41 protein-coding genes are annotated in these 50550 nt (G+C 37.0%); 3 read left to right on the forward strand and 38 right to left on the reverse strand.

The annotated features are described in order from the left end of the window. The first annotated feature begins 297 nt into the window (after positions 1 to 297). Together AC1RJ8_RS24790 and AC1RJ8_RS24795 are read left to right on the forward strand one after the other, a co-directional pair. The gene (locus tag AC1RJ8_RS24790; protein ID WP_492956117.1) at positions 298 to 900 is read left to right on the forward strand and encodes a ComF family protein; all 603 of its coding nucleotides are present in this window, start codon (positions 298 to 300) and stop codon (positions 898 to 900) included. Positions 901 to 957: 57 nt separating this feature from the next. Then, positions 958 to 2331: a beta-helix domain-containing protein gene (locus AC1RJ8_RS24795; RefSeq protein ID WP_492956118.1), complete on the forward strand. Its 1374-nt coding sequence runs from the start codon at positions 958 to 960 to the stop codon at positions 2329 to 2331. Between the two features lie 404 nt (positions 2332 to 2735). Here AC1RJ8_RS24795 and glmS read toward each other — a convergent pair whose 3' ends face one another. The 3 genes from glmS to AC1RJ8_RS24810 all read right to left on the reverse strand — a co-directional run bounded on the left by glmS (position 2736) and on the right by AC1RJ8_RS24810 (position 6799). Continuing rightward, on the reverse strand, positions 2736 to 4574 hold the full coding sequence (gene glmS, locus AC1RJ8_RS24800) for a glutamine--fructose-6-phosphate transaminase (isomerizing) (RefSeq protein ID WP_492956119.1): 1839 nt from the start codon (positions 4572 to 4574) through the stop codon (positions 2736 to 2738). A 147-nt stretch (positions 4575 to 4721) separates the two neighbouring features. Beyond that, positions 4722 to 5993, reverse strand: coding sequence for a serine hydroxymethyltransferase (gene glyA / locus AC1RJ8_RS24805; protein WP_492956153.1), 1272 nt, complete (start codon positions 5991 to 5993; stop codon positions 4722 to 4724). Between the two features lie 62 nt (positions 5994 to 6055). Continuing rightward, positions 6056 to 6799, reverse strand: coding sequence for a segregation and condensation protein A (locus AC1RJ8_RS24810; protein ID WP_184470619.1), 744 nt, complete (start codon positions 6797 to 6799; stop codon positions 6056 to 6058). A gap of 201 nt (positions 6800 to 7000) precedes the next feature. Here AC1RJ8_RS24810 and dxs point away from each other — a divergent pair, with 201 nt between their 5' ends. Continuing rightward, entirely contained in the window at positions 7001 to 8929 is a 1929-nt protein-coding gene (gene dxs / locus AC1RJ8_RS24815) for a 1-deoxy-D-xylulose-5-phosphate synthase (protein WP_492956120.1), read from the forward strand. 147 nt (positions 8930 to 9076) lie between these two features. Here the strand turns inward: dxs and AC1RJ8_RS24820 are convergent, their stop codons facing one another. The 35 genes from AC1RJ8_RS24820 to AC1RJ8_RS24990 all read right to left on the reverse strand — a co-directional run bounded on the left by AC1RJ8_RS24820 (position 9077) and on the right by AC1RJ8_RS24990 (position 50011). After that, complete coding sequence (locus AC1RJ8_RS24820) at positions 9077 to 10672, reverse strand: gliding motility protein RemB (RefSeq protein WP_492956121.1); 1596 nt, start codon at positions 10670 to 10672, stop codon at positions 9077 to 9079. Between the two features lie 109 nt (positions 10673 to 10781). Next, positions 10782 to 12173, reverse strand: coding sequence for an undecaprenyl-phosphate glucose phosphotransferase (locus AC1RJ8_RS24825; protein ID WP_493008065.1), 1392 nt, complete (start codon positions 12171 to 12173; stop codon positions 10782 to 10784). Between the two features lie 268 nt (positions 12174 to 12441). Beyond that, on the reverse strand, positions 12442 to 13545 hold the full coding sequence (locus AC1RJ8_RS24830) for a mannose-1-phosphate guanylyltransferase (RefSeq protein ID WP_492956123.1): 1104 nt from the start codon (positions 13543 to 13545) through the stop codon (positions 12442 to 12444). Next, complete coding sequence (locus AC1RJ8_RS24835) at positions 13535 to 14644, reverse strand: DUF1972 domain-containing protein (protein ID WP_492956124.1); 1110 nt, start codon at positions 14642 to 14644, stop codon at positions 13535 to 13537. Before AC1RJ8_RS24835 ends, AC1RJ8_RS24830 begins: the two co-directional genes overlap by 11 nt. A gap of 23 nt (positions 14645 to 14667) precedes the next feature. Then, positions 14668 to 15627, reverse strand: a complete 960-nt coding sequence (locus AC1RJ8_RS24840) for a GDP-mannose 4,6-dehydratase (protein ID WP_492956125.1) — start codon at positions 15625 to 15627, stop codon at positions 14668 to 14670. A gap of 70 nt (positions 15628 to 15697) precedes the next feature. Then, on the reverse strand, positions 15698 to 16801 hold the full coding sequence (locus AC1RJ8_RS24845; RefSeq protein WP_492956126.1) for a glycosyltransferase family 4 protein: 1104 nt from the start codon (positions 16799 to 16801) through the stop codon (positions 15698 to 15700). A gap of 31 nt (positions 16802 to 16832) precedes the next feature. Further along, complete coding sequence (locus AC1RJ8_RS24850) at positions 16833 to 17747, reverse strand: glycosyltransferase family 2 protein (protein WP_492956127.1); 915 nt, start codon at positions 17745 to 17747, stop codon at positions 16833 to 16835. Between the two features lie 11 nt (positions 17748 to 17758). Then, a complete protein-coding gene (locus tag AC1RJ8_RS24855) occupies positions 17759 to 18628 on the reverse strand; it encodes an O-antigen ligase family protein (protein ID WP_492956128.1) in 870 nt (289 codons plus the stop codon). A 508-nt stretch (positions 18629 to 19136) separates the two neighbouring features. After that, entirely contained in the window at positions 19137 to 20384 is a 1248-nt protein-coding gene (locus tag AC1RJ8_RS24860; RefSeq protein ID WP_492956129.1) for a glycosyltransferase family 4 protein, read from the reverse strand. A gap of 14 nt (positions 20385 to 20398) precedes the next feature. After that, positions 20399 to 21004 carry an acyltransferase gene (locus tag AC1RJ8_RS24865; RefSeq protein ID WP_492956130.1) on the reverse strand — a complete coding sequence of 202 codons (606 nt, stop codon included), beginning with the start codon at positions 21002 to 21004 and terminating at the stop codon, positions 20399 to 20401. 24 nt (positions 21005 to 21028) lie between these two features. Beyond that, the gene (locus AC1RJ8_RS24870) at positions 21029 to 22060 is read right to left on the reverse strand and encodes a glycosyltransferase (protein ID WP_492956131.1); all 1032 of its coding nucleotides are present in this window, start codon (positions 22058 to 22060) and stop codon (positions 21029 to 21031) included. A gap of 6 nt (positions 22061 to 22066) precedes the next feature. After that, a complete protein-coding gene (locus tag AC1RJ8_RS24875) occupies positions 22067 to 23185 on the reverse strand; it encodes a glycosyltransferase (protein WP_492956132.1) in 1119 nt (372 codons plus the stop codon). Continuing rightward, the gene (locus AC1RJ8_RS24880) at positions 23182 to 24612 is read right to left on the reverse strand and encodes a flippase (protein ID WP_492956133.1); all 1431 of its coding nucleotides are present in this window, start codon (positions 24610 to 24612) and stop codon (positions 23182 to 23184) included. Before AC1RJ8_RS24880 ends, AC1RJ8_RS24875 begins: the two co-directional genes overlap by 4 nt. 149 nt (positions 24613 to 24761) lie before the next feature. Beyond that, the gene (locus AC1RJ8_RS24885; RefSeq protein ID WP_492956134.1) at positions 24762 to 26003 is read right to left on the reverse strand and encodes a protoporphyrinogen/coproporphyrinogen oxidase; all 1242 of its coding nucleotides are present in this window, start codon (positions 26001 to 26003) and stop codon (positions 24762 to 24764) included. After that, positions 26000 to 26947: a GDP-L-fucose synthase family protein gene (locus tag AC1RJ8_RS24890; protein ID WP_492956135.1), complete on the reverse strand. Its 948-nt coding sequence runs from the start codon at positions 26945 to 26947 to the stop codon at positions 26000 to 26002. The genes AC1RJ8_RS24885 and AC1RJ8_RS24890 overlap by 4 nt, the downstream gene beginning before the upstream one ends. Next, entirely contained in the window at positions 26948 to 28075 is a 1128-nt protein-coding gene (gene gmd, locus AC1RJ8_RS24895; protein WP_492956136.1) for a GDP-mannose 4,6-dehydratase, read from the reverse strand. It abuts the gene before it with no gap. 11 nt (positions 28076 to 28086) lie between these two features. Next, positions 28087 to 30447: a GumC family protein gene (locus tag AC1RJ8_RS24900; protein ID WP_493008066.1), complete on the reverse strand. Its 2361-nt coding sequence runs from the start codon at positions 30445 to 30447 to the stop codon at positions 28087 to 28089. A gap of 13 nt (positions 30448 to 30460) precedes the next feature. Then, complete coding sequence (locus AC1RJ8_RS24905) at positions 30461 to 31267, reverse strand: polysaccharide biosynthesis/export family protein (protein WP_492956138.1); 807 nt, start codon at positions 31265 to 31267, stop codon at positions 30461 to 30463. A 150-nt stretch (positions 31268 to 31417) separates the two neighbouring features. Then, positions 31418 to 32158: a tyrosine-protein phosphatase gene (locus AC1RJ8_RS24910; protein WP_492956139.1), complete on the reverse strand. Its 741-nt coding sequence runs from the start codon at positions 32156 to 32158 to the stop codon at positions 31418 to 31420. A gap of 373 nt (positions 32159 to 32531) precedes the next feature. Next, a complete protein-coding gene (locus tag AC1RJ8_RS24915) occupies positions 32532 to 32702 on the reverse strand; it encodes a GDP-mannose 4,6-dehydratase (RefSeq protein ID WP_492956154.1) in 171 nt (56 codons plus the stop codon). 1339 nt (positions 32703 to 34041) lie between these two features. After that, the gene (locus AC1RJ8_RS24920; RefSeq protein ID WP_492956140.1) at positions 34042 to 35319 is read right to left on the reverse strand and encodes a nucleotide sugar dehydrogenase; all 1278 of its coding nucleotides are present in this window, start codon (positions 35317 to 35319) and stop codon (positions 34042 to 34044) included. Positions 35320 to 35671: 352 nt separating this feature from the next. Continuing rightward, positions 35672 to 36532, reverse strand: coding sequence for a glucose-1-phosphate thymidylyltransferase RfbA (gene rfbA, locus AC1RJ8_RS24925; protein WP_492956141.1), 861 nt, complete (start codon positions 36530 to 36532; stop codon positions 35672 to 35674). Positions 36533 to 36603: 71 nt separating this feature from the next. Further along, a complete protein-coding gene (rfbD, locus tag AC1RJ8_RS24930; RefSeq protein ID WP_492956142.1) occupies positions 36604 to 37464 on the reverse strand; it encodes a dTDP-4-dehydrorhamnose reductase in 861 nt (286 codons plus the stop codon). After that, complete coding sequence (gene rfbC, locus AC1RJ8_RS24935; protein WP_492956143.1) at positions 37461 to 38009, reverse strand: dTDP-4-dehydrorhamnose 3,5-epimerase; 549 nt, start codon at positions 38007 to 38009, stop codon at positions 37461 to 37463. The genes rfbD and rfbC overlap by 4 nt, the downstream gene beginning before the upstream one ends. Beyond that, entirely contained in the window at positions 38009 to 39061 is a 1053-nt protein-coding gene (rfbB, locus tag AC1RJ8_RS24940) for a dTDP-glucose 4,6-dehydratase (protein WP_492956144.1), read from the reverse strand. Before rfbB ends, rfbC begins: the two co-directional genes overlap by 1 nt. A gap of 242 nt (positions 39062 to 39303) precedes the next feature. Beyond that, positions 39304 to 39867, reverse strand: coding sequence for a DUF3109 family protein (locus AC1RJ8_RS24945; protein WP_492956155.1), 564 nt, complete (start codon positions 39865 to 39867; stop codon positions 39304 to 39306). A gap of 2 nt (positions 39868 to 39869) precedes the next feature. Beyond that, complete coding sequence (locus AC1RJ8_RS24950; protein WP_492956145.1) at positions 39870 to 40643, reverse strand: DUF3108 domain-containing protein; 774 nt, start codon at positions 40641 to 40643, stop codon at positions 39870 to 39872. 98 nt (positions 40644 to 40741) lie between these two features. Further along, positions 40742 to 41257, reverse strand: a complete 516-nt coding sequence (locus tag AC1RJ8_RS24955; protein WP_029278574.1) for a DUF2480 family protein — start codon at positions 41255 to 41257, stop codon at positions 40742 to 40744. 65 nt (positions 41258 to 41322) lie between these two features. Then, positions 41323 to 43407, reverse strand: a complete 2085-nt coding sequence (locus AC1RJ8_RS24960) for a peptidylprolyl isomerase (RefSeq protein ID WP_492963927.1) — start codon at positions 43405 to 43407, stop codon at positions 41323 to 41325. Between the two features lie 220 nt (positions 43408 to 43627). After that, positions 43628 to 44200: a hypothetical protein gene (locus tag AC1RJ8_RS24965; RefSeq protein ID WP_492956147.1), complete on the reverse strand. Its 573-nt coding sequence runs from the start codon at positions 44198 to 44200 to the stop codon at positions 43628 to 43630. Then, entirely contained in the window at positions 44200 to 45513 is a 1314-nt protein-coding gene (gene bamG, locus AC1RJ8_RS24970; RefSeq protein ID WP_492956148.1) for a BamG family beta-barrel-assembly machinery protein, read from the reverse strand. Before bamG ends, AC1RJ8_RS24965 begins: the two co-directional genes overlap by 1 nt. Beyond that, positions 45494 to 46228 (reverse strand): type III pantothenate kinase, encoded by a 735-nt coding sequence (locus tag AC1RJ8_RS24975; RefSeq protein ID WP_492956149.1) that lies wholly within the window; start codon positions 46226 to 46228, stop codon positions 45494 to 45496. The genes bamG and AC1RJ8_RS24975 overlap by 20 nt, the downstream gene beginning before the upstream one ends. 154 nt (positions 46229 to 46382) lie before the next feature. Beyond that, positions 46383 to 47363 (reverse strand): DUF6427 family protein, encoded by a 981-nt coding sequence (locus AC1RJ8_RS24980; protein ID WP_492956150.1) that lies wholly within the window; start codon positions 47361 to 47363, stop codon positions 46383 to 46385. A 783-nt stretch (positions 47364 to 48146) separates the two neighbouring features. After that, positions 48147 to 49136, reverse strand: a complete 990-nt coding sequence (locus AC1RJ8_RS24985; protein WP_492956151.1) for a glycosyltransferase family protein — start codon at positions 49134 to 49136, stop codon at positions 48147 to 48149. A gap of 20 nt (positions 49137 to 49156) precedes the next feature. Beyond that, the gene (locus AC1RJ8_RS24990; protein WP_492956152.1) at positions 49157 to 50011 is read right to left on the reverse strand and encodes a UDP-2,3-diacylglucosamine diphosphatase; all 855 of its coding nucleotides are present in this window, start codon (positions 50009 to 50011) and stop codon (positions 49157 to 49159) included. Positions 50012 to 50550: the final 539 nt, after the last annotated feature.

Below are 50550 nucleotides of genomic sequence, written 5' to 3' on the forward strand. Positions count from 1 at the left end.
TTGAAATGAATCCCGATGTAAAGTCGGGAGAAATGAAAAGCGGGAACCAGCTTAGATAGTAGCACCAAAACTGCTTTTCACAAAAAAATAAGACATATACAGTGTAGGAATAACCTGTGCGGCCTGAATAGACTCCCGAAGTTTTCCAACGCTATGGCTATTGAGACTTCGGAAATCAAAAATATTTTATAAATTAGTTAGATGCTTCTCGTTAAACAATGGACTTCTGACTTATTTGGACTGCTATTCCCAAATTTATGCAATGCGTGTGGTAATTCTTTGTTTCGCCACGAACAGTTGATTTGTTTAAAATGCTTACATGACCTTCCTTTTACAGACTACCATGAATATGCAGACAATAGGGTTGCCAAGCAATTATGGGGCCGCTTACCACTTAATGCTGCAATGGCCATGTTGTATTTTAGAAAAGGAGCGAAGGTTCAAAACTTAATCCACAACTTAAAATATAACGGCAGAACCGATGTTGGGGTGCTATTGGGCAATATGCTGGGAGAGCGGTTAAAAACCGGAATTCTTTACCAAGATATCAATATGGTTATCCCAGTTCCTTTGCATCGTAAAAAATATAAAGTTAGAGGTTATAACCAAAGTAGCTTTATTGCAGAAGGAATTGCAGCACAGATGGGAATCGATGTTAGCGAAGACCACCTCATCCGGACAACTTCAACGGAGAGCCAAACTAAAAAAAGCAGATATAACCGTTATGAAAATATGAAAGATGTTTTTCAGGTAAATTCTGCTGAAGATATAATCGGCAAACATATTTTACTGGTTGATGATGTAATTACTACTGGTGCAACACTTGAAGCATGCGCCAATACACTCTTAGCTATTGGGGCGGCAAAAGTGAGCATTGCGGCTCTCGCCTTTGCGGAATAAAGATTATATAGCTTAAGCGCTATTGTAAGTAGCCAAACATTTTTCTAAGTTTGACTTATGCGTTTAAATGTTGGTTTGGTGCTTTTAATTTTATTCTTTGGTTCAGCTTGCAGGAAGGGGGAGCGTATAACCACAGATCCGAATGCTAAACTAAACATCTCTAATAAAGAAGTATTATTTGATACCATTTTTACATCAGTAGGATCAACTACCAAAAGAATAAAACTCGTTAACTGGAACAATGATGCAGTTAAAGTTTCCGAAATCAGGTTATCAGGTGGCAATACTTCGGCTTTTAGCATTAACATTAACGGGGAGCAAACGCAGCACAAAAATAATCTCATTATAAACGGCCGGGATTCTATAAACCTTTTTGTCAAAGTTTCGATCAACCCAAATTCAGCTAACCTGCCCTTTCTGGTTCAAGATTCTATCATATTAAATACAAATGGGAATAAACAGGTGATACAGCTTTTAGCTTATGGGCAGAATGCTGTATTTGTTAACGAACCGACAATTAACGCCAATACCACCTGGACAAAAGCATTACCCTACATTATTAACGGATCGTTAACCGTTAAGAGCGGAAGCTCACTAACCATCCAACCTGGAACTAAAATTTATTTCCATAAGGATGCCAATTTAAATATAGAGGGAAACCTAATGGTTAATGGCAGCCTTACCGAACCTGTACTATTTTGTAGCGACAGGCTGGAAAAAATATATAGCGATGAGCCTGGGCAATGGAAAGGGATTTTCTTAAAAAGAACCGGATATGGACTGATTAAAAATGCGATCATCAAAAATGCGTCAGTTGGCATTACCTCCGATTCTTTGTCTGTTAACAACAGTCCCAAATTAATTTTAAGCAATAGCATTATTAAAAATATGCAGGTGGCGGCTTATATTGGCTACCACTCAGAACTGCTTGCATTTAATAATGTGATGTATAACTGCGGGAATTACTTAATATATGCGGTAGGGGGAGGAAATTACAACTTAAAACAGAATACTTTTGCTGCTTATAATTCAAATTTCCCACGTAAAACTGCCTCTCTCAGTTTTTCAGATTATTTATCGGCGAATGTTTATAACAAACTTCAGGTAGATTTAACCAATAATATCATATGGGGGAGTTTAACGAATGAACTGGATATCCAAAAGAAAACATCTGCAATAGTGCAATTCAATTTATGGAGCAATTTAATCCGATCTACCAACAGCGCTTACAGCAACAATGGCAATATTTTAAATACCAACCCTCTTTTCATTAATGAAGATTTAGAAGATTTTCGGGTATCTCCCGGTAGCATTGCCAGAAAAAAGGGCGCTGACTTAAGTACTGATCCTTATTTCTTTAATTACCTTAATCAGGATGCGAAAGGAAATTCAAGAATTTATCCCTCAACCTTAGGCAGTTACGAGAAATAATTTATTTTTTTTATTTTCTCAAAACAAAACGGCGATAATTTCCGTTTATATATTCGAGAGCGTTAATTTAGATGGTAAGGGTCGATATTTCTTCTAAAGAATATCGGCCCTTTACTTTTCACCAAGATTTTAAGATTGCCACTCAATTTTTAGGCTATTTTTTAACTATCGCTTCAATCTCCAACAAGATTTATTTCTTTAGAATTTAGCATTGGTGCCTATGGCAGCCTTCATCCCCGCTTTTCCTCCTGCTGTTTTAATTTATCGATATCAAAAATACATGGATCAAAACGGCACCCGTTCAATCGGGCTTAGTTAACAAAGCCTGCATTTAAATACGCCTATAACCAAAAAAGCAGCTACAAATTAATGCAGCTGCTCTATCTATTTGTTTTGTTGTTAAGTTATTCGACGGTTACCGATTTAGCCAGGTTTCTAGGCTGATCTACATTGCAACCACGCATCACTGCAATATGATACGATAGTAACTGAAGCGGAATAGTTGCTATAAGTGGTAAAAAGGCTTCATTGGCATCAGGAATTTCGATACAGTAATCGGCCATTTTCTTCACCTCAGTGTCGCCCTGGGTTACAATCGCAATCACTTTACCTTTTCTTGCTTTTACTTCCTGTATATTGCTGATCACTTTTTCGTATGATGAATTCTGCGTAGCAATAAAAACCACCGGCATTTCTTCATCAATTAAAGCGATCGGCCCATGCTTCATTTCTGCTGCAGGATAACCCTCGGCATGGATATAAGAAATTTCCTTAAGTTTTAAGGCACCCTCTAAGGCCACAGGGAAACCACTACCTCTCCCCAAGAACAAACAGTTGGTAGAATCTTTGATCTTTTCTGCAACTTCTTTGATCAGCTCGTTCGATTCTAAAGCAACCTGAATTTTTTCAGGGATATGATCCAGTTCGGTTAAAAGCTCAATTAATTTTGAAGTGGTAATGGTTCCTTTTTGCTGCGCCATATAAAAGGCCATCAGGGTTAAAACCGTTACCTGAGCAGTAAATGCTTTTGTTGAGGCTACGCCAATTTCTGGACCCGCATGGGTGTAAACACCGGCATGGGTTAAACGTGGGATGGAAGCACCCGCAACGTTACAGATTCCAAAAATAGTTGCCCCGCGTTCTTTAGCCATCTCGATGGCCGCCATGGTATCGGCAGTTTCGCCGGATTGTGAAATGGCAATTACGACATCTTTTTCAGTGATAATTGGATTTCTATACCTGAATTCTGAAGCATACTCCACTTCAACAGGAATACGGGCATATTCTTCAATCAGGTATTCGCCAACCAAACCTGCATGCCACGATGTTCCGCAAGCCACAATAATGATCCGGTCTATATTTTTTAATTTCTCTGCAAATTCTTTGATCCCGCCAAGCTGAACTTTTCCTTCTTCAGGATAAATCCGTCCACGCATACAATCTTTAATTGAACGTGGCTGCTCATAAATTTCTTTAAGCATAAAGTGATCAAAGCCACCCTTCTCCAGCATCTCAAGTTTTAGCTGTAACTCTTGAATTAAGGGGGTTTGCACTACGTTATCCAATTGTTTAACTAAAAGGTCATTTTTGGTAATCAGTGCAATTTCGCCGTCCTTTAGATAAATTACGGTTTTAGTATACTCAATAATTGGAGTAGCATCAGAAGCAATAAAATATTCTCCTGCTCCAACACCGATTACCATCGGACTTCCTTTCCTCGCAGCAATTAAACGATCAGGGTGTTCTTTATCCATAATCACGATGGCGTAGGCACCGTTCACTTCCTGCAAAGCCAAACGAACTGCTTCTAAAAGATCAATATTTTCAATTTCCTGGATTTCTTCAATCAGGTGGATTAATACCTCTGTATCGGTATCGCTTTTAAACTCGTGCCCACGGCTGGTCAATTCTTCCTTTAAGGTAGCGTAGTTTTCGATAATTCCATTATGGATAATAGACAGCTTACCACCATTTGATGTGTGTGGATGAGAGTTTCGATCGGAAGGCACACCATGCGTTGCCCATCGCGTATGTCCCATACCAATTGTACCAGACTTATCTTTGTCTGCCGCATATTCTTCTAAAACAGCTACTTTCCCGGCCTTTTTATAAATATGCTGACCACTATCGTTCATCAGTGCAATACCAGCACTATCATAACCCCGGTATTCTAATCTTTTAAGACCTTTCAATACAATCGGCCAGGCTTCTCTGTAGCCAATATAGCCTACTATTCCACACATAAGTTACATCATTTTATTGGTCAAATATATAAAACAAACGTTTGTTTTGCATCATTAAGGCGAAAAACTTGCTTCACAAAAAAAAGCAGTTACAAATTAATGTAACTGCTTGTGTTATTGCCACTCTAGCCGAGTGAGTGTATAATCTTATTTATATAGTGGGAAAGCGCTTACCAACTTAATCACCTCGGCTTTTACACTATTTAGGTTAGCTTCATCTTCCGGATTGGTTAAAACCTGATCGATTAAATCTACAATCTTCTCCATTTCTGTCTCTTTTAAACCACGTGTAGTGATTGCAGCTGTACCTACACGAATACCTGAAGTTACAAATGGCGATTTATCATCGAAAGGAACCATGTTTTTGTTCACTGTAATTTCTGCTTTCTCCAAAGCATTTTCAGCTACTTTACCAGTAATATTTTTATTTCGAAGATCGATCAGCATCAAGTGGTTATCTGTACCACCAGAAATAATGCCATATCCTTTAGCTACAAATGCTTTGGCCATTGCCTGTGCGTTAGCCGCAACTTGTTTAATGTATGTTCCGTATTCCTCGCTTAAAGCTTCGCCAAAAGCAATTGCTTTAGCTGCAATAATATGTTCTAACGGACCACCTTGTGTACCAGGGAAAACGGCCATATCAAGCAGGTTACTCATTAAACGGATTTCGCCTTTAGGTGTTTTTAATCCCCATGGATTTTCGAAATCCTGTCCCATCATAATCATACCCCCACGCGGACCACGTAAAGTTTTGTGGGTTGTAGTGGTTACAATATGGCAATGTGGAAGTGGGTTGGCCAACAATCCTTTTGCAATTAAACCTGCAGGGTGAGAAATATCGGCTAAAACCAAAGCACCTATTTTATCAGCTACCGCACGGATAAAAGCGTAATCCCACTCGCGGGAATATGCAGATGCACCGCAGATAATTAATTTAGGTTTTTCGACTAAAGCAACTTCTTCTAATTTTTTATAGTCGATAAGTCCGGTTTCTTTTTCAACCCCATAAAATAAAGGCTGGTATAGTTTACCAGAAAAGTTAACAGGCGAGCCATGTGTTAAGTGACCTCCATGAGAAAGATCAAATCCTAATATTTTATCACCTGGCTGCAAAACGGCTAGCATTACTGCTGCGTTAGCTTGTGCGCCAGAGTGCGGCTGAACGTTTACCCATGCTGCACCGAACAACTCTTTTGCCCTATCGATAGCAATTTGCTCTACTACATCCACTACCTGGCAACCGCCATAATAACGTTTGCCCGGTAAGCCTTCAGCATATTTATTGGTTAGTACCGATCCGGCAGCTTCCATCACTTGCTTGCTTACAAAGTTTTCTGATGCAATAAGCTCTAAACCATGCTCTTGGCGGTTTAACTCCTTATCAATAAGTTCAAAAATTTGGTTGTCGCGTGTCATCATTATATGAGGTTTGTATTTTTTTTGCAAAAGTAAGAAATTCAAATTTAATTTAGGCCGTATTAGGATAATGCTTTCACATTAAAGTTGTTAAAGCCGCTCCCTATGGTTATCTCTACGATTTGTTGCTGCAACATTTCTAAAATAGCCAGGAAATTATAAACGAAATGCACTTTATTCTCTGAATTTTTAAGCACTAAAGCAAAATCGATCTGTTTATTGATATCGAGCAGATTCGCAATAAAGTGTTTTTGCTGCTCGATAGTGTAAGGATACTGTACCACAGTGTGTTTAACCTCTTCGCTGCGCAGCTCATATTTCTGCATCGTTCGGTGGTAAACGGTTAAAAGTTTATAGAGATCCAATGATAAAAGTTCATCCTGGTGACTGGAAGATGCAGCGGCCAGGGTTAAATCATATGCGATATTACCCCGTTGATCTTGTTTAAACCGTTCCTCTTCCAAAACTTTCATTTCTTCTGCGGCAGATTTAAACTGTTTGTAGGCGATAAGCCTTGCAATCAGGTCTTGCTCTGAGTTAATTTCATTTCCGGCTTCATCAACCTCAATCCTAGGCAAAAGCATTTTAGATTTAATGCGCATCAAGGTTGCCGCCACTAAAATAAATTCGCTGGCCACCTCTACATTTAAAGCAAGGAGCTGATGGATATAGGCCAAAAAGTCGTTGGTGATTTTAGCAATCTCCACATCCTGGATATTAAGTTCATCCCGCTCTATAAAGAACAGCAACAAATCGAAGGGGCCTTCGAATACCGGAAGTTTTATTTCAAAATTCTCTGCCTGCATGTGAGAGACAAACATAATGAAAATTTTTAGGTCCTTACAGCCTAACCCTAATTCAAACCGCCATATGGCAATCCCCCAAACACTCAGCGCTAAACCCTCAACGCCAACCGCTTAACGCTCAATAATAAACCACTATTTTTCTCTTCTATATTAAAACAAATTTGCCTTACTTTGTATCTTGTTTTTTACCATAAAATTCGAATGCAAGTAAAAGCTGGCCCCCTATTATCTAAAATCAACTATCCCGCTGATTTAAAGCAATATAGCGAATCTGACTTAGAACAAATAAGCCAGGAATTACGACAGTATATCATTGATGTTGTTAGTGTTAACGGTGGCCATTTTGGCGCCAGTTTAGGTGTTGTTGAATTAACAGTAGCCTTACACTATGCATTAAACACCCCTTACGACAAATTGGTTTGGGATGTAGGCCATCAGGCATACGGACATAAAATATTGACCGGCCGTAGGGATTTATTCCATACCAACCGTGTATACGGTGGCATTAGCGGTTTCCCGAAAATTTCGGAAAGTGAGTATGATACCTTTGGTGTAGGCCATTCTTCTACTTCCATTTCAGCCGCTTTAGGTATGGCGGTGGCTTCGCAATTAAAAGGCGAAACAGACAGGCAGCATGTGGCCGTTATCGGCGATGGCGCCATGACAGCTGGTTTAGCTTTTGAAGGATTAAACCATGCAGGGATCGAAAATAGTAATGTGCTGGTGATCCTGAACGATAACTGCATGTCTATCGATCCGAATGTAGGTGCGCTTAAGGAATATTTAACGAGCATCACCATTTCAAAATCGTACAACCGTTTCCGTGATGATATTTCTCATGTACTCACAGGGCTTTCTAAGTTAGGCCCTAACGCACATAAGTATGTTAAGAAAATAGAGAAAAGCATCAAAGGTACTTTACTAAAACAAAGTAATTTATTCGAAGCCTTAAACTTTAGGTATTTCGGTCCTGTTGACGGGCACGACGTAAAACGTTTAGCGCAGACCATAAAAGATTTATCTGCTATTCCTGGCCCTAAGCTTTTACACTGTATTACTGTAAAAGGAAAAGGTTTTGCGCTGGCAGAAAAAGATCAGACCAAGTGGCATGCACCAGGTCTTTTCGATAAAATTACCGGCGAAATCAAAAAAAGTATTCCAGATAAGCCACAACCACCAAAATACCAGGATGTTTTCGGACATACCATGGTAGAGCTGGCTGAAGCGAATGATAAAATTGTAGGTATTACACCTGCTATGCCATCAGGATCATCGTTAAATATTATGATGAAAGCGATGCCAAAACGTGCATTCGATGTGGGTATCGCAGAACAACATGCCGTAACTTTCTCGGCTGGTTTAGCGGCACAAGGATTAGTTCCCTTCTGTAACATCTATTCGAGCTTTATGCAAAGAGCCTACGATCAAGTGATCCATGATGTTGCCATTCAAAAATTGAACGTCGTATTTTGTTTGGATAGGGCAGGCTTAGCAGGTGCTGATGGTGCAACACACCATGGGGCATATGATATTGCCTATATGCGCTGTATTCCGAACTTAATCATTTCTTCTCCGATGAACGAAGAAGAATTGCGAAACCTGATGTTTACCGCTCAACAAGAAAATATGGGCCCATTTGTAATCCGTTACCCACGTGGTAATGGTGTTATGCCCGATTGGAAACGACCGTTCAAAGCATTAGAAATTGGCAAAGGACGTAAAATATGCGATGGCGAAGATGTAGCCTTATTAACCATTGGCCACGTAGGTAACTTTGCCGTTGAAGCACGTGCTGAACTGAACAGCGATGGTTTTTATCCGGCACACTACGATTTACGTTTTGTGAAGCCATTGGATGAGCAGCTACTACATGAAGTATTTGCTAAATATAAACATGTAATCACCGTAGAAGATGGCTCTTTACCTGGTGGAGTGGGTTCGGCAGTATTGGAGTTTGTGGCCGATCATGGTTATAGCGCAAATGTAATCCGTTTAGGTATTCCAGATCAGTTTATCGAACATGGCGAACAGGCCGAACTTTGGGCCGAATGTGGTTATGATAAAAACGCAATTGTAGCGGCAGTAAGAAAAGTTGCCATCAAAAGGACAACCGATAGTATGGCAGGGTAGAAGCCCCATTATATTTTGTCATTCTGAGCGCAGCGAAGAATCTCAATAATAAAGAAAGATCCTTCCTATCGTCAGGATGACATGTAAATTAACAAAAGAGCCTCAGTTATCTTATTAACTGAGGCTCTTTTTATATCATGTAGTTTATTAAAAATCAGAATATAAATTCCTGAACGAACTCCGTAAACCGAAGGTAATCAATCCGGTAGTATTTTTACCTAAATTGTTACTTTCTCTCCTAACTACACCACCTAGTTCTAAGCGTAGGTTATATTTTGGGTTAACCACATAAGCAACTTTTCCTTCAGCATAAAAAAGATCGGTACGGATACCTTGTGTAGTATAATTCCCTGTAGTTTGTACCGCATCAGTATAAGGCTCGAAAATATTCTTACCATAGTTCTGTCCAGCGACATCAAGGCCATACTTAGCATACATCAGTTCACCACTAAAATCAAAGCGTTTATAAGAATAGTTTAACAAACCGACAAGCTCTCTAAAGTTAGCACCAAAAGGATGTGCTAGCGGCTCATTATAATTGGCGTAATTGCCAATACGGGTTCTTGAAGAAAATGTATAGGGTTTAGCTGTATTGTATTCCAATAAATAGTTTAACCCTTCTATATTAAATACATCTGCCCCTCTCAATCCTAACTGCCAACCATATTTATTTCTGGAACTGCCTGAGCTGGAGAAGAAATTTTTAGCCTCAAACTCATCTAATGAAAACTGGCCGTAAGCTACCAATTCTTTTGCAAATTCATATTTTGTGGTAAATCCTAATAATGCATTATCCGGAGAACCGCTCGAGGCTTCTATAGGTCGTAAAAAGATGATGGGATTAGCATAGCCCCAATCAAATCCTCTTCTATTCCCAGCATCATCAGTCTGTGCCCAAATAATAGAGTCGAAAAATCCAATTGATAATTTATTGTTAACGTTCCAATCGAGGTAATGAAAAATTCCTCCTTTTTTACGGTTACCAGCATCGTAAGATAGTTTGGTGGCACCTAAATCCTGCATAGATGTCCACATGACCATGTACTGTACATTACCCAAATTTCCTGTCAATTTCAAAAAGGGAGTTGGAGATGAAAAGTCAGATAACAATAAAGAACGATAGCCATCACCAATAAAAGTTTTATCATAACCTGCAGTAATATTCAAATATTTTATGGGTGTATAAGACACTGTTGCGGTCACATACGACCAATCTTTGGTTAATTTACCAAAGCTCCTATCGTAAGATTGGCCTGGCACAACTTTAGTCTGGTTTACATAATTATCATAATAAGCTGCAAAACGCCCCTGATTCTCAAATCCGCTGGTGTAGAAAGAAAATTTCTTTCCTATTGTACCACCAACCTGGTAACCACGGGTATTCAAATAGGTAGTTTTTTTACCTGAGGCATCACGACCGATCTGAAAGTCAGGCAAAAAATCGGCATATACAGTATAATCTTCCCTTTGAATATCCAATAAATGTTCCTGGAATAATTTTCTCGATACCCACGATTTTCTGGTTGAGTCTGCTCCGATACTTAGTAACATATTACTTTTATCACGCAGCAAACTGTCATCAATAAAAAAAGGTTTTAAAGAACTATGAATCCGTGTATTGGGATTATAGACTTCACCATTCAATTTTTGGTAAAATTGGAAAGAATAGGGTTGATAAACAGCTTGTGCTTTTAACTCATAAAAAGAAACGACTAAAAATAGGAGGAATAAGATTTTCTTCATCTGGTAAATTTTAATTCAAACGGCAAAGAACGTTATTAATTATGAAATTAACGATCTTCTCCAAACTTCGATAAAAGAAAAAGCCCTTTTGGGCTTTCTTTATATTTATTTAAAAAGCATTCTCTTCACCTTTGGCCATATTAATCACGGTCATAAAAATAATCTTAACATCCAGCATGGCACTCCAGTTCTCCAAGTACCAAATATCGTGTTCCACACGTTTCACCATTTTGTAATCTTCTTTGGTCTCGCCTCGGTAACCATTTACCTGTGCCCAACCTGTAATACCTGGTTTTAAAAAGTGGCGAACCATAAACTGATCTACAATACCTTTGTATTGTTCGGTATGGCTCAACATATGCGGGCGGGGACCAACTACACTCATGTGCCCCATAAACACATTAAAAAACTGAGGCAATTCATCCAGGCTTGACCTTCTAAGGAATTTACCGATCGGCGTAATACGATCATCATTTTTGCTCGCCTGCCTTTTGTCGCTATCAGCATTCATGCGCATGCTTCTAAATTTAAAGCACCAGAAAGGCTCATCATCCCTTCCACTTCGCAGCTGCTTAAATAACACGGGGCCTTTACTTTGCATTTTAATTAATAGGGCAATAATCGGATATAACCAGCTTAGTACAAATAAAATCACTAAGCCGCTAAACACTACATCTATAACCCGTTTTTTAAAGCGGTTGTGTATTTTCTCTAAAGGTTCTGAACGCAAAGAAATTACAGGGAACTCGTTTCCCAGATAACTTACCGTATAGGGCGACAATAAGGCGCCACTAATATCTGGAATAAACTTTAATCGCACACATTGGCGCTCGGCTTCTTCCGTTAATAAGCTCATATCAGCCATCCGTTCTGGTGCAATGGTTACATAAATATCTTTAATCCCTTTATCAACAGCCATCTTAAACTGCCGGCCAACCATATCAGAAATCTGACCATTACGATCTAAATAATCCTCTGGCACATCATTAATAAAACCGTGAAATTCGATATAGCGCTGCTTTTCAAAATAGTTCGCCAGTTGTAAGCCTGTTGCATTATTGCCCATTATAGCCACAGATTTAACCCCCCTCAAATGGTTAAATAATAAGAACTGAAAGGAGGTGCCTATAAAACGGTTCACCAGAAACAAAATGGCCAACATGCCATAAAAAATAACTAAGAATGATCTAGAGAAATCATTTTGTTTAGAAAAGAAAAGATAAATAGAAAATAAAACCGCATGTAAAACCACACTCTTCCAGGTTCCGCGATAGATCCGCTCAATCCTGCGCGATCCATATTCACTATAAAGGCCAAAGCTTGTAGTGCTCACGATCCAGATCAGATTACACACCACAATATAATGCCATTGTAATTCAGAACTTACTGCCTTACCCATATAAGCGGTAAATTCGTAGGCAAAAAAGTACACAATATTGACCATGATCAGGTCAGTTATTGGTAAAATATACTTAAGTATAAATAAGTAACGTGTTTGCATAGGCTTAAAGGGAAGACTTAAACATTTATCTATTGTTTTTGTTTTAAGTGAATCATAATGAACAAAATTGATGCCCAAATTCCAGATCCAAAGTTAAAAAATCGTTATTAAAATAAAAACCACTAATAATTACACAATATAGATTTTAAAAGACTAGGTAAAAAAAGGAGTATCTATAAATGAATAAATAGTCGACTAGTCCCTTAAATCCGTAGATACAAAAAAAGTTTACCAATGGTAAACTTCTTAATCCAATAGGGTTGATAAGCTAAGCATATTTTATTCCATGTTCGCTGACCATGTCTTTAGCTACTTGTTTAATTTCCTGCTCATCCGATTTTGGATAAATCAAAAGTACATCGCCATCATCAACCACAATATAGTTATCCAAACCCCTTATCACCGCTGCTTTATCGTTGGGTAGGTGGATAATACAATTACTGGTATCTTTCAGATTAATCTTATTTAAATTTACCATATTGTTAGCAGCATCTTTTTCGCCAACCGCATGCAAAGAAGCCCAGGTACCCAGGTCCGACCAACCTATATCAGCAGGAATAGTGTATACATTATCAGCCTTTTCTAAAATGGCATAATCGATGGAGATATTAGGGCTTAAAGGATATTTTTCAGCAATAAATCTAGCTTCATCAGGGCTATTATAAAAAGGTAAGCCACTTTCAAACAGTGTGGTTATCTCAGGAGCATAGGTCTCAAATGCTTTTTTCAAGGAACCGGCTGACCAGATAAATATTCCGGCATTCCAAACGTAATCGCCGCTTTTTAAATATTCCTCAGCTTTAGCCAAAACGGGCTTTTCCATAAAGGCATTTACCTTTTTAATTTCACTTGGTACATCTTGATTCTCGATACTCGAATCTTGATACTGAATGTAACCATAACCCGTATCAGGTCTAGTAGGGCTAATACCTAAGGTAAGCAATGCATCATTTATTGCACTAAAATCTAGAGCCTGTTGAATTTTATCAAGGAACACATCCTCTTTTAAGATCAAATGATCAGAAGGCGCAACAACAATATTAGCATATGGATTTAACTGTGCAATTTTATAAGTCGCATAAGCAATGCAAGGCGCCGTATTATTACGGCTAGGTTCCAATAAAATATTATCCTTTAAAATTTTCGGTAACTGTTCTGCAACTAACCCAGCATAAGCTTCGTTGGTTAACACATAAATCTGCGAATTTGGACATATTTTCAAAAACCGATCATAAGTCAGTTGAAGTAAAGATTTTCCAATCCCCAGAATATCGATAAATTGCTTGGGAAAATGGTTGCGGCTCTTAGGCCAAAAGCGAGAGCCAACTCCTCCAGCCATGATCAATACAAAGTTATTATGATTACTGTCCATTATTATTATTTTTTATAATTTTCTTAAAATGTTGTTCATATTGATCGACAATATGTGCCCAGGAGAATGTTTCAATAATCTTATTATTGTTGGCTTCGGTAAGCCTGGCATTTTTATCTTTTTCGATAGTATTTAACAAATGGCAAACCTCATTAGCATTCGAAAAATAAAAAGCATCATCACCCAAAATCGATTGATTGAAAATATTTTTATTTGCAGCTATTAACGCTTGTGAAGCCATAGCCTCCAACAAAGACGGATTTGTGCCTCCAACCGTATGCCCGTGAAAATAAAGACGAGAAAAATGTCGTAAATTGTCTAGAATATTAATATTATAAATTCCACCAACAAAAACGATGTTTGTACTGTTCCTAAATTTTTCTTTTAAATAGCTTCCAAACTTAGTTTCATGTTTCCCAATAACCAGAAACTTTTCGCCATTATCTGCCTTCACTACACCATCTAAAATCATCTCAATACTATTCTCTGGTTCTAGCCTAGCTATAAGCATACTGAATTGCTGTTCTTCCACACCGTAATCCTTTAAACAAGATTTATCTGGATGGGTAAAAAGATCTGCACCGTAGGGAATATAAAGTGACTCTTTTTGGTAAGTGGTTTTTAAATAATCCTGGATACCAATTGAATCTGAAATTAAATAATCACTGTACTTAATACCTAGCTTCTCAGCATACTTTAAAAACCGTTTTACTTTTGGTGAAAACTTCGTGCGCTTCCACTCCAAACCATCAACATTAGTCGTAACCACTGTTTTTTTTCGAGGGAGCAGCCAACCCCAAATCGAACTGCTTGTATAACCTAACTGTAGAATAATATCGAAATTTCTTTTTCTACTATCTAAAATGCAATTAAAATCATATATAAATTGGCCCGCAGTACCCATTTTATCTTCAGGATCATAACAATGGATAATCTTTACTCCATTCCATAAGGATTCCTGATAGGGATGGTCATTTGAATTGTAAACGGTAACCTCGTGCCCGCGTTCGACCAAGCCAAAAGATAAATACTCTGCAAATTGTTCAAATCCCCCGTAATGATTTGGAATTCCCCTGGTCCCTATTATTCCTATTTTCATTTTTTTTTATATATAGGTCATTCTTAAATCATGTTCTCACTTTCCTCTTCGATCAACATATCCAATACTTGATAAAAAGATTTATCATATTCCCAACCTAGAATAGACTTAGCCTTTTGATTACTTCCGTATATATCTTCAATATCAGTCGGCCTAAACAAAGAAGGATCTTCAACAATTTTATTTTGGCTAAGATTTAAATAATCGAAGATATAACTTACGATATCACGAAGGTATATTGATGTCCCCGAGCAAATCAAATAATCGTCCGGTTTGTTATGCTGCAATGATAGCCACATTGCTTCAACATAATCTGGAGCAAACCCAAAATCTCTTTTAACATCGATGTTACCAACTCTTAATTCATTGGATACTCCTCTTTTTATTTCGATAGCAGTACGAATCACTTTTTTTATAAAAAAATTAGGACTGCGCAAATAGGATTCATGATTAAAAAGGATCCCATTAACACAAAAAACCTTATAAGACTCACGATAATTAATTCCTATCCAATAAGCAGAAGCCTTAGAGATTGCATAAGGACTGAGTGGATGAAGTGGCGTTGTTTCCTGAATAGGCAAGTCTTGTACACGTCCAAACATTTCACTGCTAGAAGCTTGATAAACTTTTGTGTCAAGCTTTAGCAACCTGACTGTCTCCAAAATATTAAGTAGTGATTGTGTATTGTAGTTAATTGTTCCTATTGGTTGTTCAAAAGATACACCTACTGAACTTTGTGCTGCTAAATTATAAAACTCATCGGGCTTATATTTAAGTAAAACCTTAATTATACTAGAAAAATCAGATAAATCGCTTTCCTCGATTATCACATTCTGACTTATCCCTAAATACTTCAAATTTTTTATATTCAGCGAACTGTAACTACGAGACAACCCAATTACCTTATAATTTTTGCTGGTTAAAAGCTTGGCTAAATAAGAGCCATCTTGTCCGGTTATACCAGATATAATTGCAACTTTCATCTTTATTTATAATTCCTTGAGCAGTAAGTTAACCAAAAAACAATTGATTACTCAGTAGCGATATGCTGATTTATTCTTGTAATAAATTATTTTGCAAAATAGTAAAATACTCCTTGGCAATATTTCTCCAATCGTATCTTAATTTTGCTTCTTTTCTTATTGCCTCAAAAGGATATTCGGAGTCATTTAAAGCCGCTAAGAGGTTTTTCTTGAATGCTTGCTTGTCATTCGGATCGAAATGATATTTAAAAAAATCAAAATCGCCCATAGCTGTTAAATTAGAGCAGAGCACCTTACAATTATTTACAGCTGCTTCTATAGGCGGTATCCCAAAGCCTTCAGCAAAAGAAGGGAATACAAAACATTCTGCCTGTTTTAAGAATAGTGAAAGTTCATTGTACGGAATGTTTTCAAGAAATCTTACTTTATCCGTTAACTCACTTGGTACCGCATCTAACACCCGTTGATATTCATCTAATTCTATTTTTTCTTTTTTAGCACCAATAAAAACCAACTGATAACCTTTGCCTGCCAAATCGAGTTCCTTGTAAACATCAAGGAGACCGCGTTGGTTTTTTCTAGGCTCAAAACGACTTATATACAGAATATACTTATTCAACCCATATTTTGATTTTATATCAACATTATCTGTAGATGGTTCCTGAATCACACCAATAGGCATCATGTAAACTTTTTTGTCATCAATATTAAATTTGTTAACAATTGAAGTTTTAGAATAATTTGATATAGTAAGTATAACTTTAGATCTAATCGCAGAATAGTTGAAAAGTACTCTTCTCAAAAACCTATATTTCCAAGGAAAATATTCTTTTTGTTCTAAAAATATAAGGTCGTGTATAGAAGTTACATAAATACATTCTCTAAAAAATGGAATAATGTATTGGAAATGAGCAAAATCATACCCCCCGGATTTTATAAGCCTTGGCCATTCAAAAAATAGTCTTTTAAAGCGAGAGTTGGATTCTAATTGTAAAAACCTAAATCTCTTATCTGGAAAATTAGTCTTTAGGTTTTCAAGATTTTGCGCAGCAAGCGTGATCTCAATTTGATCATTTTCAACAAGACCATTATACAAGCCTTTTATAAAAGTAGCAGAGCCTTGAAAGGAATAGTCGAATGTGTGGGCATCCACCAATATTTTAATTTTATTCACGATTTTCTTTTTTTGCAATGTTCAATTCCGTTTATTTCTTCACAAATCTCAACTTATTTCTAAGCCCATCTGATACTCCGATAAAAATACCTCTAATGGATTTGAAATCACCCAATAAGGAAAGTTTTATAGTTAAATAGAATACCCATCTAATTAAAAATATAATGAACGAAAAAGGAAGTTTCCAAGTGTCAATGTGTTTCTTTTGAAGCAATATCGTATTTCTTGATGCTAGGTAGAAACTCAACCATTTGCCCCTATTAGACTTAAACGAATGGCTAACTTTATGATAGATTACAGAAGTTGGGCAATAGGCTATTTTATGTCCAGACTTCAAAATTCGAAGAGAATAGTCGGTATCTTCACAATTTGCAAAAAATTGGTTATCAAGAACTCCTAGCCTTTCAATAGAATCTTTGGAAATCATAGCACAGCATCCGTTCATAAACTTGGTAGGACCTGAAACATTGAACTTGGGGGCGTCCTCTTTGTTTAATCCATAATGCTTAGCAATTTCAGTAATTGATGAAATCTCACCTCCAGCAAACCAAAGAACAGTAGGGCGATCGTAGAAAAATATTTTGGGAACTGAAGCATAACATTGCGGATCAGTTGTAAATGGCTTCAACAGTTCTTCAATAAAATTTGGCATTACGGTCGTATCATTATTTAGCAAGAGGTAAAAATCTGGATTGTATTTTTCTCGTGCAAATCTAATCCCATCGTTATTTCCGCCAGTGAAACCGGTATTTGTTGGCAGGTCCAAAAGATCTATGCTCATTAGATCCAGATTTTCTCTGAACTTTTCAACGGAACCATCGATAGAACCATTATCAACTAAGATAACTTTAACATTTGGATACGTGATTAATTTTAAAGAATTAAGGCACTCCATCGTTACATCGTAGCCGTTCCAGTTTAGAATAATGATTGCAATCTTTTTCATAGCGATTTAGTTTATAGTACTGATAGCTCGTTAACTGTTTCAAATTTTTTAATAGACCTACCATGAGAATCAGGAATAAACGACCTATTAAGTCCCAATCCAAGCAACATAAACCAAAGATAAATATTCGGCATTCCATATGTGTTTACTGACACAAAGCTAGCAACCAATGTTGCTATAGATACAGATGCGGCTATTGAAGCAAAGGAGTTATACATAATTTGCTTTTTCTTAATAATATTCAATATCAAATTTATATGCATAAAGAGAAGATATAAAAATCCAATTAAACCTATCTCATAGATAATATTCATAAAGGCAGATTCTGTGAAAAATTCCTGATGAATCGATCGGTAGTCAGTCGTACCTAAACCATGTCCAAAAGGTTCGTTTATGTTTTTTTCAAGCCCCCTGAAAAAGTTACTTCCTCGATCCGCTGCACTATCTTCCTTTCCAGAGAATGTACTTTCGATAACGACGCCAACGCTTGGGAATAGAGCCAGGGACACCGTAAATGACACGATGAGAATAAATAATACAGAAAAAATCAACTTTGGTTTAATTTTAATATTATTTAAGCGCAACATTAAAATGATTGAAAATAAAGAAATGGCCCACCCTGTTCTGGAAAAACTCAATAACACACACAAAAGTGACAAAGCTAAACATATATATATAAAATTTAGAAATGCTTTACTAAATAGATTTTTCAGATTTGTAAATAAAACACCAAAGAGGATAGAGATCACATAAGATATATACATTCCATAAGTATTTGCGCCTCCTAAAATTCCCGACATCCTCTCGATATCCATAATTCTCACTGACGATGTTTTATAAACTACATATCCACTACTGTCTATGTAATCGATATTACCCATGATTGTTGAGATTTGTAGATTGTAGATAAAACTCTGCAGAAAACCAAAGATGCAATTGATAAATGCTGAAATGCAAAAAAAAATAATGATCTTTCGTAATATAAGCTTGTCAATTGGGCACGCTATTAGAGCAATTAAAAGCAATAAAGGAAAGATATGGTCTCTAAGTGTGGCCAGTGCATCATTGAAGTTAACTGAGAATAAAAAATAAAGCGTTACTATTAAAAAAAAAACAAGTATAGATACCAAGGTGCTTCTAGGTATAGTGAAGTGTTTCTGATAAAAAACCTTACCAAGAAATACAATTATTGCAAACTCCTTCCATAGGGAGAATATATTTCCTCCATCAAAAAAAAATTGGAAACACGCTTTGAAAAATGCGTGAAATGGAAGTAAAAAAATAATCAAATATAAAATGTTCTGCTTTTTTGTAAAAAAGCAGAATGCAACAATTATAATGAAGACTAGTATTTCTATCACGTCAATTTTAATTTAAGATTATAAAACATTACTCAATAAATGAAATCGATTTCTTGCCACTGAGTTTTATAATTAAGTCTTTGTATTCATTATAGCTTTTCTCAAAATTATAATTGCTATCTACCATGACACTCCCGTTGACACCGATTTGCTTAGCAAGCTCTGGATCAGCAATAAATTTATTTATAGCTTCATTGTATTCCTCCGGAGTTTCACAATGTAGATAATCGGTGCCAGCGATTGCATTTATACCCTCAATACCAATATTATTCGTTATCACTGCGAGAGATCCTGACATTGCTTCCAAAATTTTAATCTTAATCCCACTACCAAAAATGAGCGGCACAACCATGCAAAGTGAGGTTTGAAAATATTCCGCAGGCGAATCTACAAAACCTTTGAATTCGACATTTTTTACACCCTTATATTTTGCCAAAGTTTTCTCAGGTGTTCCTCCTCCAATAACTACAAATTTAATGGTTTGATTCAAATGAAACCTTACTAGGACATTGTCAATAAACCATTCTACTGCCGACAGATTGTCTACCCTACTCATTGCGCCAAAATAAAGTATCTGTGGTTTCAACTCGCTCTGAGGTTGATTATATCGCTCAAAAAACGGTGCAAGTAATAAAACTCGATTTTCACTTATTCCATTTTCAATTAATAAAGATCTATCATCGCTACTTAAAACGACTGCAACATCTAATTTCCGAACTTCCTTCAACTCACACTGTTTAAATCTTTCTAGAAAAAAAGTTTTCAGCAGAAAATTATCTTTATACTTCCTTTGAAGTCTTTTGAATGTAACATCATGTTCGGTACCCATAAAGACCGCGTTTTCAAAAAGTCTTCTGGAATGTTCCTGCAAAAACATCATATCGGTCCACTCAAAAGTTATGATATCCGGGCTCCAACCCGAATTTTTAACTTTAGATATCGCCTTTTTATATAACCTTTCTTGTAATGGATCTAATTGATACCATTTTGGAGAGAAAAGTGCCAATAGGTACCTTATTATGGTATTGTAGCTTAAGTAAGTAAATAGCCTGAAGTATTTTGGAAGATAAATCGAAAAATCCCTTGCATTAGGATATTCAGCTTTCATTTTGTTAAAAACTTCATTGTTCTTCTGCAATACAATATATCCAACATCAAAATTACCGTCACTACAGAAATTTGTTAAATAGTAACTAAATATTCTGTGACCAGCTTGATAAACATCACTATTGACTATGTGTCTTGATATAAATAGAATCTTGATCTTATTATTCATTTGAAGTCTATTATTTATAAGCTAGTTTGAATGTCAGTATCAAATAACGGAAAATAGGATAGCTTATAGTTGTAATTACTAATATTCCTCGTTTTAATAATCTTTGCAGGTATTCCTCCGATAATTTGACCATCCTGCAAAAAGCTTTTTGTCACCAATGAACCTGATCCTACTACCGTCCCCCTACCCAACATAACACCTGGATGAATAATGCACCTCACTCCCAACCAACAATAATCTCCAATTTTAACCTGCTTACCTAAAGCTTGAAAGTCGACACTGTTGACATCATGTGTTAATGATAATATATAACATTCTGGAGATATACTCACATTATCACCAATTTCAATTCCATACCTCCCATCTAGATAACATTTTCGATTAATTACGGTATTAGAGCCGATTTTAACATTATTACCTGTTATGAAGCAACCCATATGTATTGCTGTATTCTTTCCAATTTTAATATTAAGAATCAACCGCAAATATTGATGTCGGATAAAATAACTAGGTACTTTCGTAAAAAAATGATTATATAAATAATAACGGGTTGCATCTAATAATCTCCACAAATAACGAACTACAGCTACATTCTTTAACACGGTTTTGATATTTTTCATGGGAAATATATTTTATCTAAAACTTCAAAGTTTGGTAGATAATTCGACGGCTTTAGCTTTTTGCAGAGGTGAAGCAAAAAAGTAACCTTTCATGTAACCCTTTGCATAATTATATAGTTGCATCGAAAAAAGCCAATATCCATAAAATAACATCCTAAGCTCTCTATTTGCACCTATGGCAATCCACTTCTTTATATATATTTTATAAACGAGAAATAATGAGATCATCCAAGTAAAGCCAAACAATGTTATTAACATAGCATTGTCAGAGATACCAAGCGCTAAAATCAACAGTAGTGTACTAAAAGGTAGAAAACTCAAAATGAGTAACAAGATAAGTGTAAATTTAATATTTTTTTTGTTGACATGTGCTTCTCCATCCCCTAATCCGTATCTGAAAAATTCTTTTATAAAGCCCTTTGCTTTTTCGTGTCTTCCCCAAAGTACATTCGGCTCAGAGACAGTAATCATCTTAAACTTATTAGCCTTAATCTGTAGGCCAAACACAGTGTCGTCGCCAGCTAAAGTAAGCCACTCTTGATAACCTCCAATTTCATCAAAAACCTCCTTTTTATAAGCAATTGATCTTGAAGATGGAATAAATTCCTTCGAAGATACATCAGGTGTATATCCATTTGCCAAAAAATATGCTGTTTTCGCGGCAAGCGTAATCTGTAAATCTTTATCTACACTGTAAGAACCCCCTACAACATCTATATCATTGTTTTCGAAGGGTTTCACTAAAGATTCAATCCAGTTTGGTTTGAAACGGCAACCAAAATCCGTACTTACGATGATGTTTGATTTTGCAGTCCTAATAGCGAGATTCCTTCCCTCGGCAACATTACATTTTAATTTTTGTAGAATTACAATATTTACTTCCGAAGTTTTCTTCCAGTTGTGCAGCATTTCCAAGGTCCCATCAGTAGAACCAGCATCTACAATAATAATTTCCCTAGGTTTATATGTTTGCGCTTCTAAATCGCATATAGTTTGCTCTAGTCGTTTTGCCTCATTAAAAACCGTTGATACTAGGCTCACATCAATATTGCTCATAACTTTCTAGTTTAGTGATTGTATTTTTTCCATGATAAGATTAACTGTTCTAAGCCAGGTAAAATTTTCCAGTGCATACTTTTGTCCAGCGTTTCCTTTCATTTGCATCATTTCTTGATTTTGAAACATTCCAACTATAACGTTAGCCAAAATCTGCGGATCTGAACAATCTAATCCTTCCCCGAATAAATCATAACCGGATAGTTCTGGAAAGCTATTCCTTTTCAACCCAACTATTGGCATTTTACATAACATTGCTTCTATATAAACCAACCCCCAAGGTTCGTTAAGTGCAGGCATTACAAAAAGACTGTGCTCGTTAAATAACGTTTGCAATTTTTCGATCGAAACGAATCCATAGGATTTAATATTAGGATGACTTATCGATTTCATGTACTCATCCTGACCTACAACAGAAAGCTCTAAGTGAGGAATTTTTTCAGAGGCCAATGCAAATGCTTTTAATACTATGTCTCCACCTTTATCTTCAAATCTTCCTTTAGCTACAAATAAAATTTTTCCATTTGAATAATCTTTTTCTCCATGAAATGGTTGTATAATACCTGTTCCTGTTCCTACAACGCTTATTTTATCTGGAGATACACCGTAATTATTTATAATATCTTCTTTAACGTAGTGACTAATTGAGAAAATGTGATCAACTTGGTGGTATGCGGTTTTTTCGAGCTCATTAACTCTGTTAATTTTTGATTTTGATACATGTTTAATATCTGTAGCATACTTAGACCATAAATTCCAAGTGCCATCTGTATATAAATAGTGTCTTTGATTTTTCGGCTTTTTGTTGAAAGGCAAACTAAGTGTCCCAAAATGTAATGTATGCGACGAGGAAGATTTTTGAGTCTGTTTGAAACTGCAATATGCGTTAAATTTCCTGAGCAAAGGCCATCCCAAAATGTTGAGAGATGACTTCTTTGCAGTTTTATTATAGAATAAATACAAAAGACGATATATTATTTTAGCAAACGGATGTATTTTATTCGCTTCGAAAGCATCTCCCAATGAGTCAATTTCACGAAGAGCATTGGAGACATTGTACGTCGTACCTGACCACGTCTTTCGGTCCAGCGGATCACCCACAGCTGAAACAACATTTAATTTCATAATATTTTTCTAAAATTAATCAACTTGAACAAAAACTTATTCTTAAAAACTAAGAACTGAAGCAGAACAAATACAATGATATAAACTGCAACAGAAGAAAACAGCATTACCAAACCTGAAAAAACTCCTTCTAAAAGATAACTAAAAATAAAGATTGACATGACACACAATAGAATCATACTAAGAAGATTGTAGTCATACTTTATCTTTATCTGTTTTCTTGCCGCAACAAATAAATACAAACACACCGTTAGTTCAGCTAAAATGCAGGCGATACAACTGCCTAAATATCCAAGAAAAGGAATTAATATAAAATTAAGACTAAGACTAATGACTAAGCCGAGGATAGTTGCATAAAGCAATTTTTTTTCATGCCCCCTTGGCATCAAATACTGAGTTCCCATAACATTACACACTCCAATAATAAGTGGAACAAGAGATAAAATCCTTAGTGCGTTTGCAGTGTAAATATATTTATCTCCAGAAACTATTTGTATGATAATCTCTGGGAATATTAAACAATAAGCTGCGAATGGTATTGTCAACAAAAAAACTACATTAAGAGATTTTGTCATTAAATCTTGCACACCATCCAAATTATCATCTGCTATCAGATTTGACATACGAGGGATCAACACTGTGCTTACGCTTCCTACAAGTAACCAAAATATTTTAACCATTTTGAGGGAAATGTTATAGGCACTTACATTTTCAGCATTACTTAAGAAACCCAAAATAATGGTATCCATTATAGTGTAGATACTGAGTGAAATATTTATACTAAACAAAACGAATAGTGGTCGAAAATGAAACTTAAGGTTTTTCCAACTTATTGCGCTGCTAACAAAGTATTTTTTAAAAAAGAAACCAAAATTAAAAAGTGAGTTAATAACGACCAGTAGAGCCAAAATCAAATAATAAAGAATATAATTTGTATCACTTTTAACATACAATAATATCGCAATTATACTTAATACCTTCACGACTAAAGACCGCCTAGTGATATAAGCAAAGTTCTCAATTCCCTGAAAAAACCACTCTATTAATATCGCATTTGCGATTACCGTTAGACAAGCAATTGCCACTAATTTTGGCTCTGATTCAAGTGCGGGCACAAATGAATAACAGGCTAAAAATATCCCACAAAAAAATATCGAAAGGGTTAACTGAATAGTGATTAATTCAGTAACCAATTTTGAAATCCCTTCTCTATTACCTCTTAATTTTGCGATCTCTCTAACACCATAAAATGGTATTCCTATACTTGAAAATATAATAAGATACGAAGTAAATGCATCCACCAAAAATATTTTCCCTAAACTACTTGTAGATAATATTCTTGTAATATAAGGAAACGTAATTAAAGGAAAAATTATAGTCGAACCGCTTAACAGAAAGTTAGCAAAAATATTCTTTTTTAAGCTCATAAAACATGTTTGAAACCAGGCATACAATCTTTCACTATTTATATGACATTACTAATTGAAATTTTATATTCATGTCTATCAGATTATAGTCCAAGACCACGCAAATAACCGCGTGTTGGGTAGAGCCATAAGTAACGATAACTTAATTCTTAAATTTGCGCTATTTTGGCGTTAATCTGCTTATTAAGTTCAATACTTGATTTAATGCAAACATCCATATTATAATATTGCCATTCTCCAAATCTACCAAGCGTATATAAACCAATTTGATCTAGATAATCCTTGACTTTTTTTGTAGCGCTATCATAATTCTCATCAAAAACGACATAAGCATGTTCTGAAACATTATAATCGATAGGTCTTTTCAGGAAAGAGTCTTTTTTACCATTTTCAATCATCTCCTCTCTGGACTTTTCGCCAACGACTTCAGTTATCGAATAATTTTTCTTTGGAGAAAAGAAACTTCCAATGTGTATATAGCGGTGAAAAAAGTTATAAGACTCGGGAACGTAAGTCCACGTACGGTCTGTTTCTTCAGTCTCCCAAAACATTGTTGTCACTTTATTATATTTTAACTGGGCTGCAGCCTCTAAAATTTCTTTCGGTACGTTATGAATTAATGATGGCAAAATGTTCAGTGGCATGGTATTAATCACTAAATCAAAAACTTTATCATCATTTACTATCCATTTGCCATCTTCATTCTTAACTAGGGAATCAACTTTATAATTACATATGATTGTCAATCCCTCGGCCAGCTTATCAATAAAAGTGTTTTGGTTATTGCTATCTGGATAATAGAAAGAAGAATGGGGCATCTTATCGCTTTCATTGCTGATAAGACCTTTAAAAAAAGATTCCTTATCAGGAATTGGCAACTTTCCATCCACCCAGGCTGGGCTCATTTCACTTGGAGGTCTGTTCCAAATTTTTGTATTATAAGGTATAAAATATTCCTCGGCCAAGGTGTCGCCAAATTTCTTTCTAAACCAATCTTCTAGATTTTCATATACTTTGTCATCATCTGCAGATAAAAAATCCGTAGTGATATCTATCGCTAATTTAGGGTTAAAGTTATGGATTTGCTGAATGGCGTATTCAATCGGATACGATATTTCGTTGCCCTTAAGTTTAATTACCGCATTGCGCTGGATCTGGTGCCATTTCTCCTTAGGTAAAACCTCATTGAACACAAAATCCATCACATCAGGATATTTAGAATTAAAACAATGTCCACCTACTGTATGATAGGTAACGCCTTCAACTTCTTTCGTCCTAGCTATACCGCCATGAATTTCATTACGCTCCAAAAGTTCAACATCGTGATCCTTGCTCAAGAGTCTTCCAATGCTCAAGCCAGATATACCAGCCCCAATAATACCTATCTTCATGATAATTTTTTCTTAAAATCGTCAAACGCCAATTGTAGCCCATCTTCTAACTTTGTTGAGTACGTCCAGCCCATTTGAGTTAATTTATTTACATCCATTAATTTTCTCGGTGTACCATCTGGTTTGGATGTATCGAACTTTATCTCTCCCTCAAAACCAACAATTTTTTTTATTGTTAGCGCCAAATCAGAAATACTTAAATCTTCACCACAACCAATATTTACGAGCCCTGGTTCATTGTAGCGTTGCATAAGAAAATAACAGGCGTCTGCTAAATCGTCAGCGTACAAGAACTCTCTTTTTGGAGATCCAGTTCCCCAAATCGTTACGTCAGCGGCGTTCTGGATTTTTGCTTCATAAAACCTGCGAATTAAAGCCGGTAACACATGTGAATTTTCAGGATGATAATTATCGTTAAGTCCATACAAATTAGTTGGCATCGCTGAAATATAATTACATCCATATTGAGAACGATATGCATCGCACATTTTAATACCAGCTATTTTTGCAATTGCGTAAGGCTCATTCGTTGGTTCTAACTCTCCGGTTAAAAGATAATCTTCCTTTAGGGGCTGTAGAGCTAACTTTGGATAAATACAAGACGAACCTAAAAATAACAATTTGCGAACATTTACTATCCTTGATGATTCAATAATATTACTTTGAATCATCAGGTTATCATACAGGAATTCACCTCTATAAGTATTGTTCGCAACAATTCCCCCTACCTTCGCGGCGGCAAGAAATACATATTCAGGCTTTTCAACTGAAAAGAATTCGGTTACAGCATCTTGGTTTCTAAGATCTAGTTCTTTTGAATTACGTGTAACGATATTATTAAAGCCCTCTTTTAATAATTTCCTATGAATAGCAGAACCTACCATTCCATTATGACCAGCTATATAAATTTTTGCTAGCTTATCTTCTAAATATTGTTGATACATCTATTCGTATTGATTTTTGATGGTGTATCCATATGATTTAAGAAGAGATTCCTTTTTAAAATGCTCTACATCTGTTGCAACCATTTCTTTCACCAAAGCAGCCAAATCGTATTTTGGCTCCCAACCTAACTTTGTTTTTGATTTAGTAGGATCGCCAATTAAAAGATCAACTTCTGTTGGGCGGAAGTAAGCCGGATCAACACCAACTACTTCTGTACCTACTGCAATCTGGAAATCTGGATTACTACAGCTCACAACATATCCTTTTTCTTCTACACCTTCACCTTTGAATGCTATAGTGATTCCCACCTCGGCAAAGGCCATACGTACAAATTCTCGAACCATTGTTGTTACACCCGTTGCAATCACAAAATCCTCCGGAGCATCTTGCTGTAGAATTCTCCACATCGCCTCTACGTAGTCTTTTGCATGTCCCCAGTCGCGTTCCGCATTTAAATTTCCAAGATATAATTTACTTTGTAGGCCCTGAGCGATTTTAGCAACTGCACGAGTGATTTTACGGGTAACAAAAGTTTCACCTCTTAATGGACTCTCATGGTTGAATAAAATACCATTACAAGCAAACATGCCATAAGCCTCACGATAGTTTTTAGTGATCCAAAAACCATAAATCTTTGCAACACCATATGGTGAGCGTGGATAAAAAGGTGAATTTTCATCATAAAATCCTTTATCATTTTTGTTCTCTGGCATACCACCATACAATTCGGAAGTTGATGCTTGATATATTCTGGTCTTCTTTTCTAGCCCCAAAATTCGCACTGCCTCTAATATCCTTAGCGTTCCTATACCATCAACATTAGCCACATATTCGGGAGAATCAAAGGAGACTTTCACATGACTCATCGCGCCTAGGTTATAAATTTCGTCTGGTTGTACCTCTTGAACAATACGAATTAAATTGGTTGAATCTGTTAAATCCCCATAATGTAATTTAAATCTGACTTTTTCCTCATGGAGATCTTGGTATAAATGGTCGATACGGTCTGTATTGAATAAAGAACTTCTTCTCTTGATGCCGTGAACCATGTAGCCTTTTTCAAGTAATAGTTCTGCAAGATAAGCCCCGTCTTGGCCCGTTATACCTGTAATTAATGCAACTTTCATTTTAATATGTTTTAGCTTTTTTTGAATATCTTTTTAACTCTTGATAACAAATTCTCATTTTTCTCTTCGCCATAGGTTCCATACCCATATCCATAACCATAATATTTACTTACGATATCATTCACAACAATACCCAAATTTTTCATTTTGCCGCTCTGGTAAAGTTCTTCTACAATTTTTAATTGGTCTTTCTGCGTTATCTTTTGCCTAACCAAATACAGAGCCACATCTGCATAAACAGAAAGCAATTGTGCATCCGCAATGATGCCAACTGGAGGAGCATCCATAATAATATAGTCAAATTGTTTTTTCAAATCTTCCATTAGGCCAGGAGTATGCTCACTCATTAAAGTTTCTGCAGGATTTGGTGGTAATGGCCCTGAAGATATTATAAATAAGTTTTTATTAATGGCCAACGGTTTTATAATATCACTAGTTTTAATTTCAGGACTTATCGTGTAATTACTAAAACCAATATCGTTTCTTACCCCTAGTTTAGAAGAAAGCCCTGGCTTGCGCAAGTCCATTTCCATCAATAGAACTTTCTTACCTGCTAAAGCTAAAATATTTCCAAGATTGATAGCGGTAAACGATTTACCTTCTCCGCTCATACTGGATGTAAGTAAAATAACCTTTTCTTCTTTATTTCTGAGATAGAAAGAGAGATTTGTTCTTAATGCTCTAAATTGCTCAGATATTGCCGAACGGCCTTGATTGGCTACTATTAAATTATCGGAGCTACTATTGTGACTAATTTCTCCTACAACTGGCACTTGGGTTATCTTAGTTATTTCTTCTTTTGTATTTATTCCTGTATTTAATAAATCTTGCCCAAAAATGATACCAATTGGAAAAATAAGTCCTGCGATAAGACCAGCCAAATAGATAATGTTTTTTTTAGGACTAATTGGATTTACGTCAGCTTTCGGTGGATCAATGATTTTGGCTACAGGCATATTAGACGTTTTTGAAATAGCAGTTTCCTCTGCCTTTTGCATTAAGAAAATATACAATTCTTGCTTGATCCCTTTTTTACGCACTAATTTTAAATAGTTCTTTTCAATTTTAGGCACCCCTGAAATTTGATTTTCAGCTTTATTTAATTGGCTACGTAATTTATCTCGAGTTACAACAAAGGTATTTTTTGTACTTTGTATGTTTGCAAGAATACCCCTTCTCAATCCTGCAATTTGATCATCTACGTTTTTAACGAATGGACTTTCTTCAGTGAGTGATAACAGTTGCTTTTCCCTCTCTATTAATAAGGCATTGTATTGCCCCATCAATCCAGAAAAAACAATATCTTGTGGTAACAACGATGTAGGAAAAACTCTTTTGTTTTTAGTTTCATCTTTTAAATAGCTTTCCAAATCGTTTAGAATGACAACTTGTGTTTCTGCCTTGGCTAGCTCTGTGCTAAATTCACCCGTATTCTGAACAAGCAACTTACCTTGTTCACTCATATCTGCCAACTTGTTCTCTTGTTTAAAGCTTTCCTCTTGATTTTCAACGTCACCCAATTCAGGCCCAATAACATTTAAGCGTTCTTTGATAAATTTATAGGTACTATCGGCAATTGCATTTTTATCAGATAAGTTAGCCTCTATATATTTACTAATTAAGGCATTTAATATGTCTTCACCTTTCTGAGGTAAGGGGTAAGAGAATCCTAAATCAATTATACTAACCTGCTTATTGGCTACACCGACTGATAGTTGTTTCATCAAAGCAGCTACACGCTCATCTATCGATTTTACAGTAACAAAATACTGACTATCATCCATTTGACCTATATGATTCGGTACTATTTGCAAAATACCTACACCATTTACACTAAATTGCTCATTCCATTTTATCTCTTTCTCAAAATTTTCCGTAGTGATTTTGAGTTTTTCATTTGAAATCTTCATCACGTTAAATTTTGTCGACTTTATAGTATCGACAGCTTTTAACAAAAATAATTTGAAAGGCGGTTGATAAAGCTCACGACTAACTAAGGCCACCTTTTTAGAGTAAATAATATTTAATTGCATTTGTCGAACGACTTGCTCCATTAAAAATCTTGTTTTTAATATCTCAGCTTCATTGTCGACAGAATTTTTAGCCCCTAATAACCCTCCTAAATCCATCAGGCCTCCCGATTTACCACCTAAAGCTCCACCCTTTTCATCATCATTTACTAAAACTTTGGCACCAATTCGATAGGTAGGTGGCGTGTATTTAGTATATAAAAACGAAATAAGTAAACACAAAATTATGCTTACAACAAACCAAACCCATCTATCAACAAGTTTATTAAGGATTTCTTTAAAATTAATTGTTTCATATTCTACAATATTATGGGTCATATTTTTTTCAGGCAGGTTATTCATTTAATTACAATACTTATTTGAAACTCGAGATAGCCAAAACAATTACAGAAATAACAGATGCAATCACCCCAATGGTTTGGATTTGTGCAGAATTGGAAGCAGAAACTTTTCTCTTGTTTGGTTCCACATAGATTACATCATTCTGTTTTAAATAATAAAATGGGCTATTAAAAATATTGCTAGAATTAAGATCTAAACGAGCGAATTCTTTTTTACCATTATTATCACGAATAATCAAAACATTTTCTCTTCTTCCATAAATAGTTAAATCGCCAGCTAGGCTCAAAGCGTCTAAAATACTTACTTTTTCATTTGGAAGTGTATAAGCCGATGGAGCATTAACTTCTCCTAAAACACTAACCTTGAAGTTAGCAAACCGCAATTGAACATTCGGTTGCTTATAGACTGCGCTAGCTTTTTCGCGGATCAGTTCACGAGCTTGATATGTAGTTAATCCCACTACTTTAACTTTTCCAATCAGAGACAGCTCCACTTCTCCATTTTTATCTACTAAAAAACCAGTATTTTGCGTTGTCAAACTACTATTTGTATTTCCACCTAAAGCTGGAGTAGCTGCAGCTTGGTTTACAACAGCTCCAGTTAAAGGATTTAAAGTAAACACATTTATACTAAGAATATCATCAGTTTGAATTATTGGCTCAGTAAAAGCTGTAGCGCTGTCTAACTTTGCTTGATTAATAGATTTTATATCTTGAAAGTAAGCTATTTTTTTATTGCTCACACAGGAAGAAGTTAGGGATAACATAGCAAAAATGGCAATAAAACCAATCCCTCTAATCACATTGTTTCGTTTATTCATAGGTATATATCTGTTCAAAATGAAATTAGCACTTTAAACAGCTTGCAAACTTAATCATTTAATTGTAAAATCGAAAAATGATCAATCTAGTTTGCTTTTAATTTTGAGCATTAATAATAAAAACCATGCCATGAACTCTTATTTGTTTAATTAAACTAGAACAGAACCAAAAAATTCTTGGTTTTTAAATCCATAAGCACCAATTAAATCATATAATTTCCCAGATTGAACTGCCTGAGTTAGGGTATTTAAATGTTTATCATGATGTAAATCTGTACCAGCTAAATCATACATTTTTTCTTTTAACAGAATGTCTGCAAGCTGCTTTACATCTTTACCATAATAACCTAATACAGATAATAAATTTAATTGCAATAAACAGCCCTTTTCTTTAAATCTTTTCAGTTTACTTTTATCTTTAAAGTAAAAAGTATAACGTTCTGGGTGTGCCAATACAGGATGGTATCCTTTAATTTCGATGTCGAATATTGTCTGACTTATGCCTGGACTCTCATTTAAATAGGACATTTCGATAAGCAAATGTTTAGAGTCCAATGTACATGGTTGCTCACCAAGATTGAAATCCTGATCGATCATATATTCTGCACCAGCACTTAATTTTAGCGATATATTCGCTTTATCCATTTCCCCCTGTAGCAATTCTTTTGCTTTAAAGATTGTCTCATTTGTATTTGGATACAGTTCTTGATAGATATGTGGTGTAGCAATCAATTGATCAAACCCCAGTTCCTGTAATGATTTAACAAAACGCAAAGAAGTAGCCAGATCTGGAGAACCATCATCGATACCGGGCAGGATATGTGAATGTATATCGACACCTAGCCAGGAGATATCAGTTACCTTATTCTTTTTTGTAAAAAAACTTAACATATTTATAACAATGGAATATCAAATTAACTCGCCTTATCATAATCACTCGTTTACAAACGAAATAATTACTGTAATAATATGCGAATTGAAAGTATTATTTATAGAACAACAAAAGTATTCTGATTAACGAGTTAAATCTAAGGAAATTCGTACTATTTTCCAATAAAGAGTAGATTAAATCAGACAAATAGTCGAAAATGATGCTTTAAAAAGAATTTACAGCTTAATTTACACAAGAGAATTAACAAAAATATAACCTACACGCTATCAACAATACTTCAGAAATGTAATTCTAAATAGTTAAGGCTTTAAAATATCCCTCTTTTAAATATTTGTCTCTTTTCATTAAATGAAGATCAAAAATTACCTATCTTTAAGCTGCTAAATTATATTTAGGTTCCCATCCCAATTGAATCTTTGATTTCGTTGGATCTCCCAGTAACACATCGACTTCTTTAGGCCTGAAATATTTAGGGTATACCCTAAATATTCTACTAAAAAACAGTTTTCCAGCGTCTAAGCCTAAACGACTAAGTACCTCCACATCTAAACTGACTATTACACACTTCCCGTTTTCATCCTTTCCCGAAAATTCTATATCAATCTCCAATTAGGCAAAACTCATGCGTACAAAGGCACGCACGGCGGGTGGTAATGCCCAACGTCATTAAATTAAGGGATAAATCGCAAAAGCATGTCATCCTGAGCGTAGTCGAGGCGCATTTATTTGCATTTTATCAATCTCAAGAAGTCTTCGACTACGCTCAGGGTGATAACTGCGTTGCTTAACTTAATGACCTTATGGTAATGCCTGTTGCACTAACAAAACATCAGGTTTTTCTTATCGGCTTGGGTTTGCTGTTTATGGATAACTTTTTGTCTTACCACGTCCTTACTTCCGCGTTTGTAAAAAACAAGATCGCCGAGTTGCCTGTTAATATTAATAATTCCATTCTGGATAGCCCTAATTTTAGTATATTAGGTTAAACAAAAGCATGATCACTCAATTTAATCGATCTGATTAAAAATCTCAAAAAATATCTCAAACCCCACCTTTACTCCGCATTTACCCCACGTTTAGGCCACCTTCCGGCCAGGCTTGGCTATGCCTTGCTGTACACCTACTTGCCTACTGCTTCGGACTTGCTTTGGTTGAAACAGAACCGTGCTGAAGATCAGCGATGTCAAAGATTTGCATCGCTTTAGGTTGGCGGGTTAACAATAGTTAAAGAAAAGGTGAAGGGAAACATAGCCTAGGGTTATTTTGGGCCACAGCTGTGTCGGTATTGGGGTATAGAAAATGGTGGGGGAAGGCAAAATACAAAAGCACGAATATATTAGCCTCTTATGGCTATCGGATGACGACTATATTAAAGTACAAAGATCTCTCCACTACGGTCGAGATGACGACCCAGCATGCCCCTCATAGTTTCAGAGGAATAAATTTACGGATGCCTGTCTATGCTTCATGCTAACTGCACCTCGCTATCCGGCCTATGATATGATGGAAGGAGAAAACGTTAAAGCTTTAGCACGCCCTTTCAACTTACCACTACCCCAAGGCAGCACACCCTCCTCGATCCTTCATCGGGGCTTGTGCTGACGACCAAAAAAGCTTTGACGAATTTATCCGACATCAGATCCAAGCCTTTCAGTTATGCCTTGGTGTTTGTTGTTTTCAATGGCAGGCATGCTTTCGCTGCGCTCAGGTTTGTTACTTTTTATCAAGAAGAAGGTAAGAGCCTTTCGGCGACGGCAAGCCGAGGCAAGACTGCGCGAAGGGTAAGAATAGCGGCCGCTTTAAGGTTCCCGCCTGCGCGAGAATGACGCATGGTGTTAATGACCCTACTCATAGCCAAAAAGAGCAGTTTGGAGGTGAGTGCCTATAACCTGGCATCCACCAAACTCCTGTCGATAAAAGATTTGGTATCAAAAATGAGCGTTCCTTTTTCTTTAATACCGCTATAATCAATGTCTAAAAACTGCTGGTGCGCCACAGCAAGGATAACAGCATCGTAATGTTTAAACTGACCATCATCAATCATTTCGATGCCGTACTCCGCTTTCACTTCATCGGTATTAGCCCATGGATCATATACATCAACATCCATACTAAAAGCTTTCAGTTCTTTATAAATGTCAATTACCCGGGTATTACGCGTATCAGGACAATTTTCTTTAAAGGCAAAACCTAGAATCAAAGCTTTAGCGCCATTGATCACTTTATCTTTGGCCACCAGCATTTTGATGACCTTATTGGCTACAAACATGCCCATATTATCATTCACCCGCCTGCCTGATAAAATCACTTCTGGTTTATAACCCAAAGCCTCCGATTTGTGCGCCAAATAATAAGGATCTACACCGATACAATGGCCACCAACCAAACCGGGCTTGTAATTGAGGAAATTCCATTTGGTTGCAGCAGCAGCTAATACATCTGCTGTATCAATGCCCATGCGATCGAAAATTAAGGCCAGTTCGTTTACAAAAGAGATATTCACATCCCGTTGTGCATTTTCGATGGCTTTCGAAGCCTCCGCAACTTTAATACTAGGTGCGAGATGGGTACCAGCCGTGATAATCGAAGCATAAAGCTGGTCGATCTCCAGGGCAATTGCAAGCGTGGAGCCCGAGGTTACCTTTTTAATTTTGGTAAGGGTATTAATTTTATCCCCAGGATTAATCCGTTCTGGGGAATAACCACAGAAAAAATCGATATTGTACTTTAAGCCTGAAATTTTTTCTAAAACAGGCACACAATCTTCTTCGGTGCAACCCGGATAAACAGTCGATTCATAAATGACAATATCACCGACTTTAAGCACAATACCCAGCATTTTGCTGGCTGCAAGTAAGGGTTGCAGATCTGGCCTTTTCAGGTGGTCGATAGGGGTTGGGACGGTTACAATATAGATGCTACAAGCGGCAAGATCAGTCAAATTAGCACTCAGTGTTAAGCCTGTGTCTGACCCGGCAAGTACAGCCTGCAGATCCTCCAGGTTAGCTTCATTTGTCCGATCCTTTAATTGATTTAATTCCGCTACACGGCTTTCATTGGTATCAAAACCAATGACCTGATATTTTTTTGCAAATTCGATAGCCAGTGGCAAACCAACATAACCTAAACCAATAATGGCAATCTGCTTTTTTGAATTCATTTTTCTTTCGGTGATTGGACAAATATAAGATAAATGTAGAATGCTTAATTCCTTTAACCACAAAGGACACAAAGAGAAGGCACGAAATACGCAGAGTTGGATGGAGCGACTCTAAAATCGGCGTCATCTCGACTGAAGCGCAGCGAAATGGAGAGATCTATGCTAGTTAGATTTAGCTTCGCTGAGCACTACGTGGTTCTCGACTACGTTGCACTCCGCTCGAAATGACGATACTTCGAGGAGAACTAAAATTACCCCTAAAGCCGATAACGCACTAAAAAAAATCACCATTCAATACAATTGTATTGAATGGTGATTTTTTTATAAATGAATTAAACTAAAGTAGAACTTCTTATTTAATCTGCTTTAACAGGTAACTACCATACCCACTTTTAACTAACGGTGTAGCAATAGCCTTAAGCTGTTCTGCATCGATAAAACCCATGCGGTAAGCAATTTCTTCAATACAACCAATTTTTAAGCCTTGTCTTTCTTCAATGATCTGAACAAATTGTCCGGCCTGCATTAAAGAGGTAAAAGTTCCGGTATCTAACCAGGCTGTTCCACGGCTCAATACACCTACTTTTAATTTACCACGTTCTAGGTATACGCGATTTACATCGGTAATTTCGTATTCTCCACGTGGCGAAGGTTTAATGTTTTTTGCAATTTCTACAACCTCGTTATCATAAAAATATAAACCTGGTACTGCATAGTCTGATTTCGGCTGGATTGGCTTTTCTTCAATCGAAATGGCGTTTTTATTTTCATCAAACTCCACAACACCGTAACGTTCAGGATCAGCAACCTGGTAGGCAAATACCACACCTCCATCGGGATCGGAACTGGCCTGTAATAATTTGGCCATTCCATCTCCATGAAAAATATTATCGCCCAGTACTAAGGCTACTTTATCTTTTCCTATAAATTCTTCACCGATCACAAAAGCCTGCGCTAAACCATTCGGTTCTGCCTGCACGGCATAGCTAAACTTACAGCCTAAAGATGCTCCATCGCCCAGTAATTTCTCAAAATTAGGCAGATCGTGTGGGGTAGAGATAATCAGGATTTCTTTTATCCCAGCCAACATCAGCGTAGATAAAGGATAATAAATCATCGGTTTATCGTAAACCGGCATCATCTGTTTACTACAAGCCAAAGTTAAAGGATGCAAACGGGTTCCGCTGCCACCAGCTAAGATTATACCTTTCATATTTTAGTCATTAGTTCATTGGTCATTGGTTCATTGGTCATTACAGACCTAAATGAAATAATGATGCCTGTTTATTGTATTTTAATTTGTTTTATACACTCTACTAAGCTATCTCTCCAATAAGGGATTTCAATATTAAATGTATCTTTTATTTTAGATTTATCCATCACCGAAAATGCTGGCCGGATAGCTTTAGTCGGATAAGCAGACCCTGGAATAGGATTTACTTTAACTGCTGTTTCGCTGATATCAAAAATGGCCTTTGCAAAATCGAACCACGAGGTTACCCCCTCATTGCTATAATGGTAAATACCATAAGCGGCGGATGAAGAACTTATAATATCAAAAATGGCATTTGCCAGATCGATCGCATAAGTGGGTGTACCCACCTGATCGGCAATGATATTCAGTTCATCGCGCTCTGCACCAAGTTTAAGCATTGTTTTGACAAAGTTGTTGGCGTACTCAGAATACAACCAGCTGGTGCGGATAATAAAATGGGCTGGCAGCTTGGATGAAACTACTTTTTCCCCATCTAATTTGGTTACACCATAAATATTAATGGGTTTAGCAATGTCATCTTCCTTTAGCAATTTAACTTCATTTCCTTCGAAAACGAAATCGGTAGAAACATGTATAAGCGTTGCTCCATTTACTAAACAAGCTGAGGCCAAGTATCCCGCACCTGTTTCATTAATGGCTTTAGCCAGATCAATTTCATCCTCTGCCTTATCTACAGCGGTATAAGCCGCACAGTTAATTACAAAAGCAGGCTGTTCTCTAGCCAACAGATCGTTCAAACCAGGCTCATCAAGAATATTGGCATCTTGTTCTGCAGGAAAAACAATATCGTTAATACCTCTTCGTTCAGCTACCGTTTTTAAACACTGGCCTAACTGTCCGCCGGCACCAATTACTAATATTTTACTCATATGTGCTGTAAAGCTGAAAATGGTTTTAAAAGTAGATCTTTATCAGATACCGCCTGATCTTTCTCTGGAATTAACCAATCGATATTCAGGTCCGTATCGTTATAAATTACGCCAGTTTCTGAGGCTTTATTGAAAAAATTATCGCACTTGTATAAAAATTCTGCGGTGTCACTCAATACAGAAAAGCCATGAACAAAACCTCTTGGAATATACAGCTGTAATTTATTCTCTGCACTTAAACGCACCGCAATGTGTTTGCCATATGTTGGCGAACTTGGGCGAACATCTACCGCAACATCCAACACCTCACCCTTGGTTACACGGACCAGCTTTGCCTGTGCAAATTCACCGGTTTGTGCGTGTAGGCCGCGGATTACACCATATGAAGAATAGGATTGGTTATCCTGAACAAACCTGCCAGATAAACCCGTTTTTTCTTCGAATGTATTTTGGTTAAAGCTTTCAAAAAAATAACCCCGGGGGTCTTCAAACACTCTTGGCTTAATAATCAGACAGTCTTTTAATCCTGTTTGTTCAATTTCCATTATTTACTGCTGTATTGTTGTTCGTAATAAGATTGATAATTGCCTGAGGTTACGTTATTTAACCAGTCTTCGTTTTGAAGGTACCAGTCTACTGTTTTGGCCAAGCCTTCTTCAAATTGTAAACTTGGTACCCAATCCAATTGATTTTGTAATTTACTCGAATCAATGGCATAACGCAAATCATGCCCTGCGCGGTCGGTTACATAGGTAATGAGTTTAGCTGATTCTCCTGCTTCGCGGCCAAGTTTTTGGTCCATAATGGTACAAAGCAAATTGATCAGGTCAATATTTTTCCACTCGTTATGGCCACCAATGTTGTAAGTATCTCCTGTTTTCGAGTTGTGGAAAATTACATCGATTGCCCTGGCATGGTCTTCTACCCATAACCAATCGCGTACGTTTTCGCCTTTACCATAAACGGGTACTGGTTTGTTATTTTTGATATTATTAATGGCCAGTGGAATCAGTTTCTCAGGAAAGTGATGAGAACCATAGTTGTTTGAGCAATTAGAAATTACGCAATCCATGCCATAAGTATCATGATAGGCCCTTACAAAGTGATCTGAACTCGCTTTTGATGCCGAATAAGGGCTATGCGGATCGTAAGCGGTTGTTTCGGTAAACATTCCTGTCTCACCTAAAGCACCATATACCTCATCGGTACTTACATGATAGAAACGTTTTTTATCGTAATCACCTTTCCAATATTCGCGGGCCGCATTCAATAAATTTACAGTACCAATTACATTGGTAATGACGAAGGCTGTTGGATCAGAAATAGAACGATCTACATGGCTTTCTGCCGCTAAGTGAATAACTGCATCGAAGTTTTCTGTTTTAAACAGATCAAACATCGCGTTAGCATCAGTAATATCTTCTTTTACAAATCGGTAATTCGGTTTATTTTCAATATCGGTCAAATTAGCCAGATTACCTGCGTAGGTAAGTTTATCTAAATTGACGATCTCGTAGTGAGGATAGTTATTAACAAAACGGCGAACTACATGAGAGCCAATAAAGCCCGCACCACCAGTGATTAAGATTTTTTTCACAGTTATTAAATGATTTTCAATTCCGCTAAAGTAAGTTAGATTTCGGCAAAAAACAACTTAATTTTGACATAAGCTGAAAACCGAACGAAATAATTCAGAAGCAATTAGCCAATTTCTATGAACATCTTCTGCATAAATAGATAAGCTTGCAATTGCAATAGATAAGTGCAGGAAAAGTGTAGACACAGCTTATAATTGACTTTATAGTTGCACTGATAAAAATAAAATTTAAGAAAGACAAACTACATCGCGGCCACAGAACTTTCCAATTCTTTATACCATTCTTCTCCATACTTACGGATTAGTGGTCCTTTTAAAAAGCTATAAACTGGTACTTTAAGTTCGCGGCCAAAAGTACAGGCATCATGGCAGATGTGCCAGCGATCGTAATTTAGCACGTCGAATTCCGGATATTTCGTTATCCGGATAGGGTAAAGGTGACAAGAAATCGGCTTCTGCCAATCTACAATACCTTGCTCATACGCTTTTTCAATGGCACACTTCGTAATACCCCCCTCAAAAAGCACGTAAGCACATTCTTTATTTTTATTTACACAAGGGGTGGTTAAATCGCCATCTTCATCCACTACGTAAACGCCTTGTTCTTCAATGGCTTTAATGCCTTTTTCATTTAACAGGTGTTTTATTTTTGGATATATTTCTTCCAAAATGGCTTTTTCATCATTATCCAATGGTGCACCCGAATCACCTTCCACACAACAAATGCCTTTACATTTGCTTAAGTTACAAACAAAGTTTTCTTTCAATACGTCTTCGTGCACCAGCACCTGTTCAACTTCTATCATCATTATTCTTTTGCTAAAGCATATTTCAGGCCACTGGCCGATTTTAATTCCATCGTAACTGCACCCACCAATATCTCTACCTGAGCCTTTACCGGTACCCGGTTTCCATCATCGGTTACCCAGAGGTATAACCTGCTATCTTTTTTAAAGATCCTTCCTGGTTTAATGGATGGACTAAATTTTAAACAGCGGATGTTCCCCAATTTACTTTTAATCGTTTCTTTTCCTATATATTCAACCTCTAAGGCTGAGATTTCGTCACCCAAGAAATAGTTCAGTTTAAACTTATCACCAATCTTGATTTTACTGATATCCAAGCTCCGGGCAAAATAATAAGCCGAAACCAGATCAAAAGTCTGATTAGTCGGTGTTGTAAAAGTCCCTCTGTTCGAAACTACTTTCTTAGCATCCTGCGTAAAACGTGCCTTATCCTGGCGTCTATAACTGGCCTCACGAATGTTCTCCTGATAGAAGTAAGGTAAAAGGTCAGTTTTATCGATATACGAATCGTAATGATCTCTTATCTTATAAAACACATCAAAAGTTCCGGAAGTCTGCGCATCAACCGTAAGTTTATAGGTAGGCTTGTTATCAAACTTTAAATCAGAATTGGCTACCTTAATCGTGGCTTCTGCCGCCGTTATAAATCCGTACCTTAATTTATATTGCAAAACTTCACCTTCCTGAAATACGGCTTCTTTTTTCAGGGGAAGTTCCTGAGCCGCTGCCAAAAGACTGCATAAGCCAGCCGTGACGGTTATAAATAATTTCTTCATTGCTTTTGTACTCATTTGTGTGTTGGGAAAGAACTGTTTCCTAAAAAATGTGGTTAAATTCTTTCTCCCATGAAGATATACAAAAAGCAAACCAAAATTTAATCTTTTCTTTTATATACAGGAACTGTAGAGCAGGGTTCGCCAAACATAATGCTTTTAACTACCGGAGTAAGCAGGTTGGTTACCTCAACATAGGCTGATACCGGAACATCGATATCGCCACATCCTTTTACCACCACACGTTCGTTGGCATAATCCTGCGGATTAATTTTAGCCAACGCCTTGGTAAACAAAACGGCTTCCAATGTATTTAAATCGCCAAATACCACTTCATTGGCGTATGGTTTTAGTTTATTGGCCAGCAGCATATAAGCCCAGGTAGGTACAATTGCATCAGCCGAGCAGATAATGGCTACATTCTTATCCTGATATTGCGCCCAATCGTGATTTTTGATAAATTCTCTAAAATCCTTTTCCCTTAGCATTAAACCATGAAATAGATTATCTACAATATCATAAACCACTCTTTCGCCTTTATGATAAAAATCTTCGAGATTTAAGGTAATTAAACCGCTATTGGCTACTTTATTAATAATGTTTTCCTGAATTTCCATGGCCTTAAATAAAAAAACCGTTCCGACTAATCATCGGAACGGTTACAAAATTACGTATTTTCTACTTAATAGAATTTCACGCGATTGTCTTTTATCTTCGCATTTTCCTGTAAAGCCTGGAAAGCTGATCCTAATGAACGCTGTCCTAAACTTAACATCATGCTTTCTTTTTGTTTAAACATGTTGGCAATTGGTGCAGGGCTTGTAAATCCATCAACTGAAAATACATAAACACCACGTTCACCTTGAACAGGAGCAGATACTTTACCTGGCTGTGAACCGAAAACGCTTCCTACTAAAGCATTTTCCTGTGCTACACCTGGAATTACCGGGTTGGCAAATACCACGTTCTGTACTGGATTAACCGGACGTGCAACTTTAGCTGCAACCTGATCGATACTTCCTTTACCTGCGTTGGCTAATTTTTCTTTTAATTGTTTTGCTTTAACGGCATTAATTACCATTGGCTCAATTTCTTTCTTCACATCAGCTAATGATAAAATACCTTTAGGGCTGATTGTAGTTAAACGCGCCACCACATAAGCATTGCTCATGGTATAAATTTCAGGCAATACATCACCTTTATCTGCTGCGTAAGCATCCTGAATTAATTTACGTGGGTTATCTAATCCAGCTGCAAATCCTTGTGTTGATGCAACTTTATCAGCAACAGCAACTTTTAATCCTTTTTGTGCAGCAAATTTGCTAAAGTCGTTACCTTTCACCTCAGTTAAGAAATTGCTTGCTGCTTTGTAAGCCGCCGCCTGGGTTTTGCTACTTGCATTTAATGCTTTTTCTACGTAAGCTAATTTAGCCACCTTAGATGAACCGATCTGTTTTTCGATTTTAAGCACATGGTAGCCAAACTGAGACTTTACTACTTTAAGATCTCCTGTCTTTCCATCAAAGGCTGCATTCTCAAACTCAGGTACCATAGCGCCACGGGCAAAAGCCGGCATTTCGCCACCCTTATCTTTCGAACCATCTACACTATAGTTTTTAGCCAGTTCTGCAAAGTTAGCGCCTTTTAAAATTAATGCTTTTAATGAATCAGCTAACTTCAATGCTTTATCTTCGCCACCAACTTTAGCCGGATCGATTAAGATGTGGCTTGCTTTTACCGAATCAGGAGAAATGCGGGTAGATACTACCTTTACAATTTTGTATGAGTTACCGCTTAATTTAGGGCCATAAAAACTGCCTGCTGGCAAAGCAAATACTGCTGAATCAACAGCCGGATCCAATTTACCTTTTGTGATATAAGTAAACGGAACTTTTACGTCTGAATTGATGGCTGCAAAAAGTGAATCGTTTTTAGCCACCTGGAAATCAGCAGCAATTTTATCTACCTGAGCTTTGATTGCCAATGAATCTGCTTTGGTTGGGCTGATACTGAAGGTAACATATTCGAAAGCACGGGTTTCTTGAGGATTGTTGAAACGCGCTTTGTTCTGCTCATAATATTCCGAATAATCGCCATCTGTTAATTTAACAGAAGCATCAGGAATAGAAGTATAATCTAAACTTACGTATTTAAAATTAGCCAGTTTATTACGGTTGGTATATTCATCTGTAGCTTCTAAAGAAGTTACATAAACCGAATTGCGGATCAGGTTAGAATATTTTGTCTGAAGGGCCTGGTTTTTAATTTCTTCCTGTAACATATTAGATTGCTGCAATGCCTGAGGTTCTTTCGATTTTAGAAAGTTCATCAAGGTAGCACGGTCTAACTGTCCTGTTTGAGGATTAGAGAAATATTGTTTAATTAGGGGGCTAGGGTTTTGGCCTTGTAATAAATCTACCAGTTCATCTTCAGAAACTGTTAAACCTAAACGATCGTATTCTTTAGTTAACAAAACTTTTGCCAACTCGGCATTCCATGCCTGATCAACAGCCATAGCAGTCATCTGTGCATTTGCACTGCCGCCATATTGTTGTTTCATCTGGTTTACACCCTGATCAACCTTTGGTCCGAACTCATCAATACTGATATCATTACCATCAATTGATCCTACAACTTTTTGATCTGCTGCCCAAAAAGGTTTACCCACGTTAATTGCATCACCTACTAAAAATGCAACAATTGCAAAACCGATGGCAAAAACTAAAATATAGCCTGCACGGTTACGCAAAAATGTCATTAATCCCATATTGTAATTATAAATTTATTTAGTTCTTTTTTAAGAGGGCGCAAGATACAAATTTGCCTCAAAAAAGAAAACACAAAATTTTATTTATCAAGTGTTTAATTTTTAAGCAAATACAGGCCCTGTTTTAATGATTGAATGACAGAATTTTGAGTGATTGAATTAGATAATAAGTGGGATAAACATCCGAATAAAGCCATTTAACATTCACTCATCTCGTCGTCTAGGGCGCTACGCCTTCCTTCATGTTCAGCTCGCCGTTTCCACTATCCATTTCATAAGTACTAAAATCCTGCGGAGCTTTAAAGTTAATACCTTCGCCTATGCTTCCATCAACTCCTTTCACATATACCCTTTGATTGGAATAAAAAATCTTTTTCGATTCATCCCAGATCAGCTCCTGCGAAGAGAAAGTATCGCCCTTACTGTTTTTTACGACTACATTTTTCCTAAATTCGGTTTTAAGCTCATTATCCTTCCTAATGGCGTAATCGCAAACCAGGTTTCCATCAATGGTTCCGTTAGGGTTATAAAAATCGATATTTACCCCCTTAATCATTTCCTGATAAGCGCTTCCGTTTGAAGGCGTAACCTTATCCATTATTGGGGCATAACCTTTAGCCTTGATTCTGGCCGAATCGCTATAGGTAATGTCGACCCCTATGGTCCGGTCTCTGGACAGGATTACCTTATTTGATGAAACTGAATTGGCATTTTTCAGATCGTCGTCTCCACAGGAAGCCAGAAAAAAAGGCAACACCAGAAACAGACCATATAAAAATGTCTTTAAATTCATTAGTCTACGCGGTACTTACGGAACCAGGTATCGTTCAAGGTAAAGCCTAAGTGGAAATTAATAAACTTCTCTTTAACAAGATTATCGCTTAACGTTCCTCTTTGTCCGAACTCGGTTGTAAAGTTGATTTTATAAAATGCTGAACCACCGTTAGCAGTAGGCAATGGGAAGCCAAAACCTAACGATGCACCCATTTGTTTGATATCCTGATTACCGATTTTAATATAAGTTTTATCGTAATTAACACCAAGGCGGTAATCTACACGTTTCATATAACTGTTGTAAGAATATGCATCTGGTGTCCACTGGCCACCGAGCGATGCTCCCCAGCTATCCTGCAAACCTTGACTTACATTATTGATACTTGTTGCAGACCATTTACTCATTCTAAAATCGGCACCGATCATCCACTTATCATTTTGCTGGATAGAGATTCCAAAATTGTGCGTTAATGGCAGGGTAAGGTTAGATTTTCCGTTATTCGCGATATTTAACGTATCGGCTGCAGGGTTTTCATTACCACTTTGATCCCTGGTGTAGAACGTAGCAAAAGAAGTTTGCGTTGAATTTATTTTCCCGGAGGTGCTTCCCGAATAACCAAGGGTCATAATTGTTTTCTTACCGATGTTAAAATCGTACTGGATGCCATAAGAGTAATTTATACCGCCAACACTGTTTTTATTTTGAAGTTTGGCATTATAAGACCCTGCCGATTGAAATTCGGTAGCCCTGGTAGTTTGGAGGTTACCAAAAATATATTCTAAGTTACCACCAATTCTTAAATGATCGCCAAAACGATAACCATAACCTAAATAAGCCTTTGATAAGCCGCCTTCGCCTTCATAAAGCTGGTCTAAAGTGGTTGTATCAACTTTGGTTGTATTTCTGTAAGAATAACCCAAATCTGAGTAAGGCAAAATACCAAAACTCAGGGCCGACCTTTTGGTAACCGGAGCGGCAAATGCCAAATGACTAAAAGTAGAATTGAAACTCGTTTCGCTTAAATTGTTTCGCGAAAGATTGGTTATACCAGCACTCATTCCCACATCAATGGTAGTTAAAGATATTCCGGCATAAGATGCAGGGTTTTGCATATTAATATAATTGAACCCTGTTACTTTACCTACTGCGGTAGAAATTCCACCCATTGCCCTAAGCTGGGGCAACAAAGATCCCTTTATATTTCCAAGTCCATATCTTGAATATGGTGATGAAGTGGTAACCTGTGCCTGGGCACTTAAACCACAAACTAGAACGAGTATGGCTGCAATATAATTTATTCTTTTGTACATTTTAATCTGCAATAGCTTCATTTAATCCTTTTAATACTAAGTAAGGATCTTTTATAATTTGAGGCGCAAAGATGCTGTTTTGTAATTGTTTATACAAAAAATTAGCATCACCCCCCGTTATAATTACCTTCAGAGCACTTTCTTTTTTATTATTTAGGGCAATAAAGCCTTCAATTTCGTTTATTATCCCTTGTAAAACGCCGTTTTTGATCGCCGATTGAGTATCAGTACCTTCCACAATATTTTCATTTGCATCCCACTCCACCAAAGGCAAACGGCCAGTAAATTCGTGTACAGCCTTAAAACGCATGCTAATACCAGGGCTTATACTTCCGCCAAAATATTCCTTCGAGCTACTTAAAACATCGTAAGTAATACAGGTACCCGCATCAACCACTAAACTTGCGTTTGTTGGATGTAAGCCATTTGCACCCAAAATAGCCGCCCATCTATCTAATCCTAAAGTAACTGGCGTTTTATATCTATTTTGTACACCATTCGTCAACATGGTTGAAAAACGGATATACTCGGTATGCTTTTTTAAAAATACTTCTAATGGTCCAACTTCCTGGTTAACACTGCTGATGATGGATTTCGCTGGCGAAAACTTCTCAATCAATTGAGCCAGATCAAGTATCCCAATTTTATTGAAACGCTGATGGTGAATAATTTCCTTATTTGCAAAAACAGCAACCTTAACAGCAGAATTTCCAATATCAATGCTTAGTCTACGCATTTAGAATCTCCCACTGCAAATAATATGTTCTCAGAAATTCCAATGACTCCATTTTTTATCCATCTTGATTAAAACTAAAAAGCTTTAATTCTAAAATCATGCACAAAGCTATTAATCTTTGTCAAGTTTCGCTCTAGTTATTTGTTAAAAAAGGTTAAACAAACAGAAAATACTGTATCGAGAGCACAAATAAAATGAACAATGTTTCGTAAAACCAACGTTTTTTAGCATTGCTGAAATAGTACGCCAACAGCACCGATCCAGGTGGTACACACAGCAAAAAATGCCAGGTCCTGAAATCGGGTTTAAGGTAAAAACTAGCTGCAGAAATGATAAACATGAAAAACAGCAGCTGGAAACTTTTCCGTGTACTGATAAAACTCCTGAAGAAATTTTCGCGGAGCTGTAGTGATGCCAGTATGATAATTACTGTTACGGGGATCAGCACCAGGTAATCGTTATAGTTGATTTTAAAAACCGAAGGAAACTTATTGCCTAATGGTTTCCATATCTGATAAAACGAGCTTAAATTATCATTCCAGTAATAAAATACGGCCAGAAAAAAGAAAACCGTAATAAAGCCAATCAAGCCAGCTACCCATTCGCGCCAGTTAAATGATCTAAAAAGCAACAGCGCTAAAAAGATCATAATCAACATGGTCATAAACGGAAAGTAGATCAGTGTTCCAACCCCAATAATCATCCCGATATCGAAAACAGTGGTAATGGAGTTCGCACTTTTACCCAGTTTTAAAAACTTATCTATAATCCAAATTAGCAGGAAGTTACATAATAATGCCGGGCTTAGGATCATAAAAGGCATAAACAGGCTTGTTCCTGTAATAAACATCAGCCCCGGCAGGAAGCTGGGTTTGGCCAATAAATTATGATTGTTTACAACCCGGTTGAAAATTAAAGCCTGTATATAAACCAAAAGTGCCGCGATAAAAATATTGGTATATGGCGTAAAGGCATTATCTAAATCTATATTGATCAGCAACCGGGCAAAGGGTTCCAAAAAATCAAAGTTCAGCTTATCGTGTGTTTCATGAAAAATGGCAATACGCAGAAAGAACGTATATGCCAGCAAGAATACGAGGTTAATTGGACTTAGCTTTCTAAACTGATTAATCATGCCTTTTTAAAGAGTAGGCAAAGTAAAGAAAATAATTTAAGAGTATGGGAAGAAAGATAAAGGTGGAAAGCTAAAAGACCAATATCTAAATGAAAAAGCAGAAAGGGGAGTGCTGTTATTTTTAGAAAAGCAGGGGCCTGTGTAAATCGGTTCCGAAGCCCTGCTATCCACTTCAAGCCTCCACTGCGTTACGGGCTTTCCGTTTCTATCAGGTTTAGATTACGCAGGATTATGCCACGGAGCAAAAATGAGTGGAAAGATTAAAACATCATTTCATTAAAGATACCCAAAGATGCGTCAGTCTGAGCGGAGTCGAAGACCGTTTGGTTAATGAAAAAGCAGAAAGAGGAGTGCTGTTATTTAGAAAAGCAGGGGCCTGTGTAAATCGGTTACGGAAGCCCTGCTATCCACTTCAAGCCTCCACTACGTTACGGGCTTTCCGTTTCTATCAGGTTTAGATTACGCAGGATTGTGCCACGGATTAGAATAATCCTAAAGATCAAAGCGAATAGGTAGCAGCGGAACGTACCAATAGGCGATAGATAGCTAACCATTCCCAAAAGCGCTGCTTTGCGTTAAATAAACCCGGGAGTAGCGGCAGCTCCGATGCTTTATCGGGCTAAAGCGAATAACGGGGCTGTGCAAGCCAAAAGCTTCTGGCATTCATTTCCAAAATCAAACAGCTAACTCTGGTGAGTAAAATCATGATAAGGATCCTTCGACTACGCTCAGGATGACAATCCGAGGGTGATCCACTTTGGACTCAGGACTGAAGACTCCCGACTAAATCCTCGCATATTTCTTCACCATATCATCAATGATCTGCGCTGTTTCGTCTGGAAAATGAAACTCATGCTGTTGAGGATTTTCTACCCAGTTTTTGATAATCGGCAACCAGTTCCTGGTACTTCCCCAAATTACAGGCAAACCAAACTGTTTTAAAGCGTAGGCATTACACTGTTGCTCAAACTGGAAACGCATCGGCGCAACCAGCAGTTTTTTCTTTAAATAAAGTGCTTCAGCAGGTCCTTCGAAACCGCCGCCGGTAAACAAACCTTCGCAGGTGGCCAGGCTTTTATTAAATTTTTCGTTGTTAACCGGCTCTACAAAAACATTCCCTTCCTGGTAGGCAACTTTACTGTGTTTAGAAAAAACCTGCCAGGTAAATTCAGGGAGCTGTGTAAAAAGTTTTACCAAACGTTTATCATCAATGGCTGGAAGATATACCGTATAATGTCCTAAATTTTCACTTTTCAGATTTCGGATCTCTGCCCTGATTACCGGGGTATGGATAAAAGTATCATAGCGGTCGAAATGAAAGCCAATGTGGTATTTGGTAGGCGCATAACGGCTCAAAATAAGCTTCCCCCAATCTAAGGTTCTTGGACGGGGTACTTTTTTAGATTTAAAGGCAGCCTGATGGCTCAATGATACACATTCTATGCCCTGCAGTTTACAAGCCCAGGCGCTTACAGGTTCAAAATCGTTAACGATAAGGTTGTAATCTTTCAACGGCAGCTGTTTCATATCTTTTCTAAAGCGGAAAAGATTCATGTTCAGCCATGTTTTAAAATGGTCTACACCTCCTTTTTTCCCAAAGATAAAACTGAAACCATGCAATTGGTATTTTACAGGCTGACTGAGTTTCACATCGGCCTGTGTTCCACTTACTAAAATATCCAATTCGCCATACTGCTGAAGCAAAGGGATAATTTCCCGCGCCCTGCTGATATGACCATTACCTGTTCCCTGTATTGCGTAAAGTATCTTCATTTATGCCCGAATATCTAAAATTATTGGGCAATTTCATATTTTATATTCTGTAAAAGAATATTTATGTCCAGTTTACTTTTTAAATCCTCGGCATCAGAAAGGATTCCTTCATCCAGTTCGTCTTTTGTAAAATGTTGATGTTCGTACTTAAAAACCGTCCAGTTTTTGTTTTCATATTCTAAAGCAGTCAGGCTTTCTACCCAATCTCCGCTGTTCAGGTAAAGCACTTTTCCATCTTCTGTGGCGATTTCGCGTTGCTCGGCCTGGTGAATATGACCACAAACCACATACTGATAGCCTTTTTCGATGGCCAACTCGGCTGCAGTCTGCTCAAAACTATTGATAAACTTAACGGCATCTTTAAATTTGGCCTTGATTTTTTTCGAAAAGCTCATCTTTTCCCGCCCAAATGCGGTAAGTACCCAGTTTACAAAGCTATTAATGAGGATTAGTGTATCATAGCCAACCGCACCAAGTTTAGCCAGCCATTTAGAGTGCTGCATGGTAACATCAAAAACATCGCCATGAAAGAACCATGCTTTTTTACCGTCCAGCTCTAAAATTAACTTATTCTGGAGATGGAAAGTCCCCATTTCCATACCATCAAATTTGCGCAGCATCTCATCATGATTTCCGGTAAGGTAGTGAACCTGAACACCCTCCGAGACGAATTTCATCAGTTTACGGATCACTTTCATGTGCGATTCGGGCCAATAACGCTTGCTAAACTGCCAGATATCGATGATATCGCCATTTAAGATCAGTGTTTTGGGCTTTATGCTCTTTAGGTATTTTAGAAGTTCTTTTGCATGGCAACCGTAGGTGCCTAAATGTACATCGGATATTACGACTACATCGACATTTCTTTTATCCATAAACGGGAAATTTTAGGGGGAAGGGTCTTATTACCGCTCGATTGAAGCAGTTCAGAGATAAATTAGTTGTGTTACCACTCCTCTTCCTCATCGAGTTTTACCTCAAAGGGGCTAAAGAAATAAAGTACAACAATTAATAAACATACGGCAAAGAATGATTCTAACATATCATCTGATTTACATTACAAAGGTAAGACTCTGTATATCAAACAAATGTTACGACACTGTTAAATTTTAGTTTGGTGGTTCATTAGTTTACTGGTTCATTTGTCATTGCTTTATTACCCACCGTCGTCATTGCTTAGGCGGATACTGGATTATCCTACAATTTTCCTTACTAAAGAATCCTTCGACTACGCTATCATTGCCAGAATCCAGTAGAAAGTCGTCATCTCGACCGAAGCACCGCAAAGTGGAGAGATCTTCTAATTATGTTATTGAATCAAATTTAAAGATCTCTCCGCTTCGGTCGTATTCTAGGTTTACCACAATTGCAAATTTATTTTAAGAAAAACTCTTTTTTTGGAGTTTTTCTTAGC

Source organism: Pedobacter sp. GW822-FHT03F06 (genome assembly GCF_058801365.1).

Excerpts from the sequence above, each read along its gene's own strand:
- AC1RJ8_RS24900 (WP_493008066.1), bottom strand. The coding sequence starts at position 30,447 with ATGAATAACCTGCCTGAAAAAAATATGACCCATAATATTGTAGAATAT.
- AC1RJ8_RS24875 (WP_492956132.1), bottom strand. The coding sequence starts at position 23,185 with ATGAAATTAAATGTTGTTTCAGCTGTGGGTGATCCGCTGGACCGAAAG.
- AC1RJ8_RS24975 (WP_492956149.1), bottom strand. The coding sequence starts at position 46,228 with ATGCGTAGACTAAGCATTGATATTGGAAATTCTGCTGTTAAGGTTGCT.
- AC1RJ8_RS24960 (WP_492963927.1), bottom strand. The coding sequence starts at position 43,407 with ATGGGATTAATGACATTTTTGCGTAACCGTGCAGGCTATATTTTAGTT.
- AC1RJ8_RS24885 (WP_492956134.1), bottom strand. The coding sequence starts at position 26,003 with ATGAAGATAGGTATTATTGGGGCTGGTATATCTGGCTTGAGCATTGGA.
- AC1RJ8_RS24945 (WP_492956155.1), bottom strand. The coding sequence starts at position 39,867 with ATGATAGAAGTTGAACAGGTGCTGGTGCACGAAGACGTATTGAAAGAA.
- AC1RJ8_RS24880 (WP_492956133.1), bottom strand. The coding sequence starts at position 24,612 with ATGAGCTTAAAAAAGAATATTTTTGCTAACTTTCTGTTAAGCGGTTCG.
- AC1RJ8_RS24870 (WP_492956131.1), bottom strand. The coding sequence starts at position 22,060 with ATGAGCAATATTGATGTGAGCCTAGTATCAACGGTTTTTAATGAGGCA.
- AC1RJ8_RS24855 (WP_492956128.1), bottom strand. The coding sequence starts at position 18,628 with ATGGGTAATATCGATTACATAGACAGTAGTGGATATGTAGTTTATAAA.
- AC1RJ8_RS24910 (WP_492956139.1), bottom strand. The coding sequence starts at position 32,158 with ATGTTAAGTTTTTTTACAAAAAAGAATAAGGTAACTGATATCTCCTGG.
- rfbA (WP_492956141.1), bottom strand. The coding sequence starts at position 36,532 with ATGAAAGGTATAATCTTAGCTGGTGGCAGCGGAACCCGTTTGCATCCT.
- AC1RJ8_RS24950 (WP_492956145.1), bottom strand. The coding sequence starts at position 40,643 with ATGAAGAAATTATTTATAACCGTCACGGCTGGCTTATGCAGTCTTTTG.
- bamG (WP_492956148.1), bottom strand. The coding sequence starts at position 45,513 with ATGAAGCTATTGCAGATTAAAATGTACAAAAGAATAAATTATATTGCA.
- AC1RJ8_RS24860 (WP_492956129.1), bottom strand. The coding sequence starts at position 20,384 with ATGAATAATAAGATCAAGATTCTATTTATATCAAGACACATAGTCAAT.
- AC1RJ8_RS24820 (WP_492956121.1), bottom strand. The coding sequence starts at position 10,672 with ATGAAGAAAATCTTATTCCTCCTATTTTTAGTCGTTTCTTTTTATGAG.
- rfbD (WP_492956142.1), bottom strand. The coding sequence starts at position 37,464 with ATGAGTAAAATATTAGTAATTGGTGCCGGCGGACAGTTAGGCCAGTGT.
- AC1RJ8_RS24865 (WP_492956130.1), bottom strand. The coding sequence starts at position 21,004 with ATGAAAAATATCAAAACCGTGTTAAAGAATGTAGCTGTAGTTCGTTAT.
- glmS (WP_492956119.1), bottom strand. The coding sequence starts at position 4,574 with ATGTGTGGAATAGTAGGCTATATTGGCTACAGAGAAGCCTGGCCGATT.
- gmd (WP_492956136.1), bottom strand. The coding sequence starts at position 28,075 with ATGAAAGTTGCATTAATTACAGGTATAACGGGCCAAGACGGGGCTTAT.
- dxs (WP_492956120.1), top strand. The coding sequence starts at position 7,001 with ATGCAAGTAAAAGCTGGCCCCCTATTATCTAAAATCAACTATCCCGCT.
- AC1RJ8_RS24825 (WP_493008065.1), bottom strand. The coding sequence starts at position 12,173 with ATGCAAACACGTTACTTATTTATACTTAAGTATATTTTACCAATAACT.
- AC1RJ8_RS24830 (WP_492956123.1), bottom strand. The coding sequence starts at position 13,545 with ATGGACAGTAATCATAATAACTTTGTATTGATCATGGCTGGAGGAGTT.
- AC1RJ8_RS24840 (WP_492956125.1), bottom strand. The coding sequence starts at position 15,627 with ATGAAAGTTGCAATTATATCTGGTATAACCGGACAAGATGGCTCTTAT.
- AC1RJ8_RS24985 (WP_492956151.1), bottom strand. The coding sequence starts at position 49,136 with ATGAAGATACTTTACGCAATACAGGGAACAGGTAATGGTCATATCAGC.
- AC1RJ8_RS24920 (WP_492956140.1), bottom strand. The coding sequence starts at position 35,319 with ATGAATTCAAAAAAGCAGATTGCCATTATTGGTTTAGGTTATGTTGGT.
- AC1RJ8_RS24795 (WP_492956118.1), top strand. The coding sequence starts at position 958 with ATGCGTTTAAATGTTGGTTTGGTGCTTTTAATTTTATTCTTTGGTTCA.
- AC1RJ8_RS24835 (WP_492956124.1), bottom strand. The coding sequence starts at position 14,644 with ATGAAAATAGGAATAATAGGGACCAGGGGAATTCCAAATCATTACGGG.
- AC1RJ8_RS24905 (WP_492956138.1), bottom strand. The coding sequence starts at position 31,267 with ATGAATAAACGAAACAATGTGATTAGAGGGATTGGTTTTATTGCCATT.
- rfbC (WP_492956143.1), bottom strand. The coding sequence starts at position 38,009 with ATGGAAATTGAACAAACAGGATTAAAAGACTGTCTGATTATTAAGCCA.
- AC1RJ8_RS24980 (WP_492956150.1), bottom strand. The coding sequence starts at position 47,363 with ATGATTAATCAGTTTAGAAAGCTAAGTCCAATTAACCTCGTATTCTTG.
- AC1RJ8_RS24890 (WP_492956135.1), bottom strand. The coding sequence starts at position 26,947 with ATGTATCAACAATATTTAGAAGATAAGCTAGCAAAAATTTATATAGCT.
- AC1RJ8_RS24850 (WP_492956127.1), bottom strand. The coding sequence starts at position 17,747 with ATGAAAAAGATTGCAATCATTATTCTAAACTGGAACGGCTACGATGTA.
- glyA (WP_492956153.1), bottom strand. The coding sequence starts at position 5,993 with ATGACACGCGACAACCAAATTTTTGAACTTATTGATAAGGAGTTAAAC.
- AC1RJ8_RS24990 (WP_492956152.1), bottom strand. The coding sequence starts at position 50,011 with ATGGATAAAAGAAATGTCGATGTAGTCGTAATATCCGATGTACATTTA.
- AC1RJ8_RS24810 (WP_184470619.1), bottom strand. The coding sequence starts at position 6,799 with ATGCAGGCAGAGAATTTTGAAATAAAACTTCCGGTATTCGAAGGCCCC.
- AC1RJ8_RS24965 (WP_492956147.1), bottom strand. The coding sequence starts at position 44,200 with ATGAATTTAAAGACATTTTTATATGGTCTGTTTCTGGTGTTGCCTTTT.
- AC1RJ8_RS24955 (WP_029278574.1), bottom strand. The coding sequence starts at position 41,257 with ATGGAAATTCAGGAAAACATTATTAATAAAGTAGCCAATAGCGGTTTA.